Consider the following 57,671-nt stretch of genomic DNA (forward strand, 5'->3'; position numbering starts at 1 on the left):
CCATGTGCTTCATTGGTCGGACTGGCGACGAAAGCACCAGTACCGGGCTTGGCGGTGCCACTGTCGGCAGCAGCAAGTCCGGATGGCAATGCATGAACGATCACGGCATTAGTTACGACTGTAGTACTAGGCCAGACTTAAGAAACAGCTAGGCCAGACTTAGGAAGCACTAGGGTCAGGCTCACGAAGGAGCCCGCCTCACGCATGCACCACCAATCGATACGTGCAGGAGGAATCATGAGCAGTCATGTCTACAAGCATCTCGAACTCACCGGCTCCTCGGAGCAGGGCATTCAGCAGGCCATCGAGAGCGCCATCGGCAAGGCCAGCGAGAGCCTGCATGGCATGCGCTGGTTCGAGGTCATCGATACCCGCGGCCATATCGAGCATGGCCGGGTGCAGCACTGGCAGGTCACCATCAAGGTCGGCTTCACCCTGGACTGACACCGCCCCCTGTCCTTCCCGTGGCGGCTGGTTTAGTCTAGCCGCCACGTGCAGCGGCGCATCAGCTTTCGCCACCCCTCGACCCAGCGGAACCCTCACGCGATGAAGATCATCATTCTCGGCGCCGGCCAGGTCGGCGGCACCCTGGCCGAGCATCTGGCCCGCGAGGAGAACGACATCACCGTCGTCGACACCGATGGCGACAAGCTGCGCGAGCTACATACCAGGCTCGACATCCGCACCGTGGTGGGCCCCGGCTCCTATCCCATGGTGCTGCGTCAGGCCGGCTGCGAAGACGCCGACATGCTGATCGCGGTGACCAGCCAGGACGAGGTCAACATGATCGCCTGCCAGGTGGCGCACACCCTCTTTCGCACCCCGACCAAGATCGCCCGGGTGCGGGCCACCGCCTATCTCACCCGCCGCGGGCTGTTTGCCCACGAGGCGGTGCCCATCGATGTGCTGATCAGCCCCGAGCAGGTGGTCACCGACCACATCCGCCGTCTGATCGAATACCCTGGTGCCCTGCAGGTGCTCGAGTTCGCCGGTGGTCTGGTGCAGCTGGTGGCGGTCAAGGCGGTCTACGGCGGCCCACTGGTGGGTCAGGACTTGGCCTTCCTGCGCCGCCACATGCCCAGCGTGGATACCCGGGTGGCCGCCATCTATCGACGCAACCGTCCCATCATCCCACGGGGCGATACCGTCATCGAGGCCGATGACGAGGTCTTCTTCATCGCCGCCCGTCGCGATATTCGTGCGGTAATGAGCGAGCTGCGCCGCCTCGACCGCGACTTCCGGCGCATCATGATCGCCGGCGGCGGCAATATCGGCGAGCGCCTCGCCGAGCACCTGGAGCACAGCCATCAGGTGAAGATCATCGAACACAGCCTGGAGCGCTGCACGGTACTCTCCGAACGCCTCGACCGCACCGTCGTCCTGCACGGCAGCGCCACCAGCAAGCGCCTGCTCGAGGAAGAGAATATCGAGGAGTGCGACATCTTCTGCGCCCTGACCAACGACGACGAGGTCAATATCATGTCGTCGATGCTGGCCAAGCGCATGGGGGCCAAGAAGGTGCTGACGCTGATCAACAATGCCGCCTATGTCGACCTGGTCCAGGGCGGCGAGATCGATATCGCCATCTCGCCCCAGCAGGCCACCATCGGCAGCCTGCTGACCCACGTGCGTCGAGGCGACATCGTCAACGTCCACTCGTTGCGCCGCGGCGCCGCCGAGGCCATCGAGGCCATCGCCCACGGCGATATCCAGTCATCCCGGGTGGTGGGGCGCTCCATCGGCGAGATCGATCTTCCGCGGGGCTCCACCATCGGTGCCATCGTGCGTGGCAAGGAGGTGATGATCGCCCATGATGATGTAGTGGTGGAGTCCGGCGACCATGTCATCCTGTTCGTGATCGACAAGCGCCGCATCCGCGATGTGGAGCGACTGTTTCAGGTCGGGCTGACCTTCTTCTGAAAGCCCGCGACGCAAGGAGAGCCGTCCGATGAGCCTGCGCATGACGCTGCGTATCCTGGGGCTGCTGTTGATGCTCTTCAGCCTGACCATGATGCCGCCGATCCTGATCTCGCTGCTGTTCGCCGACGGCCAGTGGGATGCCTTCGCCGTGGCCATCGGCATCACCGTGGCGACCGGCGCCCTGATGTTCCTGCCCAACCGCCGCGCTCGGAAGGAACTGCGTACCCGCGATGGCTTCCTGATCGCGGCGCTGTTCTGGAGCGTACTCGCGCTGTTCGGCTCGTTGCCGCTGATGCTGACCGGCGAGTCGGCGCTTACGCTTACCGATGCGGTGTTCGAATCCTTCTCGGGGTTGACCACCACCGGCGCCACCGTAATCACCGGCATCGATCACCTGCCCGAATCGATCCTCTATTACCGCCAGCAACTGCAGTGGCTGGGCGGCATGGGCATTGTGGTGTTGGCGGTAGCGATCCTGCCGACCCTGGGGGTCGGTGGCATGGCCCTGTATCGCACCGAGATTCCGGGGCCGCTCAAGGACTCCAAGCTGACCCCGCGCATCACCGAGACCGCCAAGGCCCTTTGGTACATCTATGCCTCGCTGACCATCGCCTGCACGTTCGCCTACATGGCCGCCGGCATGGACTGGTTCGACGCCCTGGGCCACAGCTTCTCTACCGTGGCGATCGGCGGCTTCTCCACCCACGATGCCAGCATCGGCTATTTCGACAGTGCCGCCATCGAGATGATCTGCGTGTTCTTCCTGATAGTGTCGGCCGTCAGCTTCAGCCTACACTTCATCGCCTGGCGGGAACGCAGCCTGCTGCACTACTTCGAGGACCCCGAGGCACGCTTCCTGCTGCTGTTTCTTGCCGGTCTGACCACCATCACCACCGTCTCGCTGTGGCTGACCGACACCTATGGGACCGAGCTTGGTCTTCGCCACGCCCTGTTTCAGGTGGTCTCGGTGGCCACTACCACGGGCTTCGCCGTTACCGACTTTTCGCTGTGGCCCGGCGCCCTGCCCTTCCTGCTGTTCATGGCCGCCTTCGTGGGGGGCTGTTCGGGCTCCACCGGGGGCGGCATGAAGGTGATCCGCATCATACTGATTCTCAAGCAGGGCATGCGGGAGGTGATGCGCCTGATCCACCCGAGCGCGGTGATCACGGTCAAGATCGGCAGGGTGAGCGTGCCCGACGGCATCGCCCAGGCGGTATGGGGGTTCTTCTCCGTCTACGTGATGCTGTTCTTCCTGATGCTGGTGGGGGTGATGGCCACCGGGGTCGACCAGATAACCGCCTGGTCCACGGTGGGGTCGGCGCTCAATAACCTGGGGCCGGCCCTGGGCGAGGCCTCGGCCCACTACGGCGACCTGCCCGATCTGGCCAAGTGGATTCTGGTGCTGGCCATGCTGCTGGGCCGCCTGGAGATCTTCACCGTGCTGGTGCTGTTCACCCCCGCCTTCTGGCGCCGCTAGCCGAACCGGGACGCAGGGCTATCGCCGTCACCGCAGGGTGACAGCCCGTCGCCGGAGCCGCCTTGAGCGGCGCTGCCATCTGCAATCGCCCCGAGCCGATATGCAGGAGGTTTGGCCCGACGGGAGCGTTCATGGATAATCGAGCCCTCACTTCTTCGAGTCGAGCCCCCATGACCGAGACCCAGGCCCCCATGCCGACACGCCCGGACGATACCATCAGCGGCCCGCAGCGGGTCCTGCAGATCGGCGAGACCCGCTATACCCTGCTCGGCACCGCCCACGTCTCCGCCGAGAGCGCCGAGGACGTGCGCCGACTGATTCGCTCGGGTGAGTTCGACGCCGTGGCCATCGAACTGTGTGACTCCCGCCATCACAGCCTCACCAACCCCGACGCCCTGGCGGAACAGGACCTGTTCCAGGTCTTCCGCCAGGGCAAGGCTGGCGTGGTGGCCGCCAGCCTGGCGCTGGGTGCCTTCCAGCAGCGCCTCGCCGAACAGTCCGGTATCGAGCCCGGAGCCGAGATGCGCGCCGCCCTGGAGGAGTCCCAGCGGGCGGCGCTGCCGCTGCTGCTGATCGACCGCGATGTCGGCGTGACCCTCAAGCGCATCTACCACAACGTCCCCTGGTGGCAGCGCTTCTCGCTGTTCTCGGGGCTGCTGGGTAGCGTGCTGTCTCGCCAGGAGGTCTCCCCCGAAGAGGTCGAGCGCCTCAAGGAGGGCGACGTGCTGGAATCCACCTTCAGCGAATTCGCGGCCGAGTCCGAGAGCCTCTATACCCCACTGATCAGCGAGCGTGACCGTTACATGGTGTTGCGCCTGGCCGAGGATGCTCCGCCGGGGCGTTATCGACATGTGCTGGTGGTGATCGGAGCCGGCCATATGAAGGGCATGGCCGATCACTTCACCGACGAGCTGCCGCAACAGCCGGCCGAGGAGCGCCAGCGACTCGAGGCCACGCCGCCGCCGTCGAAGATCTGGAAGGCACTGCCCTGGGTCATCACCGCCCTGGTGCTTACCGGCTTCGCCATCGGCTTCTCGCGCAATACCGGCCTCGGCTGGCAGCTGGTGGCGGAGTGGTTCCTGATCAACGGGGTGCTCTCGGCGGGGGCTACCCTGGTGGCCCTGGCCCACCCGTTCACGGTCATTGCCACCTTCTTCGCCGCACCGCTCACCTCGCTCAACCCCACCATCGGTGCCGGCTTCGTCGCGGCCGGGGTCGAGCTCTACCTGCGCAAGCCCAAGGTGCGCGACTTCTCCACGCTGCGCCACGACGTCACCCACCTCAAGGGGTGGTGGCACAACCGGGTCTCACGCACCCTGCTGGTGTTTCTGGCCGCCACGCTAGGCTCTGCCGCCGGCACCTGGATCGCCGGTTTCCGTATCGCCGGCACCCTGTTCGGCAGCGGCTGACCCTCCGCCCCCGAAACGGTCATGGTTCGCCCAGCACCTCGGCCACCCACACCTGGTCGAACCTGGCCTCGGCTTCGCGTTGCACCGACTTCACGCTGGCAGCGTCTGGCGCCTCATATTCGCAGATCATCCGCCGCCGATCCGCCGACCAGTAACTGCGAATCCAACGCACCCGATAGAGCTCGAGACACGGCATCATGCGCGCCTCGACTGCCGTTAGCTCCTCTTCCCTCAGCGGTGTGGCGAAGCTGCGTTCGACGATGATATGTGACATCGACTTTCTCCTGGTTTAGCGCTGCTCGTTGGTGGGCAGCGCTGGCACCACATCAGGGGCGGCGCGGGCGATGACCGCCACTTCAGCAATGGCCGCCCGCACCCTGGCATTACACCGCTCGAGCTCAGCAGACCGGCGAGTTAGTCGCTCGATTGCCCCGCTGGCGGCTTCCTCCCGATACCGTCCGCCGAGGCCGGCGAGGGTCGCCTGGGCGATAGTGGCTTCGTCATGCCGTTGCATGGCAACCGCCGCGTCCAGCGCTTCTTTGGCGAAGCCCTGTGCCCTGCTCGGCTGCCCTTGGCGAACACAGAGCGAGGCAGCCGTATTCAGGGCATAAGCAAGGTGGCTCTTGTCGTCTACGGCCCGCAGCTGCGTCAACGCCGCTGCCAGCCGGTCGAGACGTGGCTCGCTGTCGTCAGCAAACTCGGCAAGCGCCTGCAGGGTATCGGCGACCGGCGCCTGCTGTTCACCCAGCCCCACCGCAACCGCCCGCAGCTCACTGCAGCGCTCCATGACGGTGGCGTACCGGCCGCGCTCGAACTCGATCACGGCAAGCCAGGTCAGGCATTGATACTCCCTCCATCGGTCCTGCGCATCTCGGGCAAGACCGAGCGCGCGTTCGGTTAGCAGTGCGGCGTGCTCGCTGTTTCCTTCCCAGCGCTCGAGCAGCCCATGCCCCCATTGCAGCTCACAGACGCCTTGACCGGCGTCCCCGAGGAGAGTGTCCACCTCCCTGAGCAGGGCTCGCGCCCGCGGTATCTCGGTCTCCAGCTCGATCAGGCAACGTGCGGTGTTGGCAAGCTGGCGAGCGAGCGTCTGCCGGTGAGTACCACGCCCCACCGCCGCAGCACGTACCGTGCTTTGTGTGGCGCGGAGGGTGTCGCCACCCTTCTGATGCAACACCGAGAGCAGGTAGTGGCCTGTCGCCGCCGCCGCATGCTGGCCAGCCACCTCGGCATCGCTGACCGCCTCGCTCAGCTCGCTCACCAACGGCGGCGGTGAGCGCATGGCGGGTCCGGCAGCGGCCAGGATCTCCACCTTGAACAGGCCGATCAGCAGCTCGCGGCGAAGCGCGTCATCCGCCAGGCTGTCGAGATGCGCGCGCCCACGCCTGGCCAGCGCCGTCGCCTCCACATTGGCGAAGAGCCGCAGGCTCCGCTCACCGGCGAGGACACAGGCACGAGCCGCCAGCGCATGCTCCCCGGCAAGTTCCGCGTGGTGGGCGAGGTCGGAGGCCAGCTCCTCTTGGCTCTCGACCCGCTCGGCCAGGACTTGCGCGATCTGGCCATGCATCAACTTGCGACGCGGCTGGGAGATTCGCTGATATGCGACTCGACGCACGAGGTCATGCACAAAGTCATAGCGGTCCTCGTTGGCGATTCGCAGGATGCCGCGGCGCTCCAGCGCCTCCAGGGCGCTGAGAAGCACCGGCATCTCGAGCCGCGCCAGTTGAATCAGCAGCTCGGGGCCGAAGGCCCGCCCCATCGTCGCGGCCCAGGCCACCAGACCGCGACAGGGATCACCCAGCATGTCGAACTGCTGTGCGATCACCACCTGCAGCGAACGACCCGGCTGGTAATGCCCCTCACGGAATGTCCGGGCAAGCTCCAGAGCAAACAGAGGGTGCCCCTCGCTCTCCCCCGCAATGGCCGCGACATCGACTTCCGGATTGACGGCCTGCACCAATTGGGCGGTTTCAGCGGCACTCAGCACTGCAAGGGGAAGCCTTAACACCTGCTCGTCACGTTCCAGGGTCTGCAGCGTTCGCAAGACGGCGGGATTATCCTCGAGTTCTCCCGGGCGGAAGGCGCAGGCCAACAGGCCAATGTTCGAGGCAAGCAGGCTCCTGGCCACATAATGGAAGAGCGCCGACGAGGCCTCGTCGAGCCACTGCAGGTCGTCCAGCACCACCAACAGCGGCGCCTGCCGAGACAGGTGTTGCAGCAGCGAGAGAATCGCCTCGAAGAACCGCGCACGATCTACCGGTATCGTCGGCGGTTGGCCCATGTCGGGCCGAAGCTGTAACAGGCCATGCCCCACCTCATCGGGAATGGTATCGGCAGGGATCGCACGCAGGGCATCGCTCCAGATACCGTAGGGACGCACCGCCTCCGCCTCGAAGGCGCGTCCCGTGAGACAGAAGGCACCGCTCATGGTCATGCGCTCGACGAGATACTCGAGCAGCCGACTCTTGCCGATGCCGGGCTCGCCCGTGATCAGCAGCAGCGGCGTTGACCGGCCATCGATGGCCGCCGACACCAGCTGCTCTATCTGGACACGCTCCGCATGGCGGCCAACAAGCGTCATGGAATTGCGTGGCGAACGGCCGCTCGCGGCCTGGCTTTCGCTGCTCTTCGCTTCCGGCAGCTCTTCTCTCCCCTGCTCCTGTAGAGGTGCAAAAGACTTCGGCTTGATAGCACGCCGGGCCCTCTCCAGCGCCTCGCACGATGCCACCCCCATTTCACGCTCCAGCAGCTGGTGAGCCCACTCATACTCCTCAAGGGCCTCACGTCGGCGTCCCAGTCGACCCAACAGGCGTACGACATGGACATGCCCACCTTCCGTCAAGGGATCGATCGCCACCAGGGCGCGGGCCTGGGTGAGCGCCTCCTCGGGGCTATCGCTCAGCCGGTTGACCAGGGCATCGAGGGCGGCCAGCCGAAGCTTGCTGAGAGCCGCGCGCTCGGCCAGACACCATGCCTGGAAACGGTAACAGGCAGGCAGGTCGAGACCATCCAGAAACTCACCACGAAACAACGCAAGGGCGGCTCGCAGACTTGTCAGGGATGCATTCGCAATATCGTCCAGCGACTCGCGAGCCGTGATGAGGTCAACCTTCGCGGCGGACGGCGCGAAGGCGACCCACGACCGGTTGGTTTCCAGGCGGACCCTTCCCCCCATGTCCAGCAGTGGGCGTATCTTGGCCAGGCTCCACCGCAGCTCACCCCGCGGATCGTTCGGCCCCTCCCACAACAAATCACACAACCACTGCCGACGATGCGGCCCGCCGGTGGCGACGAGATAGGCCAGCAGCGCGCGCGTCTTCTTCGAGGCCGGCAGAGCGACCTCCCTGCCCTTGGTGGCGAGCTGCAATTCGCCGAGGAGATGAAGTTCGAGAGGACAGCCACCCACGCACGCCTCCTGTCAGGCCGGGTGCATTCCCATGGTGGTTCCCACGGGCCTTCCCACGCCTGCCTTCCAGTCTAGCAGTTGAGCGATACGGACACGCCGAGTCGCTCCGATAACAAACCTGGGAGGTTGCCATGAAACCGCTACTTGCTCTTGCACCCCTGCTGCTTTTTGCCGCCGAAGGCCTGATGGCGGAAGACAGTGCGTCAACGTTCGGCCCGGAGGGTCTCACAATCACGCCCATCCTGGAGGCGACAGAGACCATCACCGGCCAACCGATCCATTTCCCTCAGGGAAACAACCAGCTCGTGGCCGTGCTGGCGGAGATCGAGCCTGGCGGTCAGGTCGGGCGTCATCTGCATCCGGTCCCCCTGTTCGTCTACATGCTTGAGGGCCAGCTCTCCATCGAGATCGAGGGACACGGCATAAAGACGTTCGACGCGGGTCAAGGGTTCGCCGAGGTCATCAACACCTGGCACAACGGCCGCAATCCTGGTGACGTGCCGGCCCGCCTCTTGATCGTGTTCTCCGGCCAACAAGGCACGCCAAACCTGATTCGCCCATGAGCCATCAAGTATCCAGACACGCAAATGAAAGGAGACAGACCATGAACACCATGACTCATGACAGCACTCAGGAAAGCACCTACACGGGCAGGTGCTTCTGCGGCGCCGTGGAGCTCACCGTAACGGGAGAGCCCGTGGCCATGGGCTACTGCCATTGTGACGCCTGCCGAGCCTGGTCGGCAGGCCCGGTCAATGCCTTCACTCTCTGGAAGCCCGATAGCGTAAGGATCACCAGGGGCATCGAGCATATCGCCAGCTTCCAGAAGAGCGAAAAGAGCATTCGCAAATGGTGCCAACACTGTGGCGGCCACCTGCTGACCGAACACCCCCTCTGGGGGGTGGTGGATGTCTATGCCGCCATCGTTCCAACGCTGGCCTTCACGCCGTCCTTGCACGTCAACTACCAAGAAACGGTCCTACCGATGCGAGACGGTCTCCCCAAACAGCAGGATATCCCCGCCGACATGGGGGGAACCGGTGCTCTGCTGCCGGAGTGAAGAAGGAGAACCACCATGAACACGAACATTGCGATAATTCAGAAGCCACCGGTGCTGCTCCAGCGAGAAGAGACCATCGAACAGATGCTGCTCTCGATCGACGAGGCAGCCAACAATGGCGCGAATCTGCTGGTGTTCCCGGAAGCCTATATTCCCGGCTATCCGACCTGGGTCTGGCGCCTTGTGCCGGGGGGCGACATGGCGCTGTCCAGCGACATCCATGCCAGACTGCGCGCCAATGCCGTCGATCTGGCCCACGCGGGCTTGCAATCCTTGCAGGACTCAGCGGCCAAGCACGCCGTGACCCTCGTCGTGGGGATCCATGAGCTCGACACCCGCTACAGCGGCACCACGCTTTTCAACACCGTCGTGGTGATCGGGCCGGATGGCACACTACTCAACCGCCATCGCAAGCTGATGCCGACCAATCCGGAGCGCATGGTATGGGGCATGGGGGACGCGACGGGTCTCAGGGTCGTCGACACCCCCGCGGGACGACTCGGCAACCTGATCTGCTGGGAGTGCTATATGCCACTGGCGCGCTACGCTCTCTATGCTCAGGACCTTGAAATCTTCATCAACCCGACCTGGGATGCCAGTGATATCGGCCTTGCCACCCTACGTCATATCGCCAAGGAAGGCGGCTGCTGGGTAATCGGTACAGCCACCGCCATTCAGGGACGAGATATCCCCGCCACCTTCCCCGACCGCGACAGGCTCTTCAGCCCGGAGGAATGGATCAATCCGGGGAATGCCACCGTCATCGCCCCATCGGGCGAGGTGACAGCGGGTCCCCTACACCGCGAAAAGGGCATCCTCTATGCCGAGATCGATGTAGAAGTGGCTCGGCGAGCAAGGCGCACCCTCGATGTATGCGGGCACTATGCTCGGCCGGATATCTTCTCGCTCTCTGTGGACCGCAAGCCGCTTCCTCCATTGGTGTTCTCGGACAAGTGAATAACACTGGCGAGCTAAGGCCTTACTACAGGTCACGGCTCGCCGGGCGACTATGCTTGACCTCCGCCAGGGAGATGCTTGACCTCCGTCATGGACGGCTGGCAGGTCCACCACTACCTTCATTGAAGGCGCAGGGATCATGTGATGACACAATAACGATAATCGTCCATTTTCATTCGCCCTATACAGGAGGTGCGAAGAAATGAAGATCATGATCGCAACAACACTGTCTGGACTCCTATGGCTGAGTACCACCGCTTCCCTGGCCGACATGCACGAGGACACACAGCAGCTGGCTACTGACAAACAGTGCATGAGCTGCCACGCCAGTGAAGATGAGACGCCCAGGGCTCCAGGGTTCAACAGCATTGCCGCAAAATACGCGGGAGGAGAGATGCGAGGGTATCTGGTCGATGTGGTGATGACGGGGGGCGAGGATCACTGGGGTTCGGCAACCATGCCGGAGACCGATGAGCGCCCCGAGGTCAGCGAGGAGGAGGCCGAGCGGCTGGTCGACTGGATTCTGGGCATGCACAAGGGAGAGTAGGCTCGACTTACCTCGTGGCAGTGACGCTCACCCGAGCCCTACCGATCAACATCGGACTGCTTCTCGATCAATACTCGATCGACCAACATTCCGTGCCATGACAGCGCCACGGAGAAGATGGTCAGACGTCACTTCCAGGCGTCAGGACTCGCCACTGGCTGTCAGCAGACGCCGCATCGCCGCCGTCGGCGCCTCAATCTTCTCGAAGCGCCGGCTGGCGGCATAGCACTCATTGAAGGCGTCGAAATAGTCGTCCAGGGCCAGGGCGGCCTCCTCGTCGCCCCCCTGTCGCAGCAGTTCGGCGGCCACCTCGGCGGTACACAGATGTGAGCTGGAGGCGGGCTTGCGCAGCCGGTAGCGCGTCAAGCGCTCCGTGCGCAACGGCAACACCGGCAAGGCATCCAGATAGGGGCTCTTGCGGAAGATCCGTCGCGCCTGCCGCCAGGTACCATCGAGCAGCAGATAGACGGGAATGCGACCCGCCGCCCGGGATTCGGTCACGGCGTCGATGTCGACCACGCGCTCGGCATAGTCGGGCTGATCATCGGGAAAGACCACGAAGGGCGCGAAGCGCTTGTCGTCCAGCAGCGCCAGCAGGCGCTCGTCCGGCGCGGTGCGATACCAGGTGAACACCTCGGTATCGGGAAGCACATCCTGGATCAGCCGTCCGGTATTGGTAGGCTTGAAATGCTCCATGGAGTGGGTCAGCAGCCACACCCGGGCGTAACTTCTGGCTTGCACTCGATAGGGACACAGGCAATTGAGCATCGGCAGGTTGCACCCCGTACAACGCTCGACGAAGCTCCCTCGGGCCTTGAACTCTCGGCGCGGAGGGCGTGGGCGACCCGTTCCGGGGTCGCGAGCAGGCCCGGTTCCCGGGTCTCGGGAAAGTCCAGTCCGAGGAGCGTGCGCCTGCGGGGTCTCGGGCTCGTGAAACGTCTCGGACTCGTGAGGGAAGTCGTCCTGCATGATGGCCTGTCCGGGGAGAAAACGGGGGCGCATTCTAGCATGACCCTGGCACATCACCCCTCCAGCAGCGCCTCGGGTACCCACAGCCGTCCCTCACGCCGCCAGTGCCGGACCAGCGCCGGCACCCCCTTGCCGGCAGGCTGGCTGAGGCGGGCGACACCGGGAGGCGCCAGTGCCTCGGCCTCGGGGTCGACCAGCACGCAGCCGGCACCAAAGGGAGCATGCTGGAGCAGTGAGGCGGCCGGCATCACCTCGAGCGAGGTACCCACCACCAACACCAGGTCGGCCTCGGCCACGATATCGCAGGCCTCGGGGAAGTGGGGCACATCCTCGCCGAACCACACCACATCGGGGCGCAGCTGGCTGCCCTTGTCACACACATCCCCCAGGGCGATGCCACCACGCGGCAGCGGATAGTGCATGCGGCGATCCACCGTGGAGCGCGCCTTGAGAATCTCGCCATGCAGATGCAGGACATGCCGAGAACCGGCCCGTTCATGCAGGTCATCGATGTTCTGGGTAATGATGCTGACCCGAAAACCCTGCTGTTCCAATGCCGCCAGGGCCTTGTGGGCGGCATTGGGACGCGCTCGACGCACCTGCTCTCGTCGCGCATTGTAGAAGGCCAGCACCCGGGCGGGGTCACGCCGCCAGCCACCGGGGGTGGCCACCTCCTCGACGGGGTGATTGGCCCACAGACCATCCGATGCACGAAAGGTCTGGATGCCGCTCTCGGCACTGATACCTGCTCCTGTCAGCACCACCAGATGGGGTGCGCGCCGCTCTACCATTCATCACCTCTCGACACCGACTCTCTCGAAACTACCATCTCGGCCAGATGTCGACCAGCGACCATGATCCGGCTCAGGCGCCGTGATAGCCATCCTCCTCCGGGCTCTCATGGGCTCCCCTGGGAAGCTCGGCCGCCCAGGCCATGGCGGCGGCATGGTCACGCTTGGCGAAGGTGTGGATCTCCAACGCGCGAAAGAGGCGCTCTTCCAGATGGGCGACATGTTTCAGCCAGGCCTGGTCGGTGACCACGGCCACACGGTGGTAACGCTTCAGGTCACCGAGCTGAGTCAGACCATAACCGACATCCTTGAGCAGCGCACCGAGGGTCATCCAGCGCAGGTTATCGACTTCGACCACCATGCTGACCAGCGGATGGTTCTGCTTGGCGGCCTCGATGGCATCGATGGCACGCTGCAACTCGCTTGCGGTGACGACGCCTCCCGCCTTCATCGCCACGACATGCCCTGCCGAGTGAGTAATCAGATCCAGCATGACGTTCTCCTTGGGTTGAGAGCCCCACGGATTACCACCAGGGGGCTTCACGCTCTTTCAGCATAGCGCGCCACGCTTCGGCTAGTGGACCAGGTCCCCGTTTTCGACGCCGCTGAAGCGCTGCTTGTTGCGATAGGGGTAGACGTCGATGACGCGGCCGTCGAGGACCGCACGCTGCAAGCCCTTCCAGTAGTCGGCATCGAGCAGCTCGGGGTGGAGCCCGTAGAAGAGCCGCCGCAGGCGAATATCGGCAAACAGGAAGGGGCCGAACTCCTCGGGGAAGATGTCGTTGGGTCCCACCGAGTACCAGGGCTCATCGGCCAGCTCCTGTTCGGGATAGAGCGGTTCGGGGATATGCCGGAAGTTGCACTCGGTGAGATAGCACACCTCATCATAGTCGTAGAACACCACCCGGCCGTGGCGGGTCACGCCGAAGTTCTTGAGCAGCATATCGCCGGGGAAGATATTGGCGGCGGCCATCTGCTTGATGGCATTGCCATAGTCCTTGAGCACCGCCCGGGTCTCCGCCTCGTCGCACTGCCCGAGATAGAGGTTGAGCGGGGTCATCATGCGCTCGGTATAGCAGTGCCTGATGACCACCTTGTCACCTCGCAGGTAGACGGTGGAGGGGGCGACCTCCAGCAGGTGCGCCAGGCACTCGGGATCGAAGTGGTCCTGGCGGGCGGTGAAGTTCGAGAACTCCTGGGTGTCCGCCATGCGCCCCACCCGGTCGTGCAGCTTGACCAGGCGATACTTCTCGCGCACGTTCTCACGGCTCATCGACTTGGAGGGGTCGAAGCGGTCCTTGATGATCTTGAAGACGGTGCGATACGAGGGCAGCACGAAGACCGCCATGACCATGCCGCGGACTCCCGGGGCGATAATGAAGCGATCATCGCGGCGTGCCACCTGACGATTGAGGCCGCGAAAGAACTCGGTCTTGCCATGCTTGAAAAACCCGATGGCGGCGTAGAGCTCACCCTCCGGCTTGTCGGGCATCAGCTCCTGAAGATAGTGCACGAACTCGCTGGGCACGACGACCTTGACCTGGAAGTAGGCACGCGTGAACGAGAAGATGATCGAGACCTCATCGGGCTCGATCAGCACGGTATCCAGATAGAGTCCGGCTCCCACTTCGTGAAGCACCGGCAGTACCAGCGGCACCTGTTCACCACCGCCCAGCACCCGACCGACCAGATACGCCCCCTTGTTGCGATAGAAGACACTCTTGATCAGCTCGATCTCGGCCTCGGGGTCATCACGGATGGTGTCGGGCAGCAGCCCCCGGAGCACCTCTCCTCCCCGGGCCGCATCATTTTCCAGATCGATGAAGGGGGTCTCCAGACGGGCACCCTCCAGGGCCCAGCGCAACCCGGCGGTCCAGCCCCCCTGGACTCGAGCACGACGACACAGGGTCAGCCCGGAGAGGCGTGCCGCCCGCTCTCGCGAGCTGTAGACAAACATCCACTCATTGCGGATATGGCGGTGATGGAAGAGCGAGCAGAACATCGAGTTGAAATAGGTCTCGGCCAGCTCGTAATCCAGCCGCTGATCGATCAGTTCTGCATAATGAGTGCGCGCCTCTCTCCAGCACTCGCAGTCGATCAACCGCTCCTCGCTGAAGCCGCGACGCAGCCGTTTCAGGGTAGCCTGGACCTTCTCCTCGTAGAGATTGATACGCTCCGCCGAGGCCCGCTGCGCCTCACGCCACGCTCCGGCGGCGAAGCGTCGGCTGGCGTCCGCGGTAATCGCCTTGAAGCGTGAACGGTACTCGTCGAAGCCATGCAGGATGGTGGCGGCGAGTCGATAGGAGGGGGAAAGCGGCATGCATGTCTCCAGACGCTATCAGGCAGGAGTAGAGCATGGCCCTATCCCGTCGCCGCGGCGAGCCGACCATGGTGGCAAGCGACACCGGCTTTCCGCCTTGCATCAATCAGTACCTGTTCGGTACTATTTTGGCCACAGCCTCTACGCTTACCTCCTGGAAGCCCCCTCTCGGACCCGCCCATGCAGACCCATCTCGAGAAACACCAGGCCACCCGTCGCGTCACCTATCTCTCGATAGGCACGAACTGCGTGCTGGGCGTGGCCAAGGTCATCGTGGGCTGGATCGTCGGCTCCGCCGCGATGGTGGCGGATGGCGTGCACTCCTTCTCCGATCTGGTGACCGATGGCTTCGTGATCGCCGCCTCCCACTACGGCCACCAGGGCCCCGACCATGATCATCACTACGGCCACGGGCGTATCGAGACCCTGGCGACCCTGTTTCTGGGTAGCGTGCTGATCTTCGTGGCCGGCGCAATCGCCTGGTCGAGCCTGGATCGGCTGCTCTCCGACACCCGAATCCCCCCACCCGGCATCTGGGCGATCCTGCTCACCGCCCTGGCACTGCTCGCCAAGGAGTGGCTCTTCCATATCACCCGTCGGGTGGCGAAGCGCATCGGATCGAAGATGCTCGAGGCCAACGCCTGGCACCACCGTAGCGACGTGCTCTCCACCGGCGTGGTCATGGTGGCGCTGATCGGTAGCCAGTTCGGTGCCACCTGGATCGATACCGCGGCCGCGGTCATCGTTGGTCTGCTGGTCGGCAAGGTTGGCTGGGACCTGCTGTGGGACTCGGGCCGCGAGCTCGTGGACACCGCCCTGCCCGTGGCCACCCAGGAAGAGATGCGCCAGATGGCGATGAGCGTGCCCGGCGTTCGCGGCATCCACGACCTGCGCACCCGCCAGTCGGCGGGCCGCACCATGCTCGACTTGCATGTGGTGGTGTCACCACGAATCAGCGTCTCCGAGGGGCACGAGATCGGCAACGAGGTGAGTCGCCGCCTGCGTAACGGCTTCCCCGCCCTGACCGACCTGACCTTCCATATCGATCCCGAGGATGACGCCGGCGAGGGGGACCCCAGTCGCTTCCCGGGGTTGCCATTACGACCCGCGGTCGAGGCTGCCCTGGCCCGGCGCTGGTCCTCTCTCGAGGTGTGGCCGGAGATCCGCGAGCTGGAGCTGCACTATCTGGAGGATGCAGTGACGGTGGTCATCTGCCTGGACGAAGGCTATCCCCGGAAGAGTCAAGCGGTGATACGCGACCTGAAGGAGTGCGCCGCGGATATCGACTGGCTCTCCCACGTCGAGGTGCGTCGCCTGGCCGACGTTCCCTACATGCCTGTGGGCAACTGACCCCTCGAGTAATCCGAAGGCGCCTCGATGGATTGGCAGCAGGCGTCGATGAGGCACCCCTCCACCGGGGATGACATCCCCACGGCTGAAGGCGACAATGGCCGCCCTTTCTGAATTGGACCCGGGCCATGGCGGACGAGCTGCGTATCCTCTATCGCGACGAGCACCTGGTGATCGTGCACAAGCCCGCCGGGCTGCTGGTGCACCGCACGGCCCTGGCTCGGGGTGAGCGCGAGTTTCTGCTGCAGCGCCTGCGCGACCAGCTGGGCCAGCGGGTATATCCGGTCCACCGCCTCGACCGCCCCACCTCGGGAGCCATGGTGTTCGCCCTCTCCTCGGAGATCGCCACTCGCCTGGGCGACGCCTTCGCCGAGCGCGATGTCGTCAAGCGCTACCTGGCGGTGGTGCGTGGTATCGGCCCCGAGGCCGAGCACCTCGATTATGCGCTGCGCGAGGAGGATGGTCGTCGCCCCAAGGCGGAGATGCCGGCCCAGGAGGCGATCACCGTGGTGCGCCGCCTGGACAGCGTGGAGCTGCCGATACAGGTGGATCGCTACCCCCAGAGCCGCTACTCGTTGATGGAGGCATACCCCCTGACCGGACGCCGCCACCAGATCCGCCGCCACTTCTCCCGGCGTGGCTATCCGATCATCGGTGACGCCAAGCATGGCAAGGGCAAGCATAATCGCTTCTTCGCCGAGCAGCTGGACACACCCCGTCTGCTGCTGGCCGCCGTGGGGCTGGCCTTCCATCATCCTGAGACGGACCAGCGGCTGCGCATCGAGTGTGCTCCGGATGGCGCCATGCGCGCGCTGTTCGAGCGGTTCGGCTGGAGCGGCCACCTGCCCCAGGATAACGTAGAGACCCTCTCGGCCACCGAGATCCCCTGGCCCGCCACCGCGGCACCATCCACCGTCCCACTCACGACTCCATGAGACCATGAGCGATCCCATTACCGCCTCTCCCGCCGGCCTCACCGAGGATGACCACGACCTGCGCTTCGGGGGCATCCGCCGTCTCTACGGCGCCCGTGCCTTCGCATACTTCCGCAGCGCCCATATCGTGGTCGTCGGGGTGGGAGGCGTCGGCAGCTGGGCCGTGGAGGCCCTGGCCCGCTCCGGCATCGGCAAGCTGACCCTGATCGACCTGGACGATGTCTGCGTCTCCAATACCAATCGCCAGCTCCACGCCCTGGACGGTACCGTGGGCCGTCCCAAGGTGGAGGTGCTGGCCGAGCGCTGTCGGGCGATTCAGCCGGGCATCGAGATCGTGGCCGATACCGCCTTCGTCACCCCCACCAACCTGGCCGAGCGCATCCCCGAGGATGCCGACCATGTGATCGATGCCATCGACAGCGTGGTGGCCAAGGCGGCGCTGATCGCCTGGTGTCGACGGCGCAAGCTGCCGATCACGGTAACCGGTGCCGCCGGCGGCCAGACCGACCCCACCCGTATCAAGGTGGCCGACCTGTCGCGCACTGAACATGACCCCCTGCTGGCCAAGGTGCGCTCTCGGCTGCGCCGCGACTTCGGGTTCTCGCGCAACCCCCGGCGGCGCTTCTCGGTGGAGTGTGTCTACTCCGACGAGCAACTGGTCTATCCGGGCAGCGACGGCGAGGTGTGCTTTCAGAAACCGGGCAGCGGCGAGGCCACCCGCCTGGACTGCGCCTCCGGCTTCGGCGCCGCCACCTTCGTCACCGGCAGCTTCGGCTTCGTGGCCGCATCACGCACCCTGGCAAGGCTGGCAAAGCGGGCCAGCAGCCACCAGACTGGCGCCTGAGTCTCCTGGATTCATAGAATAACCGCGCCACCAACAGCAGCCCTTACCAGAGTTCGTTTCAGAGTTCTTTTCTTACTTCAGGAGAGTGTCATGACCCGCCCACTGCCGGTTCCCGGAATCTACTGCCACTACAAGGGCAACCGTTACGAGGTGCTCGGCATGGCCCATCACAGCGAGACCGAGGAGCCTCTGGTGGTCTATCGCGCCCTCTATGGCGAATACGGCCTCTGGGTGCGCCCCCTCGCGATGTTCAACGAACTGGTCAAGGTGCAGGGCGAACCTGTCCCACGCTTCGAGCTGGAGAAGGCCTTCTGAGACGGACCTGCTCGGGTCGGGAGGCAGAAACGCACACCGGCGCCACCTGGGCGCCGGGAGTCACGGTCGATGGGTCCTGAAGGAGGCACCTCGGGACAGGGCCGACGAGAAAAAGGGGGGAGTGATTACTCTTCGCCGGCTTCCTGCATCTGCTTGAGCAGGTAGTTCTCGATACCGACCTTGTCGATCAGCCCCAGTTCGGTCTCGATATGATCGATATGCTCTTCCTCGTCGGCCAGCAGGTCGCGTAACAGATCGCGAGTCACATAGTCCTTGACCTGTTCGCAGTAGTCGATGGCCTCGATGTAGTCCTTGCGCCCCTCATGCTCGATCTTGAGGTCACACTCGAGCATTTCACGCACGTTTTCGCCGATATGCAGCTTGCCAAGGTCCTGAAGGTTGGGAATGCCCTCGAGAAAGAGGATGCGCTCGATCAGCTTGTCGGCATGGACCATCTCTTCGATGGACTCGTCATATTCCCATTTGGCCAGCCTCTTCAGGCCCCAGTCCTTGTACATCTTGGCATGCAGGAAGTACTGGTTGATCGCGACCAGCTCGTTGCCCAGAGCGCGATTGAGGTGTTCGATGACCTTGCTGTCGCCTTTCATGGATCTGCCTCTCCTGACATGGGGGAACCATCCTCAAGCTTGGCACGCCACGATGGCGATTGCCAAATCCCGACCGTAGGGAGGTTGCCGGTGGCGTGCTACACCGCGTAGGCAAGATCCGTCGAGGCCTGCATCAGCTCCTCCTTCACCGCCTCGCGGGTCAGGCTCTTGCCGACGCAGGCGCACTTGCCACACTGGGTGCCACAGCCGGTCTCGGCCTGGACCTCGCGCCAGCTACGTGCCCCCTCTTCCACCACCTGGCGGATGCGGCGATCGGAAACTCCCTTGCAGATGCAAACGTACATGCGAATTCCTCGCGTTGGATAGCGAGACAAATGTAAATGATTCGCATAAGGTATTGCAACCGCAACGGGGCCAATGACTGACACCGGTCAATGCTCCGACGATCGGGATCTGGGCTAGCGGGATGTCTTGGGGAGTACCACCACCCGGGTTCCCGAGACGATATCGGGCCAGCTGCGCCGCTCGGCATCGAACAGCACCCACAGGTAGCCCAGCCCCAGGGTGGCCACGGAGAGCCAGGCCACCAGATAGCGCACCATGGCCTGGCGCAGGGTGATGGTGCAGCCATCCAGGGTCTGCACCCGCAGCCGCCAGGCCTGCATCCCCAGGGTCATGCCACCACGACACCAGAAGAAGGCGAAGAAGGCGAAGGCCGACGCCAGCATACCAAAGCGCAGGGAAGCGACCTGTGCGGCCCCCACCCCGACCTGTTCGGCGGGCAGGCCGATCAGGTGGCGCACCACCAGCAGGTGCAGTCCGGCCACCAGCAGCCAGATGGCGGCCACCAGGAAGGCGTCGTAGAGCATGGCACCCAGCCGGCGGCCGAGGCCGGCGGGCCAGACGTCATCGAGATTAGGCAAACGGCGTGACATGTCGCACTCCTTGTCTTAACCGTTGCGGCGCAGCAGGAGAATCCCTACCACGACACAGAGCAGGGTTGGTACCAGTACCGCCCAGGCCGGCGAGAAACCGAACACCGTGGAGGCCGGCGCCAGCAGGTCCTGCAGATACTTGAACGCCAGACCGGTGACCACGCCATAGAACACCCGCGTGCCGGCGGCCACGCTGCGCAGCGGGCCAAACACGAAGGAGGCGGCCACCAGCACCAGCGACCCCATGGTCAGCGGCAGGAGCATCTTCTGCCAGAAGTAGAGCAGCGGCTGGGTGGCCTGCTGTCCCTGGTCGCGCAGGTAGCTGGCATAGGCCCATAGCTCACTCGGCGACTGGCTCTGGACGTCGCGCAACAGCCGCGATAGCTGTTCCGGGGTCAGCCGGGTATCCCACTCCCGGGTCTCGAGGCGCCGGGCCTCGGTCGCCTGCTCGGTAAATCGTGTTACCGCCACGTCTTCCAGTACCCAGCGCTCCTCCTGCCAGACCGCCCGCGCGGCGCTCATCGCCTCGACCAGGCGCTGTCCCTCGAAGCGGTAACGGGTGAGGTCGAGCACGGTATCATCGGCACGAATGGCGCCGAAGCGGTAGAAGCTGTCGCCCTCCCGCTGCCAGCCACCGCGCTCGGTCACCAGGGCACCGGCCCCCTGGATTTTCTCGACCCGCCAGGCGCTGGCAAACTGCTCGGTTCGCGGGGAGACATATTCGGCGATAAACAGCACCACGATCACCACCAGGATAATCGGCTTCATCGCGCCCCAGAGGATCCGCGCCAGGGAGCGGCCGGCGGCGCGCATCACGGTGAGTTCATTGCTCGAGGCCATGCCCCCCAGGCCGATCAGCGCCCCGATCAGCACCGCCACCGGCGCATACTGGTAGAGCCGCCAGGGCAGGCGCATCAACAGGTAGAGCAGCACCTGCAAGGCGCCATAGTTCCCCTCCACATCGCCCAGGTCGTTGATATAAGTGATCACCAGGTCGAGCCCCAGCAGCACCACCTGGACGACGATGATGGCTCCCAGCACGTTGCGTGCCAGGTAGCGGTCGAAGCGATCGGCAATCATCCACTCATCCCCTTGCGCTGGGCGCGTATCATCATCAACACCCCCAGCGCCAGGAAGGCACCGTGGATTGGCCACATGCCTACCACGGCCGGCAGGTTGCCACGACCAATGGCATCCAGCGCCGCCAGCAGCAGGCTCAAGTAGGCCACATGCAGGAAGATCGCCGGCAGCAGCTTGGCGAAACGCCCCTGGCGCGGATTGACCCGCGAGAGTGGCATCGCCAGCAGGGTCAGGATAAACACCATCAGCGGCATGCTCACCCGCCACTGCAGCTGGGCGCGGGCTTCGGGGGAGGCATCACCAAGCAGCTCCCGGGTGGTGGCAAGCTCCGGGGAGTCAAGCTCGCGCAGCGTCTCGGCTCGTGACAGGCGCACCGCATAGGTGTCGAACTCGAGCCGCTCGGCCTGATGCCGGCCAGGCTCGACGCTGTAGCGCTCACCCTCGCTCAGCACCAGGAAGCGGCTGCCGGTCTCATCATCCAGCACCTGATGCCCCCCCTCGGCACGAGTCACCACGCTCCCGGGCGTGCCATCGCTGCGCCGCTGGCGCTCGCTGATAAAGACGCCGCGCATCTCGCTGCCATCTTCGCTGACCCCTTCGATATAGGCGGTACGCCCGCTGCCGAACTCCTGGAAGCGCCCGGGCCCGAGGGTGGAGAAATCCACGCGGCTGCGCTGATCCTCGAGCAGCGTCTCGGTCTCCAGCGCACCCGCTGGCGTCAGCCACAGGCTGCACAGCCCCACCAGCACAGCCACCAGGGTGGCCGGTATCAGGCTCACCTGCAGCAATCGATTGGGACTGGTACCGCAGGCCACCAGCACGGTGATCTCGCTGTTCAGATAGAGCTGGCCATAGGCGAGCAGAATTCCCAGAAAGAATGCCAGGGGCAGAATGAGCTCCAGAAACCCCGGTAGGTGCAGCAGCATCAGAGTGCCAAGAATACTGGCGGGAATCTCGCCCTCGGCGGCGTTGCTGAAGTAGCGAATGAAACGGCTACCCATGATGACCAGCAGCAGCACGCCGGCAACGGCGGCCATGGTCAGCAGGATCTCGCGGGTCAGATAACGAAAGATGATCATGCGGCGTCTGCCATGCAATGGGGCCATGCCTTGGGTACACTGGGTGACACGGCAAGGTGTCGGCATTATCCAGAATCCCCCTACGCTTGTAACCCCAATTGCCTGTAACCCCCAACGCTTGTCTTGTGGAGACGCCATGGAATTCCCTGTCAGGACGGGTAGCCCCGCCAAGGTCGAAAGCGCCTGTATCGTCATTCCGGTATTCAAGGACGAGACTCTGCTGCCCACCGCTGCCCGCCTCAACGACGCCAGCGAACGCTTGATCACTCAGCTGCTCGAGCGCGGTGATTTCGACGCCAGACTGGGCAACGTGCAGCTGGTTCCCTTCGCGCCGGGTCTCTCCACCGACCGCCTGCTGCTGGTGGGCCTGGGGAAGCGCGAGACGTGTCGGGAAGCGGCCTTCCGCAAGGCTCTGGATGCCACCTTCACCTTCCTGGCGAGCCTGTCGCTGGACGAAGTGACCATGGCCTTCACCGAGGTCCCGTTGACGGAACGCGGCGTCGACTGGAAGGCACGCATGGTTGCCGAGGCCGTCCATCGCGCGCTCTATCGCTTCGAGGAGTTCAAGTCCGAAAAGACCCCCGCATCACGCCTTGCGCGGGTCGAGCTACTGGTCAACGAACAGAGCGATGCCAAGGCCGCCACCGAAGGCGCCCGCATCGGCGATGCCCTGGGCCAGGGCATCAACTACGCCCGCACCCTGGGCAATCTGCCCGGCAATGTCTGCACTCCGAACTACCTGGCCGAGCAGGCCGAGGCGTTGAGCCAGGCCTCCGATGGCGCCCTGCAGGTAGAGACCCTCGATGAAGCGGCCCTCGAGACGCTGGGCGCCCATAGCCTGCTCTCCGTGGGCCGTGGCAGCGAACAGCCCTCACGCCTGATCGTCATGCGCTACCAGGGAGCGGAGGACCCCGACGAGGCACCCCATGTCCTGGTCGGCAAGGGCATCACCTTCGACACCGGCGGCATCTCGTTGAAGCCCGGCGAGGCCATGGACGAGATGAAGTTCGACATGTGCGGCGCGGCCAGCGTGTTCGGCACACTGAAGGCGATCCTCGGCATCCGTCCCAGGGTCAACCTGGTGGCGATCGTGGCCGCTGCGGAGAACATGCCCGACGGCCGGGCCACCAAGCCTGGTGATATCATCAAGACCCTCAAGGGCCTCTCGGTGGAGGTACTCAACACCGACGCCGAAGGCCGCCTGGTACTGTGCGACGCCCTCACCTATGCGGAGCGCTTCGAACCCGCCAGCGTCGTCGATATCGCAACCCTGACCGGCGCCTGCATCATCGCCCTTGGCCACCACGCCACCGGCCTGCTGTCCAACGACGACGACCTGGCCCTGGACCTGCTGGATGCCGGCGAGGCCGCCTGGGATCGCGCCTGGCACCTGCCGCTGTGGGACGAGTACCAGGAGCAGCTCGACTCCAACTTCGCCGACCTGGCCAATATCGGCGGCCGCCCGGCGGGCACCATCACCGCCGCCTGTTTCCTGTCGCGCTTCGCCGACCGCTTTCCCTGGGCCCACCTGGACATCGCCGGCACCGCCTGGTCATCCGGCAAGCAGAAGGGAGCCAGCGGTCGCCCCGTGGCCCTGCTGACCCAGTACCTGCTGGACCGCGAGGCCGATGCCGAGGTGGATAACAGCGTAGACACCAGAACGGATTGAGCAGAGTGGCCCCGGCGCTAGACGCCCACTGGCAGCGCTCGAGCTGACCATCGGCAGGGCCGGACCGTAGAGGGGCGCTGAGCCCCTCCACTGGGTGCTCAATGCTCCTGGCATAGCTCCCTCTCGTCGTCCTGGCCTCGATGCCCCTCGTTCAGGCCGCGGTGAACCCTCACAGGACTTGCGTTTTGTTCGCGCCCCCTTTTTCATGGGGTAGACGATGACCTCACGACCCGGGCCACTGCTGGCCCGAACCTTCCTTACCGACCCGGAGCCCACGGCCCCGGATGTAGTGGAGACCTCTTGCCGTGCCGACTGACACCTTTGACCTGCTTCCCCACGCCTCCCCCACGGCCGATGCCATCCGCGAGGACATCCTCGCCAACCCCGGTTTCGGCCAGTACTTCACCGACCATATGGCCCATGTGCGCTGGACCCTGAACGATGGTTGGCACGGCCGCAGGGTGCTTCCCTATGGGCCCCTGACCCTGGATCCTGCCGCTGCCGTGCTGCACTACGCTCAGGAGATCTTCGAGGGCATCAAGGCCTACCGGCATGCCGATGGCTCCATCTGGACCTTCCGCCCCGAGAAGAATGCCGAGCGCTTCCGCCGAAGCGCCCGCCGCCTGGCCCTGCCGGAGCTTTCCGACGAGGACTTCATCGGTTCGCTCAAGGCCCTGCTGGCCCAGGATCACCCCTGGGTGCCCACGCCGAAGAACGAGGCGGACGAGTGCAGCCTCTACCTGCGCCCCTTCATGATCGCCAGCGAGAGCTTCCTCGGCGTACGCCCATCCCATGAGGTCGACTATTACGTGATCGCCTCGCCGGCGGCAGCCTACTTCAAGGGTGGCATCGAGCCGGTCTCGATCTGGCTCACCGAGCACTACAAGCGTGCCGCTCCGGGGGGAACCGGGTTCGCCAAGTGCGGCGGCAACTACGCTGCCTCCCTGGCGGCCCAGAAGGAGGCCAGCGCCAACGGCTGCGGCCAGGTCGCCTTCCTCGATGCCGTCGAGAACAAGTGGATCGAGGAGTTAGGGGGGATGAACCTGTTCTTCGTCTACAAGGATGGGCGTATCGCGACGCCACGCCTGACCGACACCATTCTCGAGGGCGTGACCCGCGACTCGGTGCTGACCCTGGCACGCGGCGAGGGGCTGACGCCCGAGGAGCGCCCGATCAGTATCGATGAGTGGCGCGAAGGCGCGGCCAACGGCGAGATCACCGAGGTCTTCGCCTGCGGGACCGCAGCGGTGATCACCCCGGTAGGAGAGCTGGTCAGCGAACAGGAACGCATCCGCCTGGCGGGCGACAACGGTAACCCCATCGCCAAGCGCCTGCGCGCCAAGCTGCTCGACCTGCAGTATGGCCGCGCCGAGGACACTCACGGCTGGCTGACCCGCCTCGTGTAGGAGCGCGATTTATCGCGCGATGGGGCGGTACCATCGCCGGATGAATTCGGCTCCTACACGGCAAGCTGCCCCCGGCCCCTGGCCGGGGGCATTCATGCCCTGCAGGCTCTCCTATGACCCAGATCGATTTCTACGTCCTCCCCGACACCACCCTGGAGGCGCGTCTCGACTTCGCCTGCCGGCTGGCCGAGACCATTCAGCGCAAGGGCTACCGGCTACACCTGCACGCCGAGGATGAAACCATGGCCCGAGAGCTCGATGAGGCGCTCTGGACCTTCCGGGCCGACGCCTATGTGCCTCATGCCCTGGCCGATGACGCCCTCGCCGAGCAGGTAGCGGTCACCATCGGCTGGTCCGAGCCGCCCCCCCCCGAGCGCCTCGCCCAGGCGCTACTCAACCTCTCACCCGGCATCCCCGAGTGGTTCTCACGCTTCGAGCGTGTCGCCGAGATCATCAATCAGCATCAGACGGTGCTGACCGCCAAGCGAAAGTGCTGGCAGACCTACAAGCAGCGCGGTTACCCGGTCAAGGCGCATCAGCTGCGCGGTCAGTCAGGCTGACGCCGACCACCCCGCCGGGCTATAATTGGCCCCATTTTCGTCGCCATTCCTGCCGTCCGGCCATCAGGTCGGCGGTGCTTATTCTGGACCCGAAACGCCCATGGACAAGACCTACCAACCCGAGCAGATCGAATCCCGCTGGTATCAGCGCTGGGAGACCGACGGCCGTTTCGCCCCCTCGGGCGAGGGGTCGCCCTTCTCCATCATGATTCCGCCGCCCAACGTCACCGGCAGCCTGCACATGGGCCACGCCTTCCAGGACACCATCATGGACACCCTGACCCGCTGGCGACGGATGCAGGGTCGCAACACTCTGTGGCAGGTGGGCACCGACCACGCCGGCATCGCCACCCAGATGCTGGTCGAGCGCAAGGTGGCGGCGGAAGAAGGCAAGAGTCGCCACGACCTTGGCCGCGAGGCCTTCATCGACAAGGTGTGGGAATGGAAGCATGAGTCTGGCGGCCATATCACCCGCCAGCTGCGCCGCATGGGAGCCAGCGTCGACTGGAGCCGTGAGCGCTTTACCATGGACAGCGGTTTCTACAAGGCGGTCCAGGAGGTCTTCGTCCGTCTCTACGAGGAGGACCTGATCTACCGCGGCAAGCGGCTGGTCAACTGGGACCCGACCCTGCATACCGCGATCTCCGATCTCGAGGTGGAAAACCGCGACCAGCAGGGTAGCTTCTGGCACTTCCGCTACCCCCTGGCCGATGGCGTCACCACCGACGACGGCAAGGATTACCTGGTCGTTGCCACCACCCGTCCGGAGACCCTGCTCGGCGACACCGGGGTTGCAGTCAACCCCGAGGACCCCCGCTATGCCTCCCTGGTGGGCAAGTTCATCACGCTGCCGCTGGTGGGTCGCCGCATCCCCATCGTCGCCGATGAACACGCCGACATGGAGAAGGGGTCGGGTTGCGTGAAGATCACTCCGGCCCACGACTTCAACGATTACGAGGTAGGCCGCCGCCAGAACCTTCCGCTGATCAACGTCTTCACCCAGGACGCCGCCGTCCTGGGGCAGGCTGAGGCCTTCGACATTCAAGGCCGTCCACTGACAGATATCGACCCGAGCCTGCCCGAGGCCTATGCAGGTCTGGACCGCTTCGAGGCACGCCAGCGGATCGTCGCCGATATGGAGGCCGCCGGCCTGCTCGAGCAGATCGAGACGGTCAACAACACCCTGCCCTTCGGAGATCGCTCCGGCGATATCATCGAGCCGCTGCTGACCGACCAGTGGTTCGTGGCCGTGGAGAGTCTGGCCAAGCCCGCCATCGAGGCCGTGGAGAAGGGCGACATCCAGTTCGTGCCGAAGAACTACGAGAACATGTACTTCGCCTGGATGCGCGACCTCCAGGACTGGTGCATTTCTCGCCAGCTCTGGTGGGGCCATCGCATCCCTGCCTGGTACGACGCCGACGGCAACGTCTATGTCGCCCGCAGCGAGGCCGAGGCCCGGGAGCGGCATGGTCTGCCTGCAGACCTCGAGCTGACTCAGGACGAGGATGTGCTGGACACCTGGTTCAGCTCGGGGCTGTGGACCTTCGGCACCCTGGGCTGGCCGGAGCAGACCGAAGAGCTCAAGACCTTCCACCCCTCCAGCGTGCTGGTCACCGGCTTCGACATCATCTTCTTCTGGGTCGCGCGGATGATCATGCTGACCCTGAAGTTCACCGGCGAGGTGCCCTTCAAGCAGGTCTACGTGCACGGATTGGTGCGTGACGGCCAGGGCCAGAAGATGTCGAAATCCAAGGGCAACGTGCTCGACCCCATCGATCTGATCGACGGCATCGAGTTGGATACGCTGGTAGAGAAGCGCACCGGCAACATGATGCAGCCGCAGAAAGCCAAGGCGATCGCCAAGGCCACGCGAAGCGAGTTCCCGGAAGGCGTCGAGCCTCATGGCACCGATGCGCTGCGCTTCACCTTCCTCTCTCAGGCTACCACCGGACGCGATATCAAGTTCGACATGGGTCGCCTGGATGGCTACCGCAACTTCTGCAACAAACTGTGGAACGCCTCACGCTATGTGCTGATGAATGCCGAAGGCGAGGATACCGGTCTTGGCGGTGAACCGGTGACACTCTCCCTGGCCGACCGCTGGATCCTCTCACGCCTGCAGCAGACCGTGACCCAGGTCACCAGGGCCATGGAGGAGTTCCGCTTCGACCATGCCTCCCAGGCGTTCTATGACTTTGTCTGGAACGAGTACTGCGACTGGTACCTGGAGCTCTCCAAGCCGGTACTCTGGGACGACAACGCCTGCCTCGATGCCAAGCGCGGCACCCGCCGGACCCTGGTCCGCGTGTTGGAAACCCTTCTGCGCCTGGCCCACCCGATGATGCCGTATATCTCCGAGGAGATCTGGCAGCGCGTGGCACCTTTGGCCGGCACCTTTCAGGGCGACGACTCCATCATGGCTCAGCCATGGCCGACCGCCGATGAGGCCCTGCTCGATGAAGGCGCCATCCGCGATATCGAATGGCTCAAGGGTGTCATCGTGGCGGTGCGTAACATCCGTGCCGAGATGAATATCGCACCGGGCAAGCCTCTCGACGTGCTGCTGACCAAGGGCGGCACCGCCGATCGCGACCGCCTGGAGGCCAACCGCCTGTTCCTGGCCAAGCTCGCCAAGCTGGAGAGCCTCAGCTGGCTGGATGACCCTCAGCAGGCGCCTCTCGCGGCCACCCAGCTGGTCGGCGAGATGGAAGTCCTGGTGCCCATGGCCGACCTGATCGACAAGGAGACGGAACTCGCCCGGCTCGACAAGGAGATCGACAAGCAGGACAAGCTGATCGGCGGCATCGAGAAGAAACTCTCCAACGAGGGCTTCGTGGCCAAGGCTCCTGCTGCGGTAGTGGAGAAGGAGCGTGGCAAGCTGACCGACCTTCAGATCTCTCGTCGTCTGCTGGCAGAGCAGCGCGACAAGATTGCCGCCCTCTAGGCACATCCCGGCGACATCCGAGCCCGGCCATATGGCCGGGCTTTTTCATGCCCGCCTGCCCGCCGAAGCATCTCTTTCCTTCGGTGCCCCAAACGCAAAAAGCCTCGAGCTCATGATGAGCTCGAGGCTTTTTTCAATAAGGGTCTGACGATGTCCGGCCAACGCTCCAGGTGCCAGATCCCGGCGGCCGGCGCTCCGGTCCTCCTTGGGGTCGGGTGACACCAGTCTGACGGACACTATTTAGATGCAGAAGATGGGGTTTGTGGACCGTTTACGCCACACCACACGTGGGTTAGATCGGTCGCCCATCGCTCATCAGGCCTCAAGGCGACGGACGGCAGACTCCTGGCACGCGGTCGGAAGCCCTGCGGCCGCTTGCGCACCTGCCAGCCTTTCAACTGCAGGATGCGTTGTATTGGCTTGCGATTCTCACCCAAAACGCACGCCAGCCGGCGATAGCCATAGGTGGGAAACCGCTCCAGGGTCAGCTTCACCCGTGCCGCCAGATCGTCATTGATGACACGTTGCCGCGGCTTGGGCCGGTAATACAGGCTTCGCCGGGGGAACCCAAGCCACCGGCAGAGCTTAACGAGCGATACCACTTGGCCTTCCTCGGCCATTTCCGCCTGCAGCGACCTTACGAGTTCTCGTCCTCGTCGAGCAGGCGGCGCCACTTTTTTAGTGCGTAGATCTGCAGATGGGCCTCGCCCAGCGCCTCCTTGGTTTCTCGGAGCTCGGACTCGTACTGCTCACGGATATCCTTGGGACGGGCCTTGAAGCCGTTTTCCATGCTGCGCTGGGCCTCATCGATCCAGCCCTCCACCTCGGAAACGGTGAGGTCGTACTGGCGAGCCACCTCAGCGGTCGTGGTCTTGCCCTTGAAGATGTCCATGACCACGGCGGCTTTTCGCTTCGCGGTCCATCGCTTGATGGGGTTGTCGTCGCTCATCCTATCCTCCTGATGGCTGCACTATACCCTGTGCAGCTATGGAGGGGGTCACTTCAGCCTCGAGGCGACTGCAGACAAGTGGTGACCGAAGTTGCTGAATGGGCAGCCGAACTAACTGCGCTGAGCTCGTGCCCAGCGACACTACGACTGAGGGTCCCACCATAGTGGCTGACGACCTCGGCTGCTCTGATTGCTTCAACCCGTTCCGAAAAAGTCATATATAGGCTTTTTCTAGCATATGCTAGCGGACTCTCACGCTACCGATGCAGCGCTTTGAGGACCGGGTCCGGCAGGAACGGCCTTCACGTGGCTCGATCAACGTCTTCACGAAGGAGTCAAGGTTAACCGAGCCTCCGGGGCTCGCCTCAGTTCACCTTGGTCGCCACCCGCTTGCGGGGCGCTCCCCAAAGCAGCCTGAGTGCGATGGCAATGGTCAACAGCACGACCACGCCGCTGGCTCCTCCCAGCAGGGCGCTCCCCGTTAGCCCGGCGACGAAGAAGGCAACGATACCCGCACTGCCTGCGGTAAGCGCATAGGGCAGCTGAGTTCGTACGTGATCGATGTGGTCACAGGACGCCCCGGCAGAGGTGAGGATGGTGGTATCCGAGATGGGCGAGCAGTGATCCCCGAAGATGCCGCCACTCAACACCGCCGCGATGGTCAACGCCAGCGACAGGTCCATGGCCGCCGCCACCGGCATGGCGATGGGAATCATGATGGCAAAGGTGCCGTAGGAGGTGCCGGTGGTAAAGGCCACCAGCGCCGCGATCACGAACAGCAGCACCGGCACCAGGCTGGGCGCCAGGCTCGCTTCGGCCAGGGTTACTAGATAGGCGGCGGTGCCAAGCTCGGAGGTCACGCTGCCGATCGACCAGGCCAGCGTCAGAATGATATAGACCAGGGTCATGCTCTTGATGCCATCGACCACGATATTCATGGCTTCCCGGAAATCGAACAGCTTCTGCAGCATGCCCATGGTCAGACCCACCACCACGGCCAACAGCGTCGCCAGCAGGATCGACAGCCCACCCTTGGCATTGCCTACCGCGGTGACCAGGTCATTCTCGGGGAAGTTACCGGTCCATAGAAACAGCGGCGGAATCATCACCAACAGCACGCCGATCGGCACGAGCATATTGCGCTTGCGTGCCTGCTCCTCGTTCACGACGCTATCGCTGAGGGTGTGGCGCTCGGAGGGTGGCATGGCGCCGGCTGCCATGATCTCGCCGGTCGTGCGGGCACGATGCTCGGCCGCGGCCATGGGTCCGAAGTCCCACTGGGTAATGACCAGATAGGCGATCAGCCCGAGCGCCAGCCAGGCATAGAAGTTCAGCGGGATGGTCGACAGGTAGATCAGGTACTCGGAGCCACTGGCCCCCATATCGACCAGCTGCGTGCCGATCAGCCCCATCACGAACACCACCCAGGTGGATACCGGGCCAAGCAGACACATCGGCGCCGAGGTGGAGTCGACGATATAGGCCAGCTTTTCCCGGGAGACCTTCATCCTGTCGGTGATCGGGCGCATTACGCTGCCCACGGTCAGGGCGTTGAAGTAGTCCTCGAAGAAGATCAGGACCCCGAGCCCCATGGTCGCCCCCTGGGCGCCGCGCCGCGATGCCACCCGCGCCGAGATCCAGTGGGCAATCGCCTGGGCTCCTCCCGAACGTTCCAGCACTCCGATCAGGACGCCGAAGAGGCCACAGTAGATCAACACCGTCACGCTCCATTCATCACCCACGCTGGGGATGATGAAGGCATCGAAGGTGTCATAGAGCCCAACCGCAGGATTGCCCCCTGCCAGCATGGTGGCGCCCAGCCAGACCCCGCAGAAGAGGGCCGGAATCACGTTGCGCGTCATCAGCGCGAGTGCTATCGCCAATAACGGCGGCAGCAGGGAAAAGGCACCGAAAGACATGACGGATGCTCTCCTTGGAATCTTGGTGGCGTTCTTGATGGCCGTGGTTGGTGGCGTAGTTGGTGGCGTAGTTGGTGGCGTAGTTGGCGCGGCCGGTTATCGATCAAGTCGCGGCCAACTCACGCCTGAAGGGGGAACCGGGGAGTCTTCGAAGGTTCAGGCGGCGTCGCGCGCCTTGCGAATGCGGTCGTAGGCGTTGCTGATCTCGCTGGTACGCTCCTTGGCCACCTCGCGCATGCTCTCTGGCAACCCCTTGGCGGCGAGCTTGTCGGGGTGATTCTGACTCATCAGGCGCCGATAGGCCTTCTTGACCTCGGCGTCACTGGCATCCTCCTCGACCCCCAGCACCCGGTAGGCATCGGCCAGGGTTGGGCCGCTGGCCGCACCACCCCCGGCCTGCTGACCGGCGCCATGCAGCATCGCCTCGACCTGAGCGATCTCCGCCTCGGAGCAGCCGAGTCCGCGCACTACCCGCATCAGCATCTCGCGCTCGGCGGGATGCAGGCGTCCGTCGGCGGCGATCGCCGCCAACTGTACCTGCAGGAATACCTGACGCAGCGCGGGCTGGCTTCCCAGCAGGCTGCGCACCTTCGCCAGCTCGGCATCCAGGTCGAAGTCGGCCGCCTTGCCGCGATTGAAGTCGGCCCGGGCCCTGGCTCGCTGGGTCTCATTCAGCCGCAGGCGCTCCCACAGCTGCCGCGAGGCATCCAGCTCATCTTCGGTGACCTGGCCATCGGCCTTGCACAGGCAACCCATGACCGCAAAGGTCGAGGAGAGAAACTGCGCCTGGGAGGCGGCCAGCTTGCCCAGCATGCTGCGGCGCAGACGGGCGACGAGCCAGTAACCAAGCCCGCCACCGATAAGCGCCCCGACGAGCCCTCCGATCAGGTAGCCGAGGCCTGCGCCAATCAGAACAACGAACCACATCAGCGCATCTCCTCTCTTGCGGTGGCGTCGACGGCCACCAGGCGACGCCGAATGGTGGCCTCGATGCCATCGGCATCCAGGGCGCAATCGGCCAGCAGCTCCCCGGGTTTGCCGTGCTCGACGAAGGCGTCGGGCAGGCCGAGATTGAGCACCTCCCTGGAGATTCCCTCGGCGGCCAGCAGCTCGTTGACGGCGCTACCGGCGCCACCGGCCACCACATTCTCCTCCAGGGTCACCAGCAGGTCATGGTCGGCTGCCGCCGCCAGTACCGCCTCGCGATCCAGGGGCTTCACCGAGCGCATATTGAGATGACTGGCATCGAGTCGCTCGGCCACTTCGGACGCCGGCGTATTGAGGCTGCCGAAGGCCAGCAGGGCCACCCGCCGCCCTCTCTCGGCGTCGCTCTCGCGGCGCAGCTGCGCCTGCCCGATGGGGGCCGGCTCAAGGTGGGCGGGAATCGCGGTGCCGGGGCCGGTACCCCGCGGGTAGCGAACCGCCGCGGGCCCGGGATGATGATAGGCCGCGCTGAGCATCGCCCGACACTCCGCCTCGTCGGCAGGCGCCAGCACCACCATGCCGGGCACGCAGCGCAGATAGGAGAGATCGAGGCTGCCGTGGTGGGTAGGGCCATCCTCGCCCACCAGACCGGCGCGATCGATGGCGAAGGTGACATCCAGTTCCTGCACCGCCACATCATGGATCAACTGGTCATAGCCACGCTGCAGGAAGGTCGAGTAGATCGCCACCACCGGCTTCATGGCCTCACAGGCCATGCCCGCCGCCAGGGTCACGGCATGCTGTTCGGCGATGGCCACATCGAAGTAGCGATCTGGGTAGGTCTGCGAGAAACGCACCATATCCGATCCCTCGCGCATCGCCGGGGTGATACCGATCAAGCGCTGATCGGCGGCGGCCATATCGCACAGCCAGTCGCCGAAGACGCTGCAATACTTGCGCGGTTTGGGGGGCGGCGTGGAAGCCACGCCGTCGCTGCCCTGGGCGACCGGCTTGAGCGGTGGTGGGGTCGCGTTGTTCTCGCCCTTCTCCAGCTTGGTGATCGCGTGATAGCCGATGGGGTCGGCCTCGGCAGGCAGAAACCCCTTCCCCTTGCAGGTCCTGACATGCAGAAACTGCGGTCCCTCCAGATCACGCATATTGCGCAGAGTCTGCACCAGCAGAGGCAGGTCGTGACCATCGATGGGCCCGATATAGTTGAAGCCCATCTCCTCGAACAGGGTGGCCGGGCTGACCATTCCCTTCATGTGCTCTTCGGTGCGGCGTGCCAGCTCCAGCGCTCCAGGCAGATGCGACAGCACCCTCTTGCCGCCCTCGCGCATGGTGGTATAGGGCTTGCTGGTCAGGATGCGTGCCAGGTAGCTGGCCATGCCGCCGACGTTCTCGGAGATCGACATCTCGTTGTCGTTGAGCACCACCAGCAGGTTGGCATCGACGTGGCCGGCATGGGCCAGGGCCTCGAAGGCCATCCCCGCAGTCAGGGCGCCGTCGCCGATGACCGCGCATACCCGCCGCCGCTCGCCGCGGGTGCGGGCGGCCAGAGCCATGCCGAGCGCCGCCGAGATCGAGGTGCTGGAGTGGCCGACACCGAAGGTGTCGAACTCCGACTCGGCGCGCCGCGGGAAGGCGGCGAGCCCGCCATAGTGGCGGATATTGGGCATCGCCTCGCGGCGCCCGGTAAGGATCTTGTGGGGGTAGGCCTGATGACCCACATCCCACACCAGGCGGTCATGGGGCGTCTCCAGCGCCTGGTGCAGGGCCACGGTGAGCTCCACGACGCCGAGGCCGGCTCCGAAGTGCCCCCCGGAGACCCCCACGCTATAGAGCAGGTAGGCGCGCAGCTCATCGGCCACCTGCGCCAGCTGCGCGGTGGACATGGCGCGCAGCGCCGCCGGAGTGTCCAGAGTGTCGAGCAGCGGCGTGGCCGGACGCTCGACGGGAATATCATCGAACAGCTTCATGTGGGCATCTGTCGTGTCAGTGGTCACGCTCGATCATGTATCGGGCCAGCGCCAGCAGTGGGAGGGCGGACTCACCCAGCGGCGCCAGAGCGGCGGCGGCCTCCTCGACCAGCCCCGCCGCCCGGGCGCGAGCCCCATCGAGCCCCAGCAGGCTCGGGTAGGTGGGCTTGTCGCGGACGGCATCGGCACCCGAGGCCTTGCCCAGGGTAGCCGTATCCCCGATCACATCGAGTACGTCGTCGTGGATCTGGAAGGCCAGGCCGATGGCCCGGGCGTAGGCGTCCAGGGCGTTCAGGCGCGCATCGTCCTCGGCCACCGCCACCAGCCCGCCCAGACGCACCGCGGCACGGATCAACGCCCCGGTCTTGTGAGCGTGCATGGTCGCCAGGGCCGCGACATCAGGGTGGCCGCCAACGGCCTCGAGGTCCAGGGCCTGGCCGGCCACCATGCCATCACGCCCCGATGCCTCGGCGAGGCTGGCGATCATCGCCGCCAGCCGAGGATGCCGGGAGCGGGCAATCACCTCGAAGGCGAGCGATTGCAGCGCATCACCGGCGAGGATCGCCGCGGCCTCGTCATAGGCGCGGTGCACGGTCGGCTGGCCACGGCGCAGATCGTCGTCGTCCATGGCCGGCAGGTCATCGTGAACCAGCGAGTAGGCATGGATCAGCTCGATGGCCATGGCCGGGGCATCGAGGGCATCATCATCGGCTCCCAGGGCGCGGCCAGCGGCATACACCAGCACCGGACGCAGCCGCTTGCCCCCCACCAGCACGCCATGGCGCATGGCGCCCTCGAGTCGCGGGGCGGGAGCGTCACGCTCGGCGAACAGTGCCTCCAGGCACGCATCCACGCGCGCACGATCCGCGGCCAACGCGGTCGTCAGGGTTTCAGCGTTCACTGTCATCCTCCGACGGCGGTGTGAAGGGCTCGAGCTCGATACCCCCCTGGGCGCCCTCGGTCAGGGCACGCACCTTGAGTTCCGCCTCGTCGAGGCGACGCTGGGCATCCCGCGTCAATCGCACCCCCTCCTCGAAGGCGGCAAGCGAGTCTTCCAGCGACAGCTCGCCGGACTCCAGACGCGCCACCAGCCCCTCGAGCCGCTCGACGGTGGCGGCGAAGTCCGCGGAGGAGGCGTCATCGGCCTGTGGTTCCCGGGACCGCTCGTTGCGCTCAGCCATGGTGCTCCTTTACCGCCCCCGATAGTTAGAAAGAGTTCGTTTAAAGGGCGACAGTATACACGCTCTCCCCGGGGGGTCGTCTCCCCACCGCTTGACGGCCCGAAGATCCCCATGAACTTGCGCCTGACTCATATGAGCAGCGCAGCATTTTCATCCTGGCTCATCCGGTGGCTGTGATACGATAACCGCCTCACCAGTTTCTGACACAGCATGCGGCTCGCGCCGGAAGGGGTTGATTCGACCATGGCAAAGACGTCCCTGGACAAGAGCAAGATCAAGATCCTGCTTCTCGAGGGCATCCACCAGACCGCGGTGGACAATCTTCGCAACGCCGGGTACTCGAATATCGAGCACCTACCCACCTCACTGGATGAAGCCGCGCTGATCGACAAGATCCGTGATGTCCACTTCATCGGTATCCGTTCGCGCACTCAGCTCAACGAGCGAGTGTTCGACGCCGCCGAGAAGCTGGTGGCCGTAGGCTGTTTCTGCATCGGCACCAATCAGGTCGACCTCGATGCCGCCCTGGTGCGCGGCATCCCGGTATTCAATGCACCCTATTCCAATACCCGCTCGGTGGCCGAGCTGGTGCTGGCCGAGGCGATCATGCTGCTGCGCGGCATCCCTGAAAAGAGCGCCCGCGCCCACGAAGGCGGCTGGCTCAAGAGCGCCAAGAACTCCCACGAGGCCCGCGGCAAGACCCTGGGCATCGTCGGCTATGGCAGCATCGGCTCCCAGCTATCGGTACTCGCCGAATCGCTGGGCTTCGACGTCATCTACTACGATGTGGTGGCCAAGCTGGGCATGGGCAACGCCCGCCAGGTCGGCAGCCTAGAAGAGCTGCTGGTGAAGGCGGATGTAGTCAGCCTGCATGTTCCCGACTTACCCTCCACTCGCTGGATGATCGGCGCCGAACAGATCGCCTGCATGAAGCCGGGGGGCATTTTGATCAATGCCTCCCGCGGCAGCGTGGTGGTGATCGAGCCCCTGGCCGAGGCGATTCGCGAGGGGCGCCTCAACGGTGCCGCCGTGGATGTCTTCCCGGTAGAGCCCAAGGGCAATGACGAAGAGTTCGAGAGCCCGCTGCGCGGTCTGCCCAACGTCATCCTGACCCCGCATATCGGTGGCTCGACCCTGGAAGCGCAGGAGAACATCGGCATCGAGGTCTCCGAGAAGCTGGCGACCTATTCCGATAACGGCACCACCGTCACCTCGGTCAACTTCCCCGAAGTGGCACTGCCGTCTCATCCGGGCAAGCATCGCCTGCTGCATATCCACGACAACGTGCCGGGCGTCATGTCGGAGATCAACCGCGTGCTCTCCGAGAACAGCATCAACATCGCCGGCCAGTACCTGCAGACCAACGACAAGGTCGGCTACGTGGTCATCGATGTGGACAAGGCCTACGGCCCCCAGGCGCTGGACGCCCTGCGCCAGGTGGCACACACCCTCAAGGTGCGCGTGCTCTACTCCGAGGGTGGCCAGGACATCTGACCCCACCACACCAGCCGAGTACTCCACGCCTCGCCGCCGCGTCTTCCCGACGCGGCGGCTTGCGTTTGGAGGCAGAACAGGCCCTTCCCCGGTCAATATGCGCAGACACGGCCAGGTGCGTTAGGCTGTGACACGGCTCTCACAGTACCCAAACAACAACAGGAGACTCCCATGAGCGAAACGACCCCACCGGTGCTGCGCCACGATGCCGACGGCGTGACCACCCTGACCCTCAACCGCCCGGGTAGCTTCAATGCTCTCTCCGAGGAGATGCTCGAAGCGCTGGGCACCGAGCTCGAGCAGCTGGCCGACGACGGCGCCGTACGCTGCGTGGTGCTCGCCGCCGAGGGGCGCGCCTTCTGCGCCGGCCACGATCTCAAGCAGATGCGCTCCCATGGAGACGACCGCGACTACTTCCAGGCGCTCTTCATCCGTTGCGCCAACGTGATGCAGGCCATCGTCGAGTTGCCGGTACCGGTAATCGCCCGGGTTCAGGGCATCGCCACAGCGGCGGGCTGCCAGCTGGTGGCGAGTTGCGACCTGGCGGTGGCGGCGCGCTCGGCACGCTTCGCCGTCTCCGGCATCAACGCCGGTCTGTTCTGCTCCACCCCCGCAGTGGCGCTATCGCGTAACGTGGCCCGCAAGCACGCCATGGAGATGCTGCTTACCGGCGACTTCATCGACGCCGACACTGCCCGCGACTGGGCGCTGATCAACCGCGTCGCCGATGACGAGCGGCTCGACGAAGCGGTAGCCGAGCTTGCCACCAGCATCTGCGCCAAGAGCGCGGTGGCGGTACGCACCGGCAAGGCGATGTTTCAACGCCAGCTGCGCATGCCCCTGGACGAGGCCTACAGCTTCGCCGGCGATGTGATGGCCGGCAACATGCTGGCGGAGGACGTCGCCGAAGGCATCGATGCCTTTATCGAGAAGCGCCGCCCCGTATGGCAGGACCGCTGACCCCCTGCGACAAGAGTTAATGGAAGCGATTTCCGAAGGCGCGACAGACACCTGTCGACAGGGTATCCTGTGCCGGCGAAGCCAAGCCATAAGGAGCAGCAGGGTGAGTGAAGTGAAGCGCAGAACGGCGGGGCGTCCCGCGGGGTCGGGCAAGGCCAGCGGCGGCCATAGCCAGTCGCTGGTGCGCGGCCTTAATCTTCTGGAACGCCTGGCCGGGCACCCCGGAGGCCTGGCACTCTCGGAGCTCGCCGAACAAGCCGACCTGGCCCCCTCCACCACTCACCGCCTGCTGCAGGCGCTGCAGAGTCAGGGGTTCATCACTCAGGATAGCGAGCTCGGCGTGTGGAAGGTCGACGTCAAGACCTTTCGCATCGGCAACAGCTTCCTCGAGGCCCGAGACTTCGTCGGCACCAGCCGTCCCTTCCTGCGCCGGCTCACCGACCAGACCGGCGAAACGGCCAACCTCGGCATCCGCGACGGCGGCACCGCGGTGTTCCTCGCCCAGAGCGAGTCGCCGCAGATGATGCGCATGATCACCCGCCTCGGCTCCCGTGCCCCGCTGCACGCTTCGGGGGTGGGCAAGGCATTGATGGCCTGGCTCCCCGAGGAGGAGCTCGAGCGGGTCCTTATCGAGCGCGGCCTGCCTCGGGTCACCGAGAACACCCTGCACACCCCCGGGAGCCTGCGCGAGGGCCTGGCGGAGATTCGCCAGCTGGGTTTCGCCTGCGACCGCGAGGAGCATGCCATCGGTCTGCACTGCGTGGCCGCCTGCATCCACGATGAGCACGGCACCCCGCTGGCCGCCCTCTCAGTCTCCGGCCCGGTAGCGCGCATCCCGGAAGCACGCCTGCTGGAGCTGGGTGCCCTGGTGCGCGATACCGCCGCGGAGATTACCGCTCGATTGGGTGGGCGTATTCCGCAATCGTGGTAACAAAATGCCCGGCATTGATGCCGGGCATTGACCATAAAATGTGCAAAGACAGATACGGCTACATTCGATCTAACTGACGCTCGAGCTTACTCATAGCATGCAGCAGGTCGCGATACTCGCTGACGCTCAAGGTCGACACCAGTTCGGCTTCCCAGGAGTGTGCATCGGGTATCAGCCCCTCCAGTAACCGAGCCCCCTCTTGAGTCAGGAGCAGGTCATGAACGCGCTGGTCGCGAGGAGATGGTCTTCGCGAGATCAGCCCCTTGTCCTCCAGGGCCTGGATCGCTCGCGATACCCGCGCCTTATCCATGCTCGTGTACGAGCAAATCTTCTTGGCGGTCAGATCATCACAGTGGCTCAACCATGACAGCACGCGCCACTGAGCGACGTTCAGTCCATAGCGCTGGGAATACATGCGCTCCAGCTCGCCACTGATACGATCCGCCAGCTTATTGAGCCGATAGGGGAGAAACTGATCGAGGTCGATCTCCGGCTTGACATGACCAGTGGCCTGGCTCGCGGCCTCATCAACCGACTCACCCTGTGGCCTACCTTCCATTATATCCATAAAGTGTGCCTAATAGAGCAGGTCGGGAAGGAAGAGCACGATGCCCGGCAACAGCAGCACCAGCAAGGCGCGAAGCGTGCCCGCCACCCAGAACGGCGTCACACCGCGGAAGATCGTTCCCGTCGCCACGTCCGGCAGCACCGCCCGCAGCACGAAGACGTTCATTCCCACCGGCGGCGTGATCAGGCTGATCTCGATCACGATCACCACCAGGATGCCGAACCACACCAGGTCGTAGCCGAGCCCCGCTACCACCGGGAAGAAGACCGGCACCGTCAACAGCAGCATCGACATGCTCTCGAAGACACAGCCCAGCACCACGTAGATGGCGATAATCGTCAGGATCACCACAAAGGGCGCCACGTTCATGCCGCTGACCAGCGCCAGTAGATCGTTGGGCAGCCCGGCCCGGTTGATGAAGTTGGCGAAGATCAGCGCCGTCAGCACCACCGCAAAGAGCATGGCCGTGGTTCGCACCGTGTCCATCAGCACGTTCATCAGCACGCGTGGCGACAGCGAGCGACGCATCAGGGCGATCAGAAACGCTCCCATGGCCCCGATGCCGGCGGCCTCGGTGGGGGTGAAGATACCCAGGTAGATACCGCCGATCACCAGGACGAACAGCGCCAGCGTGCTGCCCACGCTCTTCAGTGCGGCAATGCGCTCCGGCCATGGCACCTTCTGCGCCGCCGGGCCCGCCTCCGGATCGCGCCACAACACCCACTTCACCGCCCCCAGATAGAGGAAGATGCCCAGGATGCCGGGGATAAAACCGGCGGCGAACAGCTCACGGATGCTCGTCTCGGTAAGGATGCCGTAAATCACCAACATCACGCTGGGCGGAATCAGGATGCCCAGGGTGCCGCCGGCGGCGATGGAGGCCGAGGCCAGCGAGTCCTTGTAGCCGTACTTGCGCATCTGTGGCATCGCCACGCGGCCCATGGTGGCACAGGTAGCCAGGCTTGATCCGCAGATGGCGCTGAAGCCTCCGCAGGCCACGATGGTGGCCATCGCCTGCCCCCCCTTGCGGTGCCCCAGAAAGCCGTTGGAGGCCCGGAACAGCGCATCAGATAACCCCGCATGGGAGACGAAGTTGCCCATCAGGATAAATAGCGGGATGACCGACAGGCCGTAGTCCATGGCGGTATCCACCACCCGCCGAGCCGCCATCGCCTCGGCGGCATTCACGTTGCCGGTCAGATAGTAGAAGCCGGCAAAGCCCACGATGCCCATGGCGAAGGCCAGCGGTACACGCAGGAACACCAGCACCAGCAGGGCGGCAAATCCGTAGAGTGCTTCAGTCATGGTTCCCTCCGGGGCTCAGCGGGCCGCCTCGCTTGATCACCTTGATGCCTTCCAGCAGATAGAGGATCGCCCGCGCCAGGGTCAGCAGGGCCGACAACGCCAACATGATTGCGATCAACCCGATCAGATAGCCATAGGGAATGCGCAGGAACTCGGTCACGTCTCCCCAGGAGAAGGCGCGCTCGGCCAAGGCCCAGACTCGCTGGGCCATCACCCACAAGGCCACAGTGATCAGTAGGTTGACGAGCACCTCACGTACCCAAACCAGACGAGCAGGGAAGATAGCGTCCAGCAGGTCCACGCTGACGTGCTCCTGGCGCCAGCAAACGATCGGCAATGAAAGGAACACCAGCGCCGCCAGCATCAGCTGGGTCAGCTCCACGGCCCCGAGGATCGGGGCATTGAAGAAGTAGCGACCGGTCACGTCTACCGTGGTCAACAACATCATGCCGAAGAGGGTGGCTCCCGCCACCCCCTCCAGCAACAGCTGGAAGACTCGGCCGGTTCGCGCCCAGTAGGTTGTCGGGGTCTGCATGGATCAGGCCTCTGTCAACAAATCATCAAGACTGTTCAAGGTCGGAGGCGATACTCTCTTCCTCGGCCACTACCGCCAGCTGATCACGGAAATACTGTAGAGCCTCACTGGCATCCAGATCCCCCGTGCTGACCTTCTTGGCCCACGCGTCGATCAGCTCATCCGAGACCTCACGCAGCATGGCGATATCGTCTTCCGTCGCCTGGGTGAACGTATTGCCCAACTCTTCGGCGAATTCGACACCACGCTGATCGGAGACATCCATCATGTAGCCAAACAGCCGCGATAGACGCTCGCCGGAGACCGCCTCGATGGCCTCGCGGTCTTCGTCAGACACCCGATCCCAGACCATGGGGTTCATGACAATGGCGAAGCTGCCTCGATAGAAACCGCCATCAACCGTCAGGGTATAAGGGGCTACCTCGGCGACGCGGAAGCTACGCAGCCCTTCCAGAGTGAGCATGGCGCCATCGATAACGCCCTGAGAGGCTGCCTCATAGACGCCGGTAGGCGGCAGTGCTACCCCGGTCACATCGAGGGCGTTGGCCAGATCCGTCATCACACCGCCACCGACGCGCAGCCGTTTGCCAGACAAGTCATCGAATGTCTCGATCTTCTCGGTAGTAAAAATCTGGCCCGGCCCATGTACGCCCATGGCCATTACCTCGAGCCCCCGGTGCTCGTTGGCCTGGGCCAGGTACTCCTCGTAGGTGCGCCAGTATGCCGCCGATGCCACCTCGGAAGAGAAGTCCTCGAAGGTGGGAAATTCGGGCAGCTGAGTTAATCCGAAGCGCCCAGACATATGCCCATGAAAAATCCAGCTGGCATCGGCGACTCCATCGGCCACCAGCGCCATCTGTGCCGCCGGCGGACCAAGATCTTCGGTTACCTGCAGGGTGACGCGCCCTTCGGTCGCCTCCTCAATCCAGGCTTGCCAGGTCGGCCACACGATGGTGTTGATCCCGTGGTTGGGGCCGCCCCAGCTGCTGACATTGATCGTGGTCTGGGCCATGGCGGGCATCGCCAGGGCCAGCGAAGCGACACTGGCGGCTCCTAGCACCAAACGAGCAGAGTTATACATTTTGTGAGCTCCTGATCATCAAAAGGGATCGCAGGAAAGCCCTTGATGGGCATCCCGTGCGGCAACCTTGCCGCCATTCAGTATCCACCGCAACTAATTTGGCGAAACTCAGTATGCGACTTAGGTATAAAGGTGATCAAAAACCACTGATTTGCGTCAATTTATGACCTCCCGAGAGGCTTGACGTCACGACAAAAATATTGGATAGCTGGACACCTAGTTTCAAAAGAAACTATGCTGCCGGTTCACAGCAAGCCAACGCGACCCGACGACACTGGAGGAAGCATGAGCAAGAAATTCGCATCGCACGCCGATACCGAGGTAAAAGAGGTTAGCTTCACCAAGCTGGCCGAGGGTCTGTATGCCTACACCGCCGAAGGCGATCCCAACACCGGCGTGATCATTGGTGATGACAGCGTCATGGTCATCGACACCCAGGCCACTCCCATCATGGCTCAGGATGTGATTCGCCGTATCCGCGAGATCACCGACAAGCCGATCAAGCATGTCGTACTGACCCACTATCATGCCGTGCGTGTACTGGGCGCTTCTGCCTACGAGCCCGAGAACATCGTCGCCAGCCAGCACACCTACGACCTGATCGTCGAACGTGGCCAGCAGGACTATGAGTCCGAAGTGGGACGTTTCCCTCGTCTGTTCCAGGGTGTGGACTCCGTGCCTGGCCTTACCTGGCCGAACATTGTCTTCCAGAAAGAGCTGACGATGTACATGGGGGAGCGTGAGGTACAGATCATTCATCTGGGTCGCGGCCACACCAAGGGCGATACCATCGTCTGGCTGCCCAAGGAGAAGGTCATGTTCTCCGGCGATCTGGTCGAATACGGCGCTACTCCTTACACCGGCGACGCCTACCATGAGTACTGGCCTGCCACACTGGACCGTCTGCAGGCCATGCAGCCGGAGAAGCTCGTGCCGGGCCGCGGTGAAGCACTCCAGACACCCGAGCAGTGCCAGGAAGCCATCCAGGGTACGCGTGACTTCCTCGCCGACATGTATGAAAGCGTCAAGGCGGGCAAGGCTGCGGGGAAATCACTCTCCGAATGCTACGCCGAGACCTACGCCAAGCTGAAACCCAAGTACGGCCACTGGGTGATCTTCGATCACTGCCTGCCCTTCGACATCACCCGCTGCTATGACGAGGCCGGCGGTGAGTATCCGGATCCGCGCATCTGGACCGCCGAACGCGATACCGAGATGTGGCATTCGCTGCAGGAAGTCGTCGAGAGCCAATAAATCTCTCCCCTCAGCCATCCCCAGGACCGTGAATGGTCGCCACTGCAGCGCAGCTGGCGACCCATGGGAGCAACGCATGCCAACGACCTACAACAACCCCGTCTACCCATATCGACGCCCGGACGAATTGAATAGCGACGAAGTGCGCCACTGTCCGGTCATTATCGTTGGTGCAGGTCCCTCCGGCCTCACCGCCGCCATCGACCTGGCACTGCAAGGCATCGACAGTGTCTTGCTCGACGATAACAACACCGTAAGCGTCGGCTCACGAGCGATCTGCTTCGCCAAGCGTACCCTGGAGATCATGGATCGTCTGGGTGCCGCTCAGCCCATGCTCGACAAGGGCGTCACCTGGCAGCACGGTCGTGTCTTCTTCCAGGAGCGTGAGGTCTATGACTTCAACCTGCTTCCGGAAGAGGGCCATCGCGTACCTGCCTTTATCAATCTGCAGCAGTACTACTTTGAAGAGTACCTGGTCGATCGTGCCGAAGACCTGAAGGAGCATATCGACCTGCGCTGGCGGCACAAGGTCACCGAGATCGATGCCCAAGCCGATCATACGGCGATCACGATCGCCACTCAGGACGGCGATTACCGATTGACATGCGATTATCTTCTGGTGGCGGACGGTGCCAACAGCAAGATACGCGACATGCTGGGGCTGGAAAGCAAAGGTCAGATCTTTCAGGATCGCTTCCTGATCGCCGATGTGATCATGAAGGCCGACTTTCCCACCGAACGCTGGTTCTGGTTTGATCCGCCCTTTCATCCCAACCAGTCGGTCCTGCTACACAAGCAGCCGGATAACGTCTGGCGCATCGATTTCCAGCTTGGCTGGGATGCGGATCCGGAAGAGGAGAAGAAAGAGGAGAATATCCGCCCCCGAGTCCAGGCAATGCTTGGCCAGGACGTGGAGTTCGAGCTTGAGTGGGCCAGCGTTTATACCTTCCGCTGTCGCAAGATGGATGACTTTGCCTACCGCCGGGTGTTTTTCATGGGTGACGCCGCTCATCAAGTCTCACCATTTGGTGCTCGTGGTGCTAATGGCGCCGCTCAAAGCATCGATAACCTGGCCTGGAAGCTAGCCAGAGTCGTGAAGGGGGAAGCACCCGCAGCCCTGCTCGAGACCTACAACACCGAGCGCCAGCATGGCGCAACAGAGAACATTCTCAACTCTACTCGCGCCACCGACTTTATCACGCCAAAGAGCCGGGTGAGTCGGCTATTTCGTGACACGGCACTGGAACTGGCAGAGCACTATCCCTTCGCCAGAAGTCTGGTAAACAGCGGCCGTCTTTCGATGCCTTGCCGCTATGACAACTCGCCACTCAACGGGCCTGATAGCAGCAGAATGCCCGCCGATCTTCGTCCCGGAAGCCCGGCCAAGGATGCCCCCGTTCGTCTCTGCGGCGAGAGTGCCTGGCTGCTCAACCAGCTTGGCAACCGCTTCGTGCTAATGCTGGATGGACGGCTATCGACCAGCCAGGCTGAAGCACTGGCACCTGAACTCGAGTCGCTGCTGCAAACACAGCCAGATTTAGATCTGTTGATCCTGGGACCAGTTTCTCGGGCCCTGAGCCGTCTGCCACGCACGACGCTGATCGAAGATGCCGACGGGCTTGTCGATCAGCGTTACGGCCTGATGCCGGGCTCGGCCTACTTGATTCGCCCCGATCAACACGTCACCGCAAGGTGGGTCGAGTGTGACGCGCTATCCGTCGCCGAGGCCATCGATCGCGCCTTGGGTAAGCAGCTTTCGATGCAGGAGCCCCGTCATGTCACGGCTTGAACTTTCTCCCAACTTCAGCGATCCAGATGCTTTTTACGCGGCTCTGACAGAGGCTCACCGCGAACGCAGCGAGGCGGACAGCGAGCGTATCAACGCCCGCCTGATTCTACTGCTGGCCAACCATATCGGTGAGCAGCAAGTGCTGGAAGAAGCCCTGAGTATTGCTGCTGCAGACTCCGAGCAACCGCGATAACGAAACCATCACAAAATAAAGACAGACATTTAATGAGGACACAACAATGGCTGACGAGTTGAATTATCAGCACGGCTTTCGCAATCACTTCTCTACTGAGGCCCTGCCGGGAGCACTTCCCGAGGGGCAAAACTCACCACAGAAATGTGCCTACGGACTCTATGCCGAACAGCTGACGGGCTCTGCCTTCACCGCCCCTCGGCATCAGAACCTGAGAAGCTGGCTCTATCGCATTCGCCCGTCGGTGGTACAGAGCGCCTATCGGCCACTGGAGAATCATCAGGTACACACCTCACCTTTGGACAAGCCCGCCGCAGACCCCAACCAGATGCGCTGGGATCCAGCACCTCTGCCCGATGAGCCCACCGACTTTATCGATGGCCTGCTGACCATCGCCGTCAATGGCGATGCCGGAGCCCAGACCGGGGTCGGGGTGCATGTCTATGCCTTTAATCAGGATATGACCGACCGGTTCTTCTACACGGCAGATGGCGAAATGCTGTTTGTGCCGCAGCTCGGTACGCTGCGGCTGCGCACCGAGTTCGGCGAGATAGAAGTCGACAACGGCGAGATTGCCGTGATCCCTCGTGGCGTCAAGTTCCAGGTACGCAAGGGGCAGAACGTCGACGCCGCTCGCGGCTACATCTGCGAAAACTACGGCAGCCCGGTGGAGCTCCCGGGCCTTGGCCCAATCGGTGCCAATGGCCTGGCCAACCCACGCGATTTCCAGAGCCCGGTGGCCGCTTACGAGGATGTCGAGGGTGACTTCTCACTCGTTGCCAAATTCTCGGGCCGCTTCTGGGAAACCCGCCTCGGTCACTCGCCGCTGGATGTCGTCGCCTGGCACGGCAACTATGCCCCCTATAAATATAACCTTGCTCACTTCAACACCATCAACACGGTCAGTTTCGACCACCCGGATCCGTCGATCTTCACCGTGCTGACCTCCGCCTCAGATACGCCGGGAGTGGCCAACCTGGATTTCGTCATCTTCCCACCGCGCTGGATGGTGGCAGAAAACACCTTCCGTCCTCCCTGGTTCCACCGGAACATGATGAGCGAATTCATGGGCCTGATTCACGGTGAGTACGATGCCAAGGCCGAAGGTTTTCTGCCGGGAGGCGCCAGCCTGCACAACTGCATGTCGCCGCACGGTCCCGACGCCGAAACCTTCGACAAGGCCTCCAACGCCGAGCTTAAACCACAATACCTGGCAGATACCCTGGCCTTCATGTTCGAAAGCCGCTATGTCTACCACCCCACCGAGGCCGCCCTCGCCACGGAGTACCGTCAGCGCGACTATGTGGATGTCTGGTCGACCCTGCGCTCGAACTTCACCCCTGAGCAGCGCTGATCGAGTCAATTTCAACGATGCACGGGGCGCCATCAGCCCCGTCCCTGACGAAAGGAAGACTTTTCAATGAAACTGGCCACCCTCAAGAACGGACGCGACGGTGAACTGATTCTCGTCTCTCGTGATCTCTCCCGCGCCGTCAGCGCCGTCGACATCGCTCCGACTCTCCAGCAGGCGATCGAGAGATGGGACGCCGTGAGTCCTAAGCTCGAGGCACGCTACGCCGAACTTAACGACGGTAAGGCTGACGGTGCCTTCGATCTGGACCAGAGCGCCCTGCATTCACCGCTACCGCGCACCTACCACTGGGCCGACGGTTCCGCCTATCTGAATCACGTCCAGCTGGTCCGCCAGGCGCGCAACGCCGAGATGCCCGAGACCTTCTGGAACGACCCGCTGATGTATCAGGGCGGCGGAGACAAGTTCCTGGCGCCCACCGAAGATATCGAGGCGATCAGCGAGGAGCACGGCATCGACTTCGAGGGCGAGATTGCGGTAGTGACCGACGATGTCCCCATGGCCGCCACTCCCGAGCAGGCCGCCCAGCACATCAAGCTGGTGATGCTGGTCAACGATGTCAGCCTGCGCGGCCTGATCCCCGGCGAACTCGCCAAGGGCTTTGGGTTCTTCCAGGCCAAGCCCGCTTCTGCCTTCTCTCCCATCGCCGTCACTCCGGACGAGCTGGGCGACGCCTGGCAGGACGGCAAGGTGCACCTGCCGCTGACCGTTCATCTCAATGGCGAGAAGTTCGGCGAGCCTGAGGCCGGCCCCGACATGATCTTCAACTTCCCGCAACTCGTGGCCCACGCCGCACGCACCCGCTACCTGGGCGCCGGCGCCATCATCGGCTCCGGCACCGTCTCCAACCCGGACCCCGACGGTGGCCCCGGAAAGCCGGTCGCGGACGGTGGGGTAGGTTACAGCTGTCTGGCCGAGGTACGCATGGTCGAGAAGATCCTCCACGGCGACAGCAAGACTCCGTTCATGCGCTTCGGTGACCGGGTCCGTATCGAAATGTTCGACCGTGAAGGCAAGAGCATCTTCGGTGCCATCGACCAGCAGGTCGTGAAGTACGAGCCCAAGTAAGCGCTTTGCTTAACGCTTCACAATCATAACAAGGCTTTTCTATGCAGCAGCTTCAGCAATTTAAAGGGCGCTTCGGCGCCCTCTTTCTGGCACTAGGTGTCAGCCTTTCACTGAGCGCCGGCGCCGCCGACGATCAACAGGAAGCACGCCTGGTATTGCTGGGCACAGCCGGCGGCCCATCCGCCAAGGCGGCTCGGGCCCAGCCCGCCAACGCTCTCGTCATCGGCGATGATGTCTACATCATCGACGCAGGCGATGGCGTAGTGCGTCAGATGATCCTGGCCGGTATTTCTCCACGCGACCTGCGCGCCGTCTTCCTGACCCACCAGCACTCCGACCATAACGTTGGCTATTGCCCACTGCTGGTTCGAAGCTGGGCCAGTGGCCAGCGCGATGATATTGATGCTTATGGTCCTGAGCCGCTTCAGCGGATGACCGATGCCTGCATGGCTCTGAACGAGTGGGACATTACCCTGCGCCAGGTCGACGAGGGGCGCCCTGACCTGACGCGTATGGTGAAGGTCCACGAAATCACTGCCGATGGAGTCATTTACCAGGATGACAATGTCACCGTGACCGCCTTCGAAGTGCCCCACGGTGCCGCAGAGCCGTCTTACGGCCTACGTTTCGATACGGCCGAGCATGCCATCGTCTTCTCGGGCGACACCTCGGGCGGTGACAACCTCATCCAACACGCCCAGGATGCCGACATTCTTGTGCACGAAGTGGTCAGCGTACCCGGTGTGGAGGCGCTGGTTGAGCGCATCGACCCGGGCAATGATGCACTGGTGCGGCATATCGTTGAGGCTCATACACCACCCGAAGAGGTGGGCAGAATCGCGAAAAGCACCGGGGTAGACACCCTGGTACTCAATCATTTCGTGCCGACCGGTGGGCCTAGTGATAATGACCAGTCCTGGTATGACGCGGCCAGCAGTGAATTCGATGGTCATATCATCGTGGGTCAGGATCTGATGGAAATCCCCCTGACCAAGAGCCCCACTCCTGACCAAGGGAAACAGTGATGACGACACTTTATGGTTACTTCCGCTCATCGGCTGCCTATCGGGTGCGCATCGCGCTAAATCTCAAGGGACTCGACTATGACCAGGCACCGGTCAACCTGGTAAAGGGCGAGCAGCGCGGAGATGCCAATCTCGCTCGCAACGCCCAGGGGCTGGTACCGGTACTCGAAACCAGCGAGGGAACACAGCTGACTCAGTCACTGGCTATCTGTGAGTACCTCGATGAGATATATCCCGAACCGCCACTTCTGCCGGCAGATGCCGAAGGTCGTGCGCGAGTGCGCGCCCTGGCCCAGCTGGTGGCCTGCGAGATCCACCCTCTCAACAACCTCAAGGTACTCAAGTACCTGGTGGGCGAGCTCGGTGTGGGTGACGAGGCCAAGCTCGGCTGGTACCGCCACTGGATCGCCGAAGGCTTCCAGGCCCTGGAGGCCAAGCTCACTGCCGAAGCGGGCAGCGGCAAGTTCTGTCATGGAGACTCCCCAGGCCTGGCGGACATCTGCCTGGTCCCCCAGGTGTTCAACGCCGAACGTTTCGAGTGCGATCTGTCGCCCTACCCGAGGATTCGAGGTATCGCAGCCAACTGTCGTGCGCTTCCCGCCTTTGCCAAGGCAGCTCCGGAAGCACAACCGGATGCCGGCTGAGAAACTAGCAGGCTAATGGAACGGGCAGGACTTCCCGAAAGTTTTGCCCGTTTTTCTGTTGGCCGATAACAACATTAAGGAGACCTCGGTGCTGAGGCTGACCTCCCCCGCCACCATCGTGGTGCTGGCCGCCCTGACGGCCCTAGGCCCGCTGGCCACCGATATGTACCTGCCGGCAATGCCGGCGATGGCCGAAGCGTTGAACACCGGGCCCGACCAGGTACAGCTGACTTTGAGCCTCTACATGGCAGGCTTTGCCCTGGCCCAACTCTTCTGCGGACCGATCTCCGATCGATTCGGGCGCCGACCGGTGATGATCGCCGGCTTCTCCCTTTTCCTGGCTGCCAGCCTGCTGTGTGCCTTCGCGCCCAATATCGAGTGGCTACTGGCAGGCCGCTTCCTGCAAGCCTTCGGTGGCGCCGCCGGCCCGGTGCTGGGGCGCGCCGCGGTTCGCGATATCTACGGCCCCGTCGAAGCAGGCCGCGTTCTCTCCTACATGGCCAGCACCATGGCACTGGCGCCGGCGCTTGCCCCGGTAGTAGGAGCAGGGCTGCTACTGTTCTTCGGCTGGCAATCTGTCTTCCTGCTATTATCGCTCTATGCGGTGATCATGCTGTTTATCCTGACCCTGTTGATGCCCGAGTCACTACCGCCAGAGCGGCGTCAGTCGGTCGCACCACGCATCATCCTCTCCAACTACCGCATGCTACTGACCCAGCGCAGCTTCCTCGGCTATACCCTGATCAACGCCAGCGGCTTCGCCGGTCTGTTTGCCTTCCTCTCGGGCTCCTCCTTCGTACTCATCGAGTATATGGGGCTATCGCCGTTCCAGTATGGTATCGGGTTTACCTTGATCGTGGCGGGGTTCTTTTCGGGCACTTTGTACAGCGGTCGTTACAGCCATCGCCTGGGTCGAGATCGTTTGTTGTGGATCGCCACCTCGCTCTGTGCATTGTCCGGTAGCAGCATGGCGGCGCTGGCAATATTCGGCGTGCACCAGCCCTGGGCGGTCATTGGCCCTCATATTCTGTTTCTGTTCGGTTTCGGTATCGTCATGCCGCAGAGCATGGCCGGCGCCCTGGCGCCCAATCCCGAATGCGCAGGCTCCGCCTCTTCACTGTTCGGCTTCCTGCAAATGACCATCGCCGCTCTGGGAGGGGCCCTGGTCGGCCAGTTTCACGATGGCACTTCACTCACCATGGCCGTGGCCATTGGACTCGCGGGCTTGTTGTCACTACTGGCATTCTTCAGCTTGGGAAGAAACAGTGATATGAGCTCGAGTTCCGCGCCACCATCAGCTACCAAAAAGGTATCGCGATGATGGGACCAGCCCGCAAGCGAGAGTATTTTTTGGCATCTGATGACATCAAGTAACTCCCATAACCCATATTAAAACCATAATATAAATAAGGATTGATAGAAAATGGCTCAACCATTTACTCTTGGGACCTGCACAACGCTGCTGACCGCTCTACCGCTAGTCGCAATGCTTGGCATCCAGCCAGCCGCGGCCGCTGAGGTGACCATCGAATGGAGCCAGGCCGGTACGCCACATGTCTTTGCCGACGACAATTACGGGCTGTTCATGGGCTACGGTTATGCCATCGCTCAGGATCGCCTCTTCCAGCTCGAGATGACACGACGCAGTACACAGGGCCATGTCGCTGCAGTGCTGGGCGAGGAGTATATAGACTTCGACACGGGGGTACGCCGCAACTATGATCCGGAGCGTATTCGCCGGCAACTGGCAGCTTTGGATAAGCACGAGTACAACATCCTTCAAGGCTATGCCGATGGCATCAATCGCTGGCTCGAGGAGATCGAAGCAGCGCCCGACAACCGAATGCCGAAGCAATTTCTCGATCATGGCTTCAGACCTGAACCCTGGGAAGCCTTCGATGTCGCCATGGTCTTCATCGGCACCATGATTAACCGCTTCGGCGACTACAACACCGAAATCCAGAACCAACAGATCCTGAATAACCTAATCAGGGAGCATGGTCAGGATACTGGCAAGGCCATTTTTGACTGGCTGCTGGCCTTTTACGATCCAGATGCCCAGACCACGGTGCCAAATGGCGAATGGGATCCCGCCAGACGCCAGGGTGCCTTTACTCTTGGCGGGACCGACCCCGCCTTCACATCGACAGCTCCCCTGGAACGATCTCAGGACCTGGCCGAGCTGTCGGCTCCCGAGAAGGCCTTCAGCAACATATTGGTGCTCGGTCCGGAGCGCACCGACTCGGCTACATCGATCCTGATAAACGGGCCGCAGTTCGGCTTCTACCAGCCGGCCTATACCTACTCTATTGGTCTGCATGGCGCCGGCTACAATGCCGTTGGCAACAGCCCTTTCGGCTATCCAATGGTAGTATTTGGGCATAATGGAAAGATCACCTGGGGCAGCACTTGGGGAGCCGCCGACAACGTCGATATTTTCCGGCTAGAGCTTGACCCCGACGATCCAACCCGCTATCGCTTCGAGGATAGCTACCGGAAGCTCGAAATGCGCTCCGAGACCATCACCGTAAAGGGCGCAGAGGACGTCGACATAAAGGTCTATCGCTCCCACCACGGGGCGGTAGTCGATTACCGACCTGACGAAGGCGTCGCCTACGCCAAGCAGCGCGGCTGGGAGGGCAAGGAAGTCTCCACCCTAATGGCCTGGAATCGTGTTGCCAAGGCTGAGGACCATACAACTTGGCAGGCGGAAGTCAGCCAGTCAGCGATCAATGTCAACTGGTACTATGCTGATCAGCAAGGCAATATCGCCTATGCGCTAGGGGGCCACTATCCCGTCAGGGCCCCCGGTAGCGACGGCCGACTCCCGATGCCGGGCAACGGCGAATACGAATGGCAAGGCTTCATGCCTTTCGACAGTAACCCCCAGGTGCTCAACCCGTCCACCGGCTACATCACCAACTGGAACCAGCGTCCGGCAGAGGGGATGCCTAACCCAGACATGTGGTGGTATGCCTGGCACGAAGCCGATCGCGTTCAGACACTCATCGACGCCGTCGAGTCTCAGGAACGCCTGAGCGCTGACGAGGCCTGGCAGCTGATGATGGATGCATCCTTCGTCGACCCAAGCCCACGCTTCTTTATTCCTCTTCTGCTCGACGCACTCGATGGCGAGAACGATGACACGCTTCGCAGGGGGGCTGAGTTACTCTCCAAGTGGGATTACATGGAGTACGATCAGGATGCTGACGGTGAGTATGACCAGGCCGCGATCCCCTTGTACCGAGCCTGGCTCGAGCAACTGATCATACTAAGCCTGAGCGATATACTGCCCGAAGAAATCGCTCCCTGGTTCCTGACCACCGGCCACCTCAAACCAGGCCAGGCTAGCACCGGCAGCACCAATATCTCGGTGGCGGCGAAGTTGGTGTATAGGGCGCTGCGTCAACACCAGCATGGCGAGAGCGGTACCTACGACCTGTTCGCGGATCGCGACCCGAAGCGGCTGATGCGTGAAGCCATGCAGATCGCCATCGCCAATCTTCAGCAGACGCAGGGCGATGACATGGATGCCTGGCGCAGCGGAGTAGCCCATACTATCTTCTCGCATCGCAACTTCATGGGCGTGCCTCAAGCCGGTAAAGACGAAGACATCCGCGTTCATCACGCCATGAATCGCGGCACTGAGAACAACATGACCGTGTTCACGTCGCAGGAGGCACGCGGCTACGAAGTGGCGGCGCCAGGACAATCCGGCTTCGTGGCTCCTGATGGAGATCGCTCACCGCATTATGACGATCAGATCCCGCTGTTCCGTGAACTCGAGAACAAACCTGTGCTACTAAATACGGCGACGATCCGGGAGGACTCCACCAGGCAGGAACGACTGACGTACTGAGCTACTCTCCTCACCTCATAGCGCACGAAGATCCTCGATGCAAAGGTCGAGGGTCTTCTTGTGACAATAGCCTGATCAGCTCTTGAAGAGCACCTCACTACGGCAGTAACGCCGAGACACCATCTCTGCCTAACTCCAATAGCCTGCTTCAGCGGCCCATTTGCAGCGCTGGAGACTGTTGCGGCTGTGGCAGGCAGAGAACAGACTACTGGCAGCCTCGGGCAAGCTCGAATATCTAGGGGGTGCTAGATTCGTTGAGACATGTCAAACGAAAACCGGTACACCGGCTTAGTTTATCTTGGGCAGCTACACAGCACCCTCCCTTTCGCAAGAGGCAAAAAATAATGAGCGATACCATGCTACCGCGTCTAAGCGAAGTTAATGCCTTTTTTGAACGTGCCACCGGCAGCTTTGTCGATGGCCACTATGCTGCGGCAACCGATCAAGTTCGAGAGGTGCTTGACCCATCCTCGGGTGCGGCGCTTGCCAAGATTTGCTTGGCGGACATGGCGCTGGTCGATGAGGCGGTAGCGTCGACGAAACGCTCTTTTCAGCACCGTCATTGGCGCGGACTATCGCCGGCTCAGCGTGAGCGGGTCTTACTAAAATTCGCCGATATAATCGAAGAACATGCCGAAGAACTTGCTCAGATCGAAACTCTTAACCAAGGCAAGTCGATTCATATTAGCCGCGCAGTAGACGTTGGCTTCTCCGTCGACTTCGTTCGCTATATGGCGGGCTGGACGACCAAGGTAGAGGGAAAAACAACCGATGTGTCCATCGGCATGCCCGAAGGGGCCAAGTTTAACGCTTATACGCTTCGCCAACCCGTGGGTGTCGTCGCCGGCATCGTACCCTGGAACTTTCCCATGATGATTGCATTATGGAAGGTCTTGCCGGCCCTGGCAGCCGGATGCTCGGTGGTGATCAAGCCGGCAACGGAAACCCCGCTAAGCGTGCTGCGGCTGGCGGAGCTGGCCCTCGAAGCCGGCTTGCCGCGCGGAGTATTCAACGTGGTGGTCGGTTCCGGCTCGATGGCCGGCGCACGCCTGGCGAGTCATCCCGACGTGAATAAGGTCACTTTTACCGGCAGTACCGAGGTTGGCAAACAGATCGGACACGCGGCCGTGGATCATATGGCCAGCTTCTCGCTTGAGCTGGGCGGAAAAAACCCTATGCTGGTGCTGGCAGACGCCGACGTTGACGCAGCCGTGGAGGGCGCACTCATGGCGGGCCTGCTCAATCAGGGTCAGGTATGCGCCGCAGCCTCACGCTTCTATGTTCACCGTGACCTGCACGACACTTTCTGCAACAAGCTTCATGGCGCTATCTCGCAGATGTCAATCGGTCCCGGCATGGACCCCAACGCACAGCTTAACCCGGTTGTTTCCCACCGGCATCGGCAGAGCATACTTTCCCATCTGCAGCGTGCAGAGCAGGAAGGTGCCAGGGTACTGAGTGGACCCTCAATACCCGATAGCGAAGGCTTCTACGTTTCGCCCGTGGTCTTGAGCAACGTGACACAGAAAATGAGCGCGGCGCGTGAAGAAATCTTCGGTCCCATACTATCGGTCATACCCTTCGATGACGTGGATGAGGCGCTTTCCATGGTCAACGATAGTGACCTGGGCCTGGCGGCAAGCGTATGGACGAATAACCTGTCGGAAGCCATGCGCCTTATCCCCGAAATTGAAGCCGGCACAGTCTGGGTCAATACACATGTTACGCTTGATGCCAGCTTACCGTTTGGGGGAGTCAAGCAGTCGGGTATTGGAAGAGAGTTTGGTCGTGAGGCTCTAGAGGCCTGTACGACTCTCAAGTCCGTATGCATTGCTTACTGAGAAACAAACATAGTGAGAAATGAACTGCACCCTGAAAGTTAGACAACCAATCCAGCTTTCGGGGTGAAGTTAAAAATACCAGCTGCTCGGCTAGACCTGCGCGACTCTTTCCAGTTATGACTTATCTCTATAATAATGATGCCGATAGTCTCTTGGTGACTGACCAAATGCTTTCTTGAAGGCACGGCTAAAGTGGGCTGAGTCTGTAAACCCCCATTCAAAGGCAATATCGGTAATTGAGCGATGTGCTTGCGCAGAGCAAGTCAGGGCCTCGGCACTTCGTTCAAGGCGTCTTCTCTGGATATATCGTGCCACGGTCTCTGCTTGCGTTTCGAAGACTCGATAGAGCTGACGCACAGATATATTGAGACGTATCGCCACCTTGTTTGGCGACAGGTCAGTATCTTGAAGTTGTTGATCAATTAAAAGCTTCGCACTTCTGTACAAGTGCTCAGCCGTATTCATGTCTTCTTCAGGATGTGTCTGCCCCCAATCCTGAGCTCGAAGCAACGCAATCATGGCTGCACATAGTGCCTCTCCTTCACTCTTATCGACCTCACCAGGCCCAAGAGAAAGAATTCGGCTCATCATCATCTGAAGGATGTCCCCGCTGGGTCCTGCGATCCGCAGTTTACCAAAAGGTACTTCTCGCTTATCGAGTCGTTTGAGAACATCTTGACGCGGAAGATGAAAGGAAGCGTGGTCAATTAAACCATAAGGAAGAATCTCGCACTCTTGGACCGAGTCCACCAGAGCCATTTCACCGGCATTCAAACTTGTTGAGCGGCCATTTTGGTAGATCTCGGCTCGCCCGCGGCGTTGCAAGATAAGAAAACAGTGTCGATCATCTTCATTATCGGCGTTGAGACGCCGCCGTGTGATGTGCTTCGCATTCGTTGTTATCTCGGCAACTTCTAGTCCTACGCTTGTCAAGCATTTGACATCACCGAAAAAAGGCATCCCGCTTGGCGGCTGTGCATCAAAATTACCGCATACTTGACGCAGCGAAGTCAGCCAATGAGAAAACACGGGCTGGACAGGACTCAAGGAAGCCATAGCGTCTCCTTTCGACTAAAGTCGAAGATCTTTGGCCAAACGTTCACGATCATTACACGCCATTCTAGTTCATCCGTCCAATTCTTATATAAATGCGCATTTTGGGAAAATATGGCATATGTCACAACGAGTCAATTGTACAGGCATGGGGAGTCAAGAAAGCCCCCTGCCTTGCGTATTTACTAGACATAGCTGACCTTCAAGAGTCAGCGCCGAACCAAAATCGTCAAGGGTCCGATCGATATCGCACCCCAAACCCTGACAATCAGGCTGCCTGGGCGAGAAACTGGCCGGAGGTAAGCAGACTTGGCAGGCATCGACTACCAAACATAATAAACAGGCACTCCCCTATGCAGCTCCATGTCTTGGGCGCTTCAGGCGCTCGCCCTCTGCTGACCAGTACGGTATTTTCATTATTTTTCGTGGCCAGCCAGTGCTCAGCAGCCGATGAAACAGGCTCAATCGATGACGTTACTGAGGCTCGCGTTTCCGCCGAGAGTCTCGTGGCACCAACGCGGGTCATTACGTTGGGAACCGGTACACCTAACATCATCGAAGGTCGTGCCGGAACGGCCACCGCCATCGTTGTCAATCAGGATGAAGTCTATCTGTTCGATGCAGGTGCCGGCTTCATGGAAAATCTGGCCAGTTTCCAGACTCTGGATAAGCAGGGGATCTTTCCGACCTCGCCCTCTTATCCGGAATTCATGTACCCGACATTCCTGAATAAACTTTTCCTTACACACCTCGACTCCGATCATATCCTCGGCATTCCCGAACTGTTGCTGCGGGGTTGGGTGCTCGAGCGTGAAGAGCCGGTAAAGATCTGGGGCCCTTCCGGCACCCGAACCGTCGTCGACGGCGTCGTCTCAGCCTACCAGCCGGATATACAGCACCGTCTGGCTAGCCTGCCTATCGGCAAGGAGGCGCCCTACACCGGAATCGTCACAGAGCTCGGTTCAGCGCCCGGCATCATCTATCAGGATCACTATGTCACTATTAGCGCTTTTGATGTCGATCATGGCAGCTGGGAGGCCGGTGAAGCCTTCGGCTATCGCATCGAAGCACCCGACAAGACTATCGTTATCTCCGGCGACACCAGCTACAGTGAAAATCTGATACAGCACGCTCAGGGAGCCGATATTTTACTGCATGAGGTCATGTCTCAGTCCGGGCTGGAAGGGCTACCCCCACAGTGGCAA

At 62.7% G+C, this 57,671-nt stretch carries 52 protein-coding genes (1 of these 52 cut by a window edge); 30 read left to right on the forward strand and 22 right to left on the reverse strand.

What is annotated here, in order from left to right:
• Positions 1-237: 237 nt before the first annotated feature.
• The 4 genes from GRB80_RS15265 (at position 238) to GRB80_RS15280 (ending at position 4,806) form a co-directional block, all read left to right on the forward strand.
• The gene (locus GRB80_RS15265) at positions 238-444 is read left to right on the forward strand and encodes a dodecin (RefSeq protein WP_161424103.1); all 207 of its coding nucleotides are present in this window, start codon (positions 238-240) and stop codon (positions 442-444) included.
• 102 nt (positions 445-546) lie between these two features.
• Positions 547-1,920: a Trk system potassium transporter TrkA gene (gene trkA, locus GRB80_RS15270; RefSeq protein WP_132043593.1), complete on the forward strand. Its 1,374-nt coding sequence runs from the start codon at positions 547-549 to the stop codon at positions 1,918-1,920.
• A 28-nt stretch (positions 1,921-1,948) separates the two neighbouring features.
• Positions 1,949-3,397 (forward strand): TrkH family potassium uptake protein, encoded by a 1,449-nt coding sequence (locus GRB80_RS15275; protein WP_132043591.1) that lies wholly within the window; start codon positions 1,949-1,951, stop codon positions 3,395-3,397.
• A gap of 191 nt (positions 3,398-3,588) precedes the next feature.
• Positions 3,589-4,806, forward strand: coding sequence for a TraB/GumN family protein (locus tag GRB80_RS15280; protein WP_374708683.1), 1,218 nt, complete (start codon positions 3,589-3,591; stop codon positions 4,804-4,806).
• A gap of 19 nt (positions 4,807-4,825) precedes the next feature.
• Here the strand turns inward: GRB80_RS15280 and GRB80_RS15285 are convergent, their stop codons facing one another.
• Positions 4,826-5,080, reverse strand: a complete 255-nt coding sequence (locus tag GRB80_RS15285) for a nickel-binding protein (RefSeq protein WP_161424105.1) — start codon at positions 5,078-5,080, stop codon at positions 4,826-4,828.
• A 15-nt stretch (positions 5,081-5,095) separates the two neighbouring features.
• Positions 5,096-8,212: an ATP-binding protein gene (locus tag GRB80_RS15290; RefSeq protein ID WP_161424106.1), complete on the reverse strand. Its 3,117-nt coding sequence runs from the start codon at positions 8,210-8,212 to the stop codon at positions 5,096-5,098.
• A 131-nt stretch (positions 8,213-8,343) separates the two neighbouring features.
• Between GRB80_RS15290 and GRB80_RS15295 the strand changes: the two genes are divergently transcribed.
• The 4 genes from GRB80_RS15295 to GRB80_RS15310 all read left to right on the forward strand — a co-directional run bounded on the left by GRB80_RS15295 (position 8,344) and on the right by GRB80_RS15310 (position 10,776).
• Complete coding sequence (locus tag GRB80_RS15295; protein WP_161424107.1) at positions 8,344-8,775, forward strand: cupin domain-containing protein; 432 nt, start codon at positions 8,344-8,346, stop codon at positions 8,773-8,775.
• 41 nt (positions 8,776-8,816) lie between these two features.
• On the forward strand, positions 8,817-9,272 hold the full coding sequence (locus GRB80_RS15300) for a GFA family protein (protein WP_237562005.1): 456 nt from the start codon (positions 8,817-8,819) through the stop codon (positions 9,270-9,272).
• A gap of 15 nt (positions 9,273-9,287) precedes the next feature.
• The gene (locus tag GRB80_RS15305) at positions 9,288-10,229 is read left to right on the forward strand and encodes a carbon-nitrogen hydrolase family protein (RefSeq protein WP_161424108.1); all 942 of its coding nucleotides are present in this window, start codon (positions 9,288-9,290) and stop codon (positions 10,227-10,229) included.
• Between the two features lie 202 nt (positions 10,230-10,431).
• Positions 10,432-10,776, forward strand: a complete 345-nt coding sequence (locus tag GRB80_RS15310; RefSeq protein WP_161424109.1) for a c-type cytochrome — start codon at positions 10,432-10,434, stop codon at positions 10,774-10,776.
• A 141-nt stretch (positions 10,777-10,917) separates the two neighbouring features.
• Here GRB80_RS15310 and GRB80_RS15315 read toward each other — a convergent pair whose 3' ends face one another.
• From GRB80_RS15315 to aceK, 4 genes are all read right to left on the reverse strand, one after another.
• The gene (locus tag GRB80_RS15315) at positions 10,918-11,745 is read right to left on the reverse strand and encodes a tRNA-uridine aminocarboxypropyltransferase (RefSeq protein WP_161424110.1); all 828 of its coding nucleotides are present in this window, start codon (positions 11,743-11,745) and stop codon (positions 10,918-10,920) included.
• A gap of 53 nt (positions 11,746-11,798) precedes the next feature.
• Positions 11,799-12,536 carry an SIR2 family NAD-dependent protein deacylase gene (locus tag GRB80_RS15320; RefSeq protein ID WP_161424111.1) on the reverse strand — a complete coding sequence of 246 codons (738 nt, stop codon included), beginning with the start codon at positions 12,534-12,536 and terminating at the stop codon, positions 11,799-11,801.
• Positions 12,537-12,609: 73 nt separating this feature from the next.
• Entirely contained in the window at positions 12,610-13,029 is a 420-nt protein-coding gene (locus GRB80_RS15325) for a SpoIIAA family protein (protein WP_132043581.1), read from the reverse strand.
• 81 nt (positions 13,030-13,110) lie between these two features.
• Positions 13,111-14,856, reverse strand: a complete 1,746-nt coding sequence (aceK, locus tag GRB80_RS15330) for a bifunctional isocitrate dehydrogenase kinase/phosphatase (protein ID WP_161424112.1) — start codon at positions 14,854-14,856, stop codon at positions 13,111-13,113.
• 180 nt (positions 14,857-15,036) lie between these two features.
• Between aceK and GRB80_RS15335 the strand changes: the two genes are divergently transcribed.
• The 4 genes from GRB80_RS15335 to GRB80_RS15350 all read left to right on the forward strand — a co-directional run bounded on the left by GRB80_RS15335 (position 15,037) and on the right by GRB80_RS15350 (position 18,300).
• Complete coding sequence (locus tag GRB80_RS15335) at positions 15,037-16,206, forward strand: cation diffusion facilitator family transporter (RefSeq protein WP_161424113.1); 1,170 nt, start codon at positions 15,037-15,039, stop codon at positions 16,204-16,206.
• Positions 16,207-16,334: 128 nt separating this feature from the next.
• Positions 16,335-17,141 carry a pseudouridine synthase gene (locus tag GRB80_RS15340; RefSeq protein ID WP_132043575.1) on the forward strand — a complete coding sequence of 269 codons (807 nt, stop codon included), beginning with the start codon at positions 16,335-16,337 and terminating at the stop codon, positions 17,139-17,141.
• A 4-nt stretch (positions 17,142-17,145) separates the two neighbouring features.
• Positions 17,146-17,985: a tRNA cyclic N6-threonylcarbamoyladenosine(37) synthase TcdA gene (gene tcdA, locus GRB80_RS15345; protein ID WP_161424114.1), complete on the forward strand. Its 840-nt coding sequence runs from the start codon at positions 17,146-17,148 to the stop codon at positions 17,983-17,985.
• A gap of 90 nt (positions 17,986-18,075) precedes the next feature.
• Positions 18,076-18,300: a DUF1653 domain-containing protein gene (locus tag GRB80_RS15350; RefSeq protein ID WP_132043571.1), complete on the forward strand. Its 225-nt coding sequence runs from the start codon at positions 18,076-18,078 to the stop codon at positions 18,298-18,300.
• A gap of 125 nt (positions 18,301-18,425) precedes the next feature.
• On the opposite strand, the gene bfr is transcribed toward GRB80_RS15350, so the two are convergent.
• The 5 genes from bfr to lptF form a co-directional block, all read right to left on the reverse strand.
• Entirely contained in the window at positions 18,426-18,908 is a 483-nt protein-coding gene (gene bfr, locus GRB80_RS15355) for a bacterioferritin (RefSeq protein ID WP_132043569.1), read from the reverse strand.
• A 98-nt stretch (positions 18,909-19,006) separates the two neighbouring features.
• Complete coding sequence (locus tag GRB80_RS15360) at positions 19,007-19,213, reverse strand: (2Fe-2S)-binding protein (RefSeq protein ID WP_132043567.1); 207 nt, start codon at positions 19,211-19,213, stop codon at positions 19,007-19,009.
• A 114-nt stretch (positions 19,214-19,327) separates the two neighbouring features.
• Complete coding sequence (locus GRB80_RS15365) at positions 19,328-19,804, reverse strand: RDD family protein (RefSeq protein WP_132043565.1); 477 nt, start codon at positions 19,802-19,804, stop codon at positions 19,328-19,330.
• 15 nt (positions 19,805-19,819) lie between these two features.
• Positions 19,820-20,884: an LPS export ABC transporter permease LptG gene (gene lptG, locus GRB80_RS15370; RefSeq protein WP_161424115.1), complete on the reverse strand. Its 1,065-nt coding sequence runs from the start codon at positions 20,882-20,884 to the stop codon at positions 19,820-19,822.
• Complete coding sequence (gene lptF, locus GRB80_RS15375) at positions 20,881-21,963, reverse strand: LPS export ABC transporter permease LptF (RefSeq protein WP_161424116.1); 1,083 nt, start codon at positions 21,961-21,963, stop codon at positions 20,881-20,883. The genes lptG and lptF overlap by 4 nt, the downstream gene beginning before the upstream one ends.
• A 136-nt stretch (positions 21,964-22,099) precedes the next feature.
• Between lptF and GRB80_RS15380 the strand changes: the two genes are divergently transcribed.
• The 4 genes from GRB80_RS15380 (at position 22,100) to GRB80_RS15395 (ending at position 28,542) form a co-directional block, all read left to right on the forward strand.
• Positions 22,100-23,632 carry a leucyl aminopeptidase gene (locus GRB80_RS15380; RefSeq protein WP_161424117.1) on the forward strand — a complete coding sequence of 511 codons (1,533 nt, stop codon included), beginning with the start codon at positions 22,100-22,102 and terminating at the stop codon, positions 23,630-23,632.
• A gap of 305 nt (positions 23,633-23,937) precedes the next feature.
• The gene (locus GRB80_RS15385) at positions 23,938-25,038 is read left to right on the forward strand and encodes a branched-chain amino acid aminotransferase (protein ID WP_132043557.1); all 1,101 of its coding nucleotides are present in this window, start codon (positions 23,938-23,940) and stop codon (positions 25,036-25,038) included.
• A gap of 113 nt (positions 25,039-25,151) precedes the next feature.
• The gene (locus GRB80_RS15390; RefSeq protein ID WP_161424118.1) at positions 25,152-25,598 is read left to right on the forward strand and encodes a DNA polymerase III subunit chi; all 447 of its coding nucleotides are present in this window, start codon (positions 25,152-25,154) and stop codon (positions 25,596-25,598) included.
• A 100-nt stretch (positions 25,599-25,698) separates the two neighbouring features.
• A complete protein-coding gene (locus GRB80_RS15395; protein ID WP_161424119.1) occupies positions 25,699-28,542 on the forward strand; it encodes a valine--tRNA ligase in 2,844 nt (947 codons plus the stop codon).
• A 637-nt stretch (positions 28,543-29,179) separates the two neighbouring features.
• Here the strand turns inward: GRB80_RS15395 and GRB80_RS15400 are convergent.
• The 6 genes from GRB80_RS15400 to GRB80_RS15425 all read right to left on the reverse strand — a co-directional run bounded on the left by GRB80_RS15400 (position 29,180) and on the right by GRB80_RS15425 (position 35,494).
• Complete coding sequence (locus GRB80_RS15400; protein WP_161424120.1) at positions 29,180-29,491, reverse strand: DUF1153 domain-containing protein; 312 nt, start codon at positions 29,489-29,491, stop codon at positions 29,180-29,182.
• Between the two features lie 365 nt (positions 29,492-29,856).
• On the reverse strand, positions 29,857-31,410 hold the full coding sequence (locus GRB80_RS15405) for a Na+/H+ antiporter NhaC family protein (RefSeq protein WP_161424121.1): 1,554 nt from the start codon (positions 31,408-31,410) through the stop codon (positions 29,857-29,859).
• A gap of 156 nt (positions 31,411-31,566) precedes the next feature.
• Positions 31,567-32,337, reverse strand: a complete 771-nt coding sequence (djlA, locus tag GRB80_RS15410) for a co-chaperone DjlA (RefSeq protein WP_161424122.1) — start codon at positions 32,335-32,337, stop codon at positions 31,567-31,569.
• Positions 32,337-34,313: a 1-deoxy-D-xylulose-5-phosphate synthase gene (dxs, locus tag GRB80_RS15415; RefSeq protein ID WP_161424123.1), complete on the reverse strand. Its 1,977-nt coding sequence runs from the start codon at positions 34,311-34,313 to the stop codon at positions 32,337-32,339. Before dxs ends, djlA begins: the two co-directional genes overlap by 1 nt.
• 16 nt (positions 34,314-34,329) lie before the next feature.
• Positions 34,330-35,220: a (2E,6E)-farnesyl diphosphate synthase gene (gene ispA / locus GRB80_RS15420; protein WP_161424124.1), complete on the reverse strand. Its 891-nt coding sequence runs from the start codon at positions 35,218-35,220 to the stop codon at positions 34,330-34,332.
• Complete coding sequence (locus tag GRB80_RS15425; RefSeq protein WP_161424125.1) at positions 35,204-35,494, reverse strand: exodeoxyribonuclease VII small subunit; 291 nt, start codon at positions 35,492-35,494, stop codon at positions 35,204-35,206. The genes ispA and GRB80_RS15425 overlap by 17 nt, the downstream gene beginning before the upstream one ends.
• A gap of 243 nt (positions 35,495-35,737) precedes the next feature.
• Here GRB80_RS15425 and serA point away from each other — a divergent pair, with 243 nt between their 5' ends.
• The 3 genes from serA to GRB80_RS15440 all read left to right on the forward strand — a co-directional run bounded on the left by serA (position 35,738) and on the right by GRB80_RS15440 (position 38,879).
• A complete protein-coding gene (gene serA / locus GRB80_RS15430; RefSeq protein ID WP_161424126.1) occupies positions 35,738-36,988 on the forward strand; it encodes a phosphoglycerate dehydrogenase in 1,251 nt (416 codons plus the stop codon).
• Between the two features lie 171 nt (positions 36,989-37,159).
• Positions 37,160-37,948, forward strand: a complete 789-nt coding sequence (locus tag GRB80_RS15435; RefSeq protein ID WP_161424127.1) for an enoyl-CoA hydratase — start codon at positions 37,160-37,162, stop codon at positions 37,946-37,948.
• Between the two features lie 103 nt (positions 37,949-38,051).
• Positions 38,052-38,879 carry an IclR family transcriptional regulator gene (locus tag GRB80_RS15440; protein ID WP_161424128.1) on the forward strand — a complete coding sequence of 276 codons (828 nt, stop codon included), beginning with the start codon at positions 38,052-38,054 and terminating at the stop codon, positions 38,877-38,879.
• A 58-nt stretch (positions 38,880-38,937) separates the two neighbouring features.
• Here the strand turns inward: GRB80_RS15440 and GRB80_RS15445 are convergent, their stop codons facing one another.
• Genes GRB80_RS15445 through GRB80_RS15460 form a run of 4 tightly spaced genes read right to left on the reverse strand, consistent with a single transcriptional unit; the run spans position 38,938 to position 42,368 of the window.
• A complete protein-coding gene (locus GRB80_RS15445; protein ID WP_161424129.1) occupies positions 38,938-39,438 on the reverse strand; it encodes a MarR family winged helix-turn-helix transcriptional regulator in 501 nt (166 codons plus the stop codon).
• Positions 39,439-39,456: 18 nt separating this feature from the next.
• Positions 39,457-40,752, reverse strand: a complete 1,296-nt coding sequence (locus tag GRB80_RS15450) for a TRAP transporter large permease (protein ID WP_161424130.1) — start codon at positions 40,750-40,752, stop codon at positions 39,457-39,459.
• A complete protein-coding gene (locus GRB80_RS15455) occupies positions 40,745-41,287 on the reverse strand; it encodes a TRAP transporter small permease (RefSeq protein ID WP_161424131.1) in 543 nt (180 codons plus the stop codon). Before GRB80_RS15455 ends, GRB80_RS15450 begins: the two co-directional genes overlap by 8 nt.
• Positions 41,288-41,312: 25 nt before the next feature.
• A complete protein-coding gene (locus GRB80_RS15460) occupies positions 41,313-42,368 on the reverse strand; it encodes a TRAP transporter substrate-binding protein (protein ID WP_161424132.1) in 1,056 nt (351 codons plus the stop codon).
• Between the two features lie 285 nt (positions 42,369-42,653).
• Between GRB80_RS15460 and GRB80_RS15465 the strand changes: the two genes are divergently transcribed.
• The 10 genes from GRB80_RS15465 to GRB80_RS15510 all read left to right on the forward strand — a co-directional run bounded on the left by GRB80_RS15465 (position 42,654) and on the right by GRB80_RS15510 (position 55,413).
• Entirely contained in the window at positions 42,654-43,622 is a 969-nt protein-coding gene (locus GRB80_RS15465) for an MBL fold metallo-hydrolase (protein ID WP_161424133.1), read from the forward strand.
• Positions 43,537-45,411: an FAD-dependent oxidoreductase gene (locus GRB80_RS15470; RefSeq protein ID WP_337194371.1), complete on the forward strand. Its 1,875-nt coding sequence runs from the start codon at positions 43,537-43,539 to the stop codon at positions 45,409-45,411. Before GRB80_RS15465 ends, GRB80_RS15470 begins: the two co-directional genes overlap by 86 nt.
• Positions 45,398-45,604, forward strand: coding sequence for a DUF2783 domain-containing protein (locus GRB80_RS15475; protein WP_161424134.1), 207 nt, complete (start codon positions 45,398-45,400; stop codon positions 45,602-45,604). Before GRB80_RS15470 ends, GRB80_RS15475 begins: the two co-directional genes overlap by 14 nt.
• Positions 45,605-45,650: 46 nt before the next feature.
• On the forward strand, positions 45,651-46,958 hold the full coding sequence (gene hmgA / locus GRB80_RS15480; RefSeq protein ID WP_161424135.1) for a homogentisate 1,2-dioxygenase: 1,308 nt from the start codon (positions 45,651-45,653) through the stop codon (positions 46,956-46,958).
• A 66-nt stretch (positions 46,959-47,024) separates the two neighbouring features.
• Positions 47,025-48,044: a fumarylacetoacetate hydrolase family protein gene (locus tag GRB80_RS15485; protein ID WP_161424136.1), complete on the forward strand. Its 1,020-nt coding sequence runs from the start codon at positions 47,025-47,027 to the stop codon at positions 48,042-48,044.
• Positions 48,045-48,085: 41 nt separating this feature from the next.
• A complete protein-coding gene (locus GRB80_RS15490; RefSeq protein WP_161424137.1) occupies positions 48,086-49,069 on the forward strand; it encodes an MBL fold metallo-hydrolase in 984 nt (327 codons plus the stop codon).
• Positions 49,069-49,713: a maleylacetoacetate isomerase gene (gene maiA, locus GRB80_RS15495; protein WP_161424138.1), complete on the forward strand. Its 645-nt coding sequence runs from the start codon at positions 49,069-49,071 to the stop codon at positions 49,711-49,713. Before GRB80_RS15490 ends, maiA begins: the two co-directional genes overlap by 1 nt.
• Before the next feature lie 88 nt (positions 49,714-49,801).
• Positions 49,802-51,034 (forward strand): multidrug effflux MFS transporter, encoded by a 1,233-nt coding sequence (locus GRB80_RS15500; RefSeq protein WP_161424139.1) that lies wholly within the window; start codon positions 49,802-49,804, stop codon positions 51,032-51,034.
• 102 nt (positions 51,035-51,136) lie between these two features.
• Positions 51,137-53,572, forward strand: a complete 2,436-nt coding sequence (locus GRB80_RS15505) for a penicillin acylase family protein (protein WP_161424140.1) — start codon at positions 51,137-51,139, stop codon at positions 53,570-53,572.
• Positions 53,573-53,916: 344 nt separating this feature from the next.
• Positions 53,917-55,413 carry an aldehyde dehydrogenase family protein gene (locus GRB80_RS15510; protein WP_161424141.1) on the forward strand — a complete coding sequence of 499 codons (1,497 nt, stop codon included), beginning with the start codon at positions 53,917-53,919 and terminating at the stop codon, positions 55,411-55,413.
• Positions 55,414-55,527: 114 nt separating this feature from the next.
• Here GRB80_RS15510 and feaR read toward each other — a convergent pair whose 3' ends face one another.
• The gene (gene feaR, locus GRB80_RS15515) at positions 55,528-56,469 is read right to left on the reverse strand and encodes a transcriptional regulator FeaR (RefSeq protein ID WP_161424142.1); all 942 of its coding nucleotides are present in this window, start codon (positions 56,467-56,469) and stop codon (positions 55,528-55,530) included.
• A gap of 350 nt (positions 56,470-56,819) precedes the next feature.
• On the opposite strand from feaR, the gene GRB80_RS15520 reads away from it, so the two are divergent.
• Positions 56,820-57,671, forward strand: partial view of an MBL fold metallo-hydrolase gene (locus GRB80_RS15520; RefSeq protein ID WP_161424143.1) — the 5' portion only. Its footprint extends 189 nt past the window's final position; the window shows 852 of its 1,041 coding nt (coding positions 1-852); it begins with the start codon at positions 56,820-56,822; its stop codon lies beyond the right edge, outside the window.

Source organism: Halomonas icarae, from assembly GCF_009901955.1.
Lineage (GTDB): Bacteria > Pseudomonadota > Gammaproteobacteria > Pseudomonadales > Halomonadaceae > Halomonas > Halomonas icarae.

Coding starts and splice junctions, on each gene's coding strand:
- GRB80_RS15265 (WP_161424103.1), top strand. CDS start 238: ATGAGCAGTCATGTCTACAAGCATCTCGAACTCACCGGCTCCTCGGAG.
- trkA (WP_132043593.1), top strand. CDS start 547: ATGAAGATCATCATTCTCGGCGCCGGCCAGGTCGGCGGCACCCTGGCC.
- GRB80_RS15275 (WP_132043591.1), top strand. CDS start 1,949: ATGAGCCTGCGCATGACGCTGCGTATCCTGGGGCTGCTGTTGATGCTC.
- GRB80_RS15280 (WP_374708683.1), top strand. CDS start 3,589: ATGCCGACACGCCCGGACGATACCATCAGCGGCCCGCAGCGGGTCCTG.
- GRB80_RS15285 (WP_161424105.1), bottom strand. CDS start 5,080: ATGTCACATATCATCGTCGAACGCAGCTTCGCCACACCGCTGAGGGAA.
- GRB80_RS15295 (WP_161424107.1), top strand. CDS start 8,344: ATGAAACCGCTACTTGCTCTTGCACCCCTGCTGCTTTTTGCCGCCGAA.
- GRB80_RS15300 (WP_237562005.1), top strand. CDS start 8,817: ATGAACACCATGACTCATGACAGCACTCAGGAAAGCACCTACACGGGC.
- GRB80_RS15305 (WP_161424108.1), top strand. CDS start 9,288: ATGAACACGAACATTGCGATAATTCAGAAGCCACCGGTGCTGCTCCAG.
- GRB80_RS15310 (WP_161424109.1), top strand. CDS start 10,432: ATGAAGATCATGATCGCAACAACACTGTCTGGACTCCTATGGCTGAGT.
- GRB80_RS15315 (WP_161424110.1), bottom strand. CDS start 11,745: ATGCAGGACGACTTCCCTCACGAGTCCGAGACGTTTCACGAGCCCGAG.
- GRB80_RS15320 (WP_161424111.1), bottom strand. CDS start 12,536: ATGGTAGAGCGGCGCGCACCCCATCTGGTGGTGCTGACAGGAGCAGGT.
- GRB80_RS15325 (WP_132043581.1), bottom strand. CDS start 13,029: ATGCTGGATCTGATTACTCACTCGGCAGGGCATGTCGTGGCGATGAAG.
- aceK (WP_161424112.1), bottom strand. CDS start 14,856: ATGCCGCTTTCCCCCTCCTATCGACTCGCCGCCACCATCCTGCATGGC.
- GRB80_RS15335 (WP_161424113.1), top strand. CDS start 15,037: ATGCAGACCCATCTCGAGAAACACCAGGCCACCCGTCGCGTCACCTAT.
- GRB80_RS15340 (WP_132043575.1), top strand. CDS start 16,335: ATGGCGGACGAGCTGCGTATCCTCTATCGCGACGAGCACCTGGTGATC.
- tcdA (WP_161424114.1), top strand. CDS start 17,146: ATGAGCGATCCCATTACCGCCTCTCCCGCCGGCCTCACCGAGGATGAC.
- GRB80_RS15350 (WP_132043571.1), top strand. CDS start 18,076: ATGACCCGCCCACTGCCGGTTCCCGGAATCTACTGCCACTACAAGGGC.
- bfr (WP_132043569.1), bottom strand. CDS start 18,908: ATGAAAGGCGACAGCAAGGTCATCGAACACCTCAATCGCGCTCTGGGC.
- GRB80_RS15360 (WP_132043567.1), bottom strand. CDS start 19,213: ATGTACGTTTGCATCTGCAAGGGAGTTTCCGATCGCCGCATCCGCCAG.
- GRB80_RS15365 (WP_132043565.1), bottom strand. CDS start 19,804: ATGTCACGCCGTTTGCCTAATCTCGATGACGTCTGGCCCGCCGGCCTC.
- lptG (WP_161424115.1), bottom strand. CDS start 20,884: ATGATTGCCGATCGCTTCGACCGCTACCTGGCACGCAACGTGCTGGGA.
- lptF (WP_161424116.1), bottom strand. CDS start 21,963: ATGATCATCTTTCGTTATCTGACCCGCGAGATCCTGCTGACCATGGCC.
- GRB80_RS15380 (WP_161424117.1), top strand. CDS start 22,100: ATGGAATTCCCTGTCAGGACGGGTAGCCCCGCCAAGGTCGAAAGCGCC.
- GRB80_RS15390 (WP_161424118.1), top strand. CDS start 25,152: ATGACCCAGATCGATTTCTACGTCCTCCCCGACACCACCCTGGAGGCG.
- GRB80_RS15395 (WP_161424119.1), top strand. CDS start 25,699: ATGGACAAGACCTACCAACCCGAGCAGATCGAATCCCGCTGGTATCAG.
- GRB80_RS15400 (WP_161424120.1), bottom strand. CDS start 29,491: ATGAGCGACGACAACCCCATCAAGCGATGGACCGCGAAGCGAAAAGCC.
- GRB80_RS15405 (WP_161424121.1), bottom strand. CDS start 31,410: ATGTCTTTCGGTGCCTTTTCCCTGCTGCCGCCGTTATTGGCGATAGCA.
- djlA (WP_161424122.1), bottom strand. CDS start 32,337: ATGTGGTTCGTTGTTCTGATTGGCGCAGGCCTCGGCTACCTGATCGGA.
- dxs (WP_161424123.1), bottom strand. CDS start 34,313: ATGAAGCTGTTCGATGATATTCCCGTCGAGCGTCCGGCCACGCCGCTG.
- ispA (WP_161424124.1), bottom strand. CDS start 35,220: ATGACAGTGAACGCTGAAACCCTGACGACCGCGTTGGCCGCGGATCGT.
- GRB80_RS15425 (WP_161424125.1), bottom strand. CDS start 35,494: ATGGCTGAGCGCAACGAGCGGTCCCGGGAACCACAGGCCGATGACGCC.
- serA (WP_161424126.1), top strand. CDS start 35,738: ATGGCAAAGACGTCCCTGGACAAGAGCAAGATCAAGATCCTGCTTCTC.
- GRB80_RS15435 (WP_161424127.1), top strand. CDS start 37,160: ATGAGCGAAACGACCCCACCGGTGCTGCGCCACGATGCCGACGGCGTG.
- GRB80_RS15445 (WP_161424129.1), bottom strand. CDS start 39,438: ATGGAAGGTAGGCCACAGGGTGAGTCGGTTGATGAGGCCGCGAGCCAG.
- GRB80_RS15450 (WP_161424130.1), bottom strand. CDS start 40,752: ATGACTGAAGCACTCTACGGATTTGCCGCCCTGCTGGTGCTGGTGTTC.
- GRB80_RS15455 (WP_161424131.1), bottom strand. CDS start 41,287: ATGCAGACCCCGACAACCTACTGGGCGCGAACCGGCCGAGTCTTCCAG.
- GRB80_RS15460 (WP_161424132.1), bottom strand. CDS start 42,368: ATGTATAACTCTGCTCGTTTGGTGCTAGGAGCCGCCAGTGTCGCTTCG.
- GRB80_RS15465 (WP_161424133.1), top strand. CDS start 42,654: ATGAGCAAGAAATTCGCATCGCACGCCGATACCGAGGTAAAAGAGGTT.
- GRB80_RS15475 (WP_161424134.1), top strand. CDS start 45,398: ATGTCACGGCTTGAACTTTCTCCCAACTTCAGCGATCCAGATGCTTTT.
- hmgA (WP_161424135.1), top strand. CDS start 45,651: ATGGCTGACGAGTTGAATTATCAGCACGGCTTTCGCAATCACTTCTCT.
- GRB80_RS15485 (WP_161424136.1), top strand. CDS start 47,025: ATGAAACTGGCCACCCTCAAGAACGGACGCGACGGTGAACTGATTCTC.
- GRB80_RS15490 (WP_161424137.1), top strand. CDS start 48,086: ATGCAGCAGCTTCAGCAATTTAAAGGGCGCTTCGGCGCCCTCTTTCTG.
- maiA (WP_161424138.1), top strand. CDS start 49,069: ATGACGACACTTTATGGTTACTTCCGCTCATCGGCTGCCTATCGGGTG.
- GRB80_RS15505 (WP_161424140.1), top strand. CDS start 51,137: ATGGCTCAACCATTTACTCTTGGGACCTGCACAACGCTGCTGACCGCT.
- GRB80_RS15510 (WP_161424141.1), top strand. CDS start 53,917: ATGAGCGATACCATGCTACCGCGTCTAAGCGAAGTTAATGCCTTTTTT.
- feaR (WP_161424142.1), bottom strand. CDS start 56,469: ATGGCTTCCTTGAGTCCTGTCCAGCCCGTGTTTTCTCATTGGCTGACT.